52 protein-coding genes and 1 tRNA gene (1 of these 53 running past the window's edge) are annotated in these 57,671 nt (G+C 41.5%); 12 read left to right on the forward strand and 41 right to left on the reverse strand.

The window, feature by feature from the left end; translation table 11 throughout:
* Positions 1 to 422: 422 nt before the first annotated feature.
* From POV26_RS08130 to rlmB, 5 genes are all read left to right on the forward strand, one after another.
* Positions 423 to 2,120: a POTRA domain-containing protein gene (locus tag POV26_RS08130; protein WP_272855979.1), complete on the forward strand. Its 1,698-nt coding sequence runs from the start codon at positions 423 to 425 to the stop codon at positions 2,118 to 2,120.
* Between the two features lie 120 nt (positions 2,121 to 2,240).
* Positions 2,241 to 5,306, forward strand: coding sequence for a SusC/RagA family TonB-linked outer membrane protein (locus POV26_RS08135; protein WP_272855980.1), 3,066 nt, complete (start codon positions 2,241 to 2,243; stop codon positions 5,304 to 5,306).
* Between the two features lie 20 nt (positions 5,307 to 5,326).
* Positions 5,327 to 6,754: a RagB/SusD family nutrient uptake outer membrane protein gene (locus POV26_RS08140; protein ID WP_272855981.1), complete on the forward strand. Its 1,428-nt coding sequence runs from the start codon at positions 5,327 to 5,329 to the stop codon at positions 6,752 to 6,754.
* Between the two features lie 20 nt (positions 6,755 to 6,774).
* A complete protein-coding gene (locus tag POV26_RS08145; protein WP_272855982.1) occupies positions 6,775 to 7,227 on the forward strand; it encodes a hypothetical protein in 453 nt (150 codons plus the stop codon).
* A gap of 124 nt (positions 7,228 to 7,351) precedes the next feature.
* A complete protein-coding gene (gene rlmB / locus POV26_RS08150; protein WP_272855983.1) occupies positions 7,352 to 8,089 on the forward strand; it encodes a 23S rRNA (guanosine(2251)-2'-O)-methyltransferase RlmB in 738 nt (245 codons plus the stop codon).
* 3 nt (positions 8,090 to 8,092) lie between these two features.
* Here the strand turns inward: rlmB and POV26_RS08155 are convergent, their stop codons facing one another.
* On the reverse strand, positions 8,093 to 8,863 hold the full coding sequence (locus tag POV26_RS08155) for a rhomboid family intramembrane serine protease (protein ID WP_272855984.1): 771 nt from the start codon (positions 8,861 to 8,863) through the stop codon (positions 8,093 to 8,095).
* A gap of 90 nt (positions 8,864 to 8,953) precedes the next feature.
* Between POV26_RS08155 and POV26_RS08160 the strand changes: the two genes are divergently transcribed.
* A complete protein-coding gene (locus POV26_RS08160) occupies positions 8,954 to 10,231 on the forward strand; it encodes a replication-associated recombination protein A (RefSeq protein WP_272855985.1) in 1,278 nt (425 codons plus the stop codon).
* Here the strand turns inward: POV26_RS08160 and POV26_RS08165 are convergent.
* From POV26_RS08165 to radC, 6 genes are read right to left on the reverse strand one after another with little or no spacing between them, the layout of a single operon-like run.
* Positions 10,228 to 11,022 carry a hypothetical protein gene (locus tag POV26_RS08165; RefSeq protein ID WP_272855986.1) on the reverse strand — a complete coding sequence of 265 codons (795 nt, stop codon included), beginning with the start codon at positions 11,020 to 11,022 and terminating at the stop codon, positions 10,228 to 10,230. The two genes, POV26_RS08160 and POV26_RS08165, sit on opposite strands and share 4 nt — an antisense overlap.
* Positions 11,019 to 12,434, reverse strand: a complete 1,416-nt coding sequence (locus POV26_RS08170) for a DUF5723 family protein (RefSeq protein WP_272855987.1) — start codon at positions 12,432 to 12,434, stop codon at positions 11,019 to 11,021. Before POV26_RS08170 ends, POV26_RS08165 begins: the two co-directional genes overlap by 4 nt.
* A 4-nt stretch (positions 12,435 to 12,438) precedes the next feature.
* Positions 12,439 to 12,984, reverse strand: coding sequence for a hypothetical protein (locus tag POV26_RS08175; RefSeq protein WP_272855988.1), 546 nt, complete (start codon positions 12,982 to 12,984; stop codon positions 12,439 to 12,441).
* Positions 12,985 to 13,033: 49 nt separating this feature from the next.
* Entirely contained in the window at positions 13,034 to 13,723 is a 690-nt protein-coding gene (locus POV26_RS08180; protein WP_272855989.1) for a YjjG family noncanonical pyrimidine nucleotidase, read from the reverse strand.
* Positions 13,713 to 15,008 carry a DUF7033 domain-containing protein gene (locus POV26_RS08185; RefSeq protein ID WP_272855990.1) on the reverse strand — a complete coding sequence of 432 codons (1,296 nt, stop codon included), beginning with the start codon at positions 15,006 to 15,008 and terminating at the stop codon, positions 13,713 to 13,715. Before POV26_RS08185 ends, POV26_RS08180 begins: the two co-directional genes overlap by 11 nt.
* Positions 15,009 to 15,014: 6 nt before the next feature.
* Positions 15,015 to 15,710, reverse strand: coding sequence for a RadC family protein (radC, locus tag POV26_RS08190; protein WP_272855991.1), 696 nt, complete (start codon positions 15,708 to 15,710; stop codon positions 15,015 to 15,017).
* A gap of 132 nt (positions 15,711 to 15,842) precedes the next feature.
* Here radC and POV26_RS08195 point away from each other — a divergent pair, with 132 nt between their 5' ends.
* Positions 15,843 to 16,286: a DUF1569 domain-containing protein gene (locus POV26_RS08195; protein WP_272855992.1), complete on the forward strand. Its 444-nt coding sequence runs from the start codon at positions 15,843 to 15,845 to the stop codon at positions 16,284 to 16,286.
* Between the two features lie 23 nt (positions 16,287 to 16,309).
* Here the strand turns inward: POV26_RS08195 and POV26_RS08200 are convergent, their stop codons facing one another.
* The 16 genes from POV26_RS08200 to mraZ form a co-directional block, all read right to left on the reverse strand.
* Complete coding sequence (locus POV26_RS08200; RefSeq protein WP_272855993.1) at positions 16,310 to 16,675, reverse strand: SpoIIAA family protein; 366 nt, start codon at positions 16,673 to 16,675, stop codon at positions 16,310 to 16,312.
* Between the two features lie 312 nt (positions 16,676 to 16,987).
* Positions 16,988 to 17,061 (reverse strand) — tRNA-Arg (locus POV26_RS08205).
* A 121-nt stretch (positions 17,062 to 17,182) separates the two neighbouring features.
* On the reverse strand, positions 17,183 to 17,632 hold the full coding sequence (locus POV26_RS08210) for a GatB/YqeY domain-containing protein (protein WP_272855994.1): 450 nt from the start codon (positions 17,630 to 17,632) through the stop codon (positions 17,183 to 17,185).
* 150 nt (positions 17,633 to 17,782) lie between these two features.
* Positions 17,783 to 19,759, reverse strand: coding sequence for a cell division protein FtsZ (gene ftsZ, locus POV26_RS08215; RefSeq protein ID WP_272855995.1), 1,977 nt, complete (start codon positions 19,757 to 19,759; stop codon positions 17,783 to 17,785).
* 60 nt (positions 19,760 to 19,819) lie between these two features.
* Entirely contained in the window at positions 19,820 to 21,178 is a 1,359-nt protein-coding gene (gene ftsA, locus POV26_RS08220; RefSeq protein WP_272855996.1) for a cell division protein FtsA, read from the reverse strand.
* Between the two features lie 4 nt (positions 21,179 to 21,182).
* Positions 21,183 to 21,899 (reverse strand): cell division protein FtsQ/DivIB, encoded by a 717-nt coding sequence (locus POV26_RS08225; RefSeq protein WP_272855997.1) that lies wholly within the window; start codon positions 21,897 to 21,899, stop codon positions 21,183 to 21,185.
* Positions 21,889 to 23,244, reverse strand: coding sequence for a UDP-N-acetylmuramate--L-alanine ligase (gene murC, locus POV26_RS08230; RefSeq protein WP_272855998.1), 1,356 nt, complete (start codon positions 23,242 to 23,244; stop codon positions 21,889 to 21,891). The genes POV26_RS08225 and murC overlap by 11 nt, the downstream gene beginning before the upstream one ends.
* A 108-nt stretch (positions 23,245 to 23,352) precedes the next feature.
* Positions 23,353 to 24,453 carry an undecaprenyldiphospho-muramoylpentapeptide beta-N-acetylglucosaminyltransferase gene (murG, locus tag POV26_RS08235; protein ID WP_272855999.1) on the reverse strand — a complete coding sequence of 367 codons (1,101 nt, stop codon included), beginning with the start codon at positions 24,451 to 24,453 and terminating at the stop codon, positions 23,353 to 23,355.
* Between the two features lie 97 nt (positions 24,454 to 24,550).
* The gene (locus POV26_RS08240) at positions 24,551 to 25,741 is read right to left on the reverse strand and encodes an FtsW/RodA/SpoVE family cell cycle protein (RefSeq protein ID WP_272856000.1); all 1,191 of its coding nucleotides are present in this window, start codon (positions 25,739 to 25,741) and stop codon (positions 24,551 to 24,553) included.
* A 96-nt stretch (positions 25,742 to 25,837) separates the two neighbouring features.
* A complete protein-coding gene (gene murD, locus POV26_RS08245) occupies positions 25,838 to 27,175 on the reverse strand; it encodes a UDP-N-acetylmuramoyl-L-alanine--D-glutamate ligase (RefSeq protein WP_272856001.1) in 1,338 nt (445 codons plus the stop codon).
* A gap of 1 nt (position 27,176) precedes the next feature.
* A complete protein-coding gene (mraY, locus tag POV26_RS08250; protein ID WP_272856002.1) occupies positions 27,177 to 28,418 on the reverse strand; it encodes a phospho-N-acetylmuramoyl-pentapeptide-transferase in 1,242 nt (413 codons plus the stop codon).
* A 3-nt stretch (positions 28,419 to 28,421) separates the two neighbouring features.
* Positions 28,422 to 29,885 carry a UDP-N-acetylmuramoyl-L-alanyl-D-glutamate--2,6-diaminopimelate ligase gene (locus tag POV26_RS08255; RefSeq protein WP_272856003.1) on the reverse strand — a complete coding sequence of 488 codons (1,464 nt, stop codon included), beginning with the start codon at positions 29,883 to 29,885 and terminating at the stop codon, positions 28,422 to 28,424.
* On the reverse strand, positions 29,882 to 31,882 hold the full coding sequence (locus tag POV26_RS08260; protein ID WP_045079211.1) for a penicillin-binding protein: 2,001 nt from the start codon (positions 31,880 to 31,882) through the stop codon (positions 29,882 to 29,884). The genes POV26_RS08255 and POV26_RS08260 overlap by 4 nt, the downstream gene beginning before the upstream one ends.
* 131 nt (positions 31,883 to 32,013) lie before the next feature.
* Complete coding sequence (locus POV26_RS08265) at positions 32,014 to 32,340, reverse strand: FtsL-like putative cell division protein (protein WP_272856004.1); 327 nt, start codon at positions 32,338 to 32,340, stop codon at positions 32,014 to 32,016.
* Between the two features lie 70 nt (positions 32,341 to 32,410).
* A complete protein-coding gene (gene rsmH / locus POV26_RS08270) occupies positions 32,411 to 33,307 on the reverse strand; it encodes a 16S rRNA (cytosine(1402)-N(4))-methyltransferase RsmH (protein ID WP_272856185.1) in 897 nt (298 codons plus the stop codon).
* Positions 33,294 to 33,767 (reverse strand): division/cell wall cluster transcriptional repressor MraZ, encoded by a 474-nt coding sequence (gene mraZ / locus POV26_RS08275; RefSeq protein ID WP_272856005.1) that lies wholly within the window; start codon positions 33,765 to 33,767, stop codon positions 33,294 to 33,296. Before mraZ ends, rsmH begins: the two co-directional genes overlap by 14 nt.
* Before the next feature lie 204 nt (positions 33,768 to 33,971).
* Between mraZ and POV26_RS08280 the strand changes: the two genes are divergently transcribed.
* Entirely contained in the window at positions 33,972 to 34,736 is a 765-nt protein-coding gene (locus POV26_RS08280; RefSeq protein WP_272856006.1) for an alpha/beta fold hydrolase, read from the forward strand.
* A gap of 133 nt (positions 34,737 to 34,869) precedes the next feature.
* Entirely contained in the window at positions 34,870 to 35,481 is a 612-nt protein-coding gene (gene yihA / locus POV26_RS08285; protein WP_272856007.1) for a ribosome biogenesis GTP-binding protein YihA/YsxC, read from the forward strand.
* 1 nt (position 35,482) lies between these two features.
* Here yihA and gldC read toward each other — a convergent pair whose 3' ends face one another.
* Entirely contained in the window at positions 35,483 to 35,821 is a 339-nt protein-coding gene (gene gldC / locus POV26_RS08290; RefSeq protein ID WP_062622506.1) for a gliding motility protein GldC, read from the reverse strand.
* A complete protein-coding gene (gldB, locus tag POV26_RS08295; RefSeq protein ID WP_272856008.1) occupies positions 35,821 to 36,780 on the reverse strand; it encodes a gliding motility lipoprotein GldB in 960 nt (319 codons plus the stop codon). Before gldB ends, gldC begins: the two co-directional genes overlap by 1 nt.
* 219 nt (positions 36,781 to 36,999) lie before the next feature.
* Here gldB and nadE point away from each other — a divergent pair, with 219 nt between their 5' ends.
* Both nadE and POV26_RS08305 read left to right on the forward strand, forming a co-directional pair.
* Positions 37,000 to 37,788: an NAD(+) synthase gene (gene nadE, locus POV26_RS08300; protein WP_272856186.1), complete on the forward strand. Its 789-nt coding sequence runs from the start codon at positions 37,000 to 37,002 to the stop codon at positions 37,786 to 37,788.
* Between the two features lie 155 nt (positions 37,789 to 37,943).
* On the forward strand, positions 37,944 to 38,576 hold the full coding sequence (locus tag POV26_RS08305) for a response regulator (RefSeq protein WP_272856009.1): 633 nt from the start codon (positions 37,944 to 37,946) through the stop codon (positions 38,574 to 38,576).
* 1 nt (position 38,577) lies between these two features.
* Here the strand turns inward: POV26_RS08305 and dnaG are convergent, their stop codons facing one another.
* The 16 genes from dnaG to POV26_RS08385 form a co-directional block, all read right to left on the reverse strand.
* On the reverse strand, positions 38,578 to 40,536 hold the full coding sequence (gene dnaG, locus POV26_RS08310) for a DNA primase (protein ID WP_272856010.1): 1,959 nt from the start codon (positions 40,534 to 40,536) through the stop codon (positions 38,578 to 38,580).
* 174 nt (positions 40,537 to 40,710) lie between these two features.
* Positions 40,711 to 41,781 carry a porin family protein gene (locus POV26_RS08315; RefSeq protein WP_272856011.1) on the reverse strand — a complete coding sequence of 357 codons (1,071 nt, stop codon included), beginning with the start codon at positions 41,779 to 41,781 and terminating at the stop codon, positions 40,711 to 40,713.
* Between the two features lie 86 nt (positions 41,782 to 41,867).
* Positions 41,868 to 42,662, reverse strand: coding sequence for a hypothetical protein (locus tag POV26_RS08320; RefSeq protein WP_272856012.1), 795 nt, complete (start codon positions 42,660 to 42,662; stop codon positions 41,868 to 41,870).
* A complete protein-coding gene (locus tag POV26_RS08325) occupies positions 42,649 to 43,215 on the reverse strand; it encodes an RNA polymerase sigma factor (RefSeq protein ID WP_272856013.1) in 567 nt (188 codons plus the stop codon). The genes POV26_RS08320 and POV26_RS08325 overlap by 14 nt, the downstream gene beginning before the upstream one ends.
* A gap of 202 nt (positions 43,216 to 43,417) precedes the next feature.
* A complete protein-coding gene (locus POV26_RS08330; RefSeq protein WP_272856014.1) occupies positions 43,418 to 44,395 on the reverse strand; it encodes a polyprenyl synthetase family protein in 978 nt (325 codons plus the stop codon).
* Positions 44,396 to 44,559: 164 nt separating this feature from the next.
* The gene (gene rlmN / locus POV26_RS08335) at positions 44,560 to 45,600 is read right to left on the reverse strand and encodes a dual-specificity RNA methyltransferase RlmN (protein ID WP_272856015.1); all 1,041 of its coding nucleotides are present in this window, start codon (positions 45,598 to 45,600) and stop codon (positions 44,560 to 44,562) included.
* An 81-nt stretch (positions 45,601 to 45,681) separates the two neighbouring features.
* Complete coding sequence (locus POV26_RS08340; RefSeq protein ID WP_272856016.1) at positions 45,682 to 47,340, reverse strand: T9SS type A sorting domain-containing protein; 1,659 nt, start codon at positions 47,338 to 47,340, stop codon at positions 45,682 to 45,684.
* A 277-nt stretch (positions 47,341 to 47,617) separates the two neighbouring features.
* Positions 47,618 to 48,667: a tRNA preQ1(34) S-adenosylmethionine ribosyltransferase-isomerase QueA gene (queA, locus tag POV26_RS08345; RefSeq protein ID WP_272856017.1), complete on the reverse strand. Its 1,050-nt coding sequence runs from the start codon at positions 48,665 to 48,667 to the stop codon at positions 47,618 to 47,620.
* 342 nt (positions 48,668 to 49,009) lie between these two features.
* A complete protein-coding gene (locus POV26_RS08350; protein WP_272856018.1) occupies positions 49,010 to 50,248 on the reverse strand; it encodes a 3-phosphoshikimate 1-carboxyvinyltransferase in 1,239 nt (412 codons plus the stop codon).
* Positions 50,245 to 50,487: a hypothetical protein gene (locus POV26_RS08355; protein WP_272856019.1), complete on the reverse strand. Its 243-nt coding sequence runs from the start codon at positions 50,485 to 50,487 to the stop codon at positions 50,245 to 50,247. The genes POV26_RS08350 and POV26_RS08355 overlap by 4 nt, the downstream gene beginning before the upstream one ends.
* On the reverse strand, positions 50,488 to 50,814 hold the full coding sequence (locus POV26_RS08360) for a nucleotide pyrophosphohydrolase (protein WP_272856020.1): 327 nt from the start codon (positions 50,812 to 50,814) through the stop codon (positions 50,488 to 50,490). It abuts the gene before it with no gap.
* A gap of 40 nt (positions 50,815 to 50,854) precedes the next feature.
* The gene (locus tag POV26_RS08365; RefSeq protein ID WP_272856021.1) at positions 50,855 to 52,756 is read right to left on the reverse strand and encodes a DUF3857 domain-containing protein; all 1,902 of its coding nucleotides are present in this window, start codon (positions 52,754 to 52,756) and stop codon (positions 50,855 to 50,857) included.
* A 63-nt stretch (positions 52,757 to 52,819) separates the two neighbouring features.
* Positions 52,820 to 53,272 carry a D-aminoacyl-tRNA deacylase gene (gene dtd / locus POV26_RS08370; RefSeq protein ID WP_272856022.1) on the reverse strand — a complete coding sequence of 151 codons (453 nt, stop codon included), beginning with the start codon at positions 53,270 to 53,272 and terminating at the stop codon, positions 52,820 to 52,822.
* 79 nt (positions 53,273 to 53,351) lie between these two features.
* Positions 53,352 to 54,341, reverse strand: a complete 990-nt coding sequence (rsgA, locus tag POV26_RS08375; protein WP_272856023.1) for a ribosome small subunit-dependent GTPase A — start codon at positions 54,339 to 54,341, stop codon at positions 53,352 to 53,354.
* Positions 54,342 to 54,426: 85 nt separating this feature from the next.
* Positions 54,427 to 55,509 carry a bifunctional 3-deoxy-7-phosphoheptulonate synthase/chorismate mutase type II gene (locus POV26_RS08380; RefSeq protein ID WP_272856024.1) on the reverse strand — a complete coding sequence of 361 codons (1,083 nt, stop codon included), beginning with the start codon at positions 55,507 to 55,509 and terminating at the stop codon, positions 54,427 to 54,429.
* Positions 55,499 to 56,371, reverse strand: a complete 873-nt coding sequence (locus POV26_RS08385; RefSeq protein WP_272856025.1) for a prephenate dehydratase — start codon at positions 56,369 to 56,371, stop codon at positions 55,499 to 55,501. The genes POV26_RS08380 and POV26_RS08385 overlap by 11 nt, the downstream gene beginning before the upstream one ends.
* 472 nt (positions 56,372 to 56,843) lie before the next feature.
* Between POV26_RS08385 and gldA the strand changes: the two genes are divergently transcribed.
* A protein-coding gene (gldA, locus tag POV26_RS08390) for a gliding motility-associated ABC transporter ATP-binding subunit GldA (RefSeq protein WP_272856026.1) crosses the window boundary here: on the forward strand, positions 56,844 to 57,671 show its 5' portion. 72 nt of this gene lie beyond the right edge of the window; 828 of the gene's 900 nt are visible here — the first part of the coding sequence; the start codon lies at positions 56,844 to 56,846; its stop codon lies off the right edge, out of view.

The raw sequence follows: 57,671 nt of genomic DNA on the forward strand, positions 1-57,671 counted from the left end.
GCAATAATGAATGCCCAGACCAGATGGAATGGACAAATTTTTCATTGGTCAGCTATACAAAATGATTTGAATGCTTATTTTAGTGATAGAATAAAATAGGATGACACAGTTAATTGAACACTCCCGATGGGCACCATGAGTCCTTATTGCGAATTCCAACTGGCTATTGCAACTACCAACTGAACTCTTAACTCTTAACTCTTAACTCTTAACTCTTAACCCTTAACTCTTAACCCTTAACTCTTAACCCTTAACTCTTAACCCTTAACTCTTAACCCTTAACTCTTAACCCTTAACTCTTAACTCTTAACCCTTAACTCTTAACCCTTAACTCTTAACCCTTAACTCTTAACCCTTAACTCTTAACCCTTAACTCTTAACTCTTATCTCTTAACTCTTAACTTTTAACCCTTAACTATAATTTGAAATACACCCTGTACATCTTCTTATACCTTAATATATATACCTGTTTTTTCTTCGGAACACATGCACAGGAGCTAACACTTTCAATAAAGGCCGAAAAACCGATTCCGCAAGGCATAAAAGATTCGCTGCAGATGCAAACAACTTTTAAGGATTTTGCCGCGCTTAAAAAAGAGACCGACACCGTTTATTTAAAATTGCAGCGGATGGGCTATATTGAAAGCGAACTCCTTCAGCTTCAAAAAGAGAGCGACAGCAGCTATGTCGCAGATTTTTTCCTCGGAACAAAATACAGCGAACTGAAAGTTTACTATTCCAAAGAAGATTTCAGCAAAAAGGAGCTGCAACGCGTTGCTTCCGAAATTACCGACAGGTATTTTATGCTGCCTTTTGAAATAATTCCAAATTCATTGCGGAAACTTACGGCACTTCGGAACCAAAAGGGAAATGCCTTTGCGCGATTGCGATTGACCGAATTTGAAAAAGAGGGTACTGACAAATTATCCGCCACTTTATTGGTGGACGATGGAACCACTCGGTCTGTGGATTCCATCGCCATAAAAGGCTATGAGAAATTTCCCCGTTCTTTTCTGAAATATTATGCAGGGGTAAAAAAAGGGCAACTATTCAACCAAAATAAACTGGTGGAACAAAGTGAAAACCTGAACAGCTTGGGTTTTGTTTCCGCCATTAAGCCGCCGGAAGCGCTTTTCAGAAAAGATTCAACAACGGTTTATTTTTATCTCGAAAAACAAAACAACAACCTATTCGATGGAATACTCGGTTTTGCAACGGACGAAGAAACACAGAAACTCACCTTTAACGGCTATTTGAACCTCGAACTAAATAACAACCTGAATTACGGCGAGCAACTATTGCTGAACTATAAAGCAGACGGGAATGAACAGGTAAATTTTAGGGTGAAAGCTACGCTGCCCTATTTGCTGAAAACTCCTTTTGGTTTAAGCGGGGAGCTTAAAATTTTTAAACGCGACAGTACTTTTATAACTACAGAACAGCAATTGCGGGCAACGTATCAAATAAACCCAAAATCCACCACGTACATTGGTTATAAAGGATACGACTCAAGCAATCTTCTGGACATTGCGATAGCGGGCACGCCCGTTGAAGATTTTAAGTCAAAGTTTTTTATAGCCGGGGCAACATACGTTAAGCCCCAAAACAAAAAGCTCTTTCCCATAAAAACCGCTATTAGTTTGGATGGAGGCATTGGAGCCCGCGATAAAGAAGGGAACAGCGATGACCAAGTACGCATTGAAACCTTGCTCAATAATATTTTCAACCTGAATTATAAAAACTCCATTTTTGTGCAGAATATAACGAGCGTACTTTTCAGCGACAGTTATTTGGTTAATGAATTGTTTCGCTTCGGCGGCATTAACAGCATTCGAGGTTTTAATGAAAACAGTATCGACGCATCGCTTTATTCAGTAATAAACACGGAATACCGATACCAGTTTAATGAAGGGGTGTTCGTCCATAGCATAATAGATGTTGGGTATTTCGAAAATGAGACCCTTTCCCTTAAACAAAATCTCTACAGCTTTGGGTTTGGACTTGGACTCAATACCAAGGCAGGACTATTTAAGTTCAATGTTGCCAATGGGAACACGGAAAACCAAGACTTCAGTTTTTCGAATACCAAAATACACATCAGTGTTTCTTCAAAATTTTAGCATATTCTATTCACAGCTACCGTCGTTCCCAAAGAAAACTTAAAAATTGGGAGCAAATACTTGTGTAATTAACTTTTTATTATGATTTTTGCCGTTGGCTAATTCAAATAATTTATAAAAATGAGAACAAAGTTTAGTGGAATTTTAACGCTTATACTAGCGTTAGTTGTGCAGCTTACCTTCGCACAGCAAAAAACTATTACAGGTACAGTGACGGACGATACAGGTCTGCCATTGCCTGGTGCAAACGTTATTGTTAAAGGCACAAGTTCTGGAACACAGTCGGATTTTGATGGTAATTATACCATTTCTGCCAATGTGGGACAGACACTTGTCTTTAGTTATGTAGGTTTTGTCGCCAAGGAAATAAAAGTAGGAGCCCAAAATAACATAGATGTTACTTTACAACCAGATGCCGCGGCTCTGGAAGAAGTAGTTGTTACTGGGTATTCTACACGAAACCAAACCGTACAGACGTCGGCCGTTGTATCGATTTCCGCTTCGGAATTATCGCAAATGGCACCGACCACCAGTATAGACAATATGCTGCAGGGTAAGGCGGCTGGTGTGCAGGTAACTGCTGCCAACGGTAAACCTGGGCAGGGAGCTTTCGTTCGTATTCGTGGAACAGGGTCTTTAACTGCCGGCGGTTCATCACCTCTATATATTGTGGATGGCGCGCCAATTCGCGAAGTGGACTTGGCAACCATTCCTAATGAAGACATCGAAAACATTTCTATTTTAAAAGATGCCGCTACAACTGCACAGTATGGTTCTCGTGGATCTAACGGTGTTGTTATCATTACAACAAAGAGTGGTGTTAGAAATAAAGATGCCAGCATTCGCTATAGCTCACGTTATGGGGTAACTTCGCAAGTACATAGGAATTATCAACTGATGGATGCGGAACAAAAAATGCAATTTGAGGCAGAAATGTATGCCTTAGGAGTATCTACTGCGGCAACACTTCCGGGTGTAACTACTCTGCCTGGATCTCCCGAAAGGCAATTTTTATTAGATCACCAAACAGATTGGGAAAAGCTAATTTTAAAAGAGGGAATCCTTCAGAATAATAGTGTTTCATTTTCTGGGGGTGCTGAAAAAATTGATTATTACTTTTCCGTATCAAACGACCGTAACACAGGTATTATTGATAAAATTGACGGTTTTGAGCGATTAGGTTCTAGATTAAATCTTAATCTTGACGCAAAAAAATGGTTAAAGCTTGGTGTTAACGTTGGTTATTCCAGATCAACTAGTGACGAACCTAGAGATAGATTTAACGATCAAAACCCGTTTTTTGCTGCCCTTTCCGCTGCTCCATACGATACAGAATTTGTTCTTGACGAATTCGGAAATCCAGTTTTAGACGAGAACGGCGATCCTATTTACGATACTTCAGGAGCCTCAGACTATCCAATTCGAGAAGCACTTGACGATGAACCTCAATTAAATATTTATAATACTACATTAGCTAGTATCAATACTCAAGTTCTGTTAAATAAGAATTGGACTTATGAATTCCAAACAGCTGTAAACTGGCTTGCACGTCGTACAGAATATTACGTAAAACCAGGATCTTATCTTGCTGGAGTTGCTGCTGGTATTGAAGGTGGTTTGAAAAGGGATTTTCAAGATCACCGCTTAGATCTTACAATAAGTAATCGATTAAACTACAACTTATCTTCTGGCGACCACAATTTAAATGTTTTAGGACTTTATGAATACAACATGAATGAGTTTAACCGTATATTGGCGGAATCAACTCAATTCCCATCGCCATTATTGAGTACGCAAACAAATGGAGCGTTAAAACGAGAAGCTAGAAGTAATAGAAGTCGTTTAACTTTAGTTTCTTATGGCCTATTTGCTGACTACAACTTTAAAGAGCGCTATTACGTATCTGGTTCTGTCCGTCGTGATGGTTCCTCAAGCTTTGGTGCTGATGTACAATGGGGTAATTTCTATAGTGGTAGTGTAGCTTGGAATGTCGCTAACGAACCTTTCTTTGATGTTGATTTTATAAACGACTTAAAATTTAGAGGATCCTATGGATCTGTAGGTAACCGTTCAGGTCTTCGCAACTATGAAGCACAAGGAACCGTAACTTTTGACTCTTATCCTGGTGGTTCCAGTACCATTCCAGATCAAATAGCTAATCCAGATTTGAGTTGGGAAACTACAACAACTACTAATATTGGTGTCGAATTTAATGCGTTTAACAAAAGATTACGCCTTGTAAGTGATTATTTCATTAGAAAAACTACTGATTTACTATTTCCAGTGCGAACAGCCTATGAGACAGGTGCTGGAACAATAACAAAAAACATTGGTGATATAGAAAATAAAGGTTTAGAGGTATCCTTGCAGGGAGAGGTTATTAGAACATCAGATTTTAGCTGGACTCTTGGGGGAAATGTTCTTTTCCTAGACCATAAGATTGTTAGTTTACCTGAGGGGAAACCTATTGATGTTGACAATACAAGTATTCGTTGGGAAGAAGGCCGAAAAATCAATGAACATTTCCTTATTCGGTACGCTGGTGTAGATCCAGAAACTGGAAGAGGCCAATTTTATGGTGGAGATGGCAATATATATTTTGCGGATGAACTTCCTCAAGATCAGGAAAATAGAGTGTTCCAAGGAAAATCTACTATTGCAGATCTTGAAGGTGGATTCTTTTCTAACATAACTTATAAAGGTTTTGGTCTTCGTACTGATTTTGTTTTCAAAACTGGAAACTGGATCAATAATATAGTAAGAGCACGCTCTAACTTTGATGGATCTGATATAGGCTTTAATCAAACCGTTGACGCTTATAATTATTGGCAACAACCTGGTGATACAGATGTAGCACCTAGTCCAAAATATGCTGTTCAAGACAGGGACTTTTACTACAGTTCTGACAGATGGTTAGAAAAAGGAGATTATATAAGGTTAAGAAATGTTACTTTGTCTTATACTTTTCCAAAGAAATATTTAGAAAAAACTCCTCTCACATCACTTAGAATTTATGCACAGGGACAAAACGTGTTGACCTTTACAAAATTTTGGGGTGATCCTGAAGTTGGTATTTCATCAGGCGAATCAATATCTTTCGCAGAAACTGTGGCACCTGGAGAAACTACTTTGTATAGTTATCCTAACACACAGTCTTACCAAATGGGTATTGATGTAAGTTTTTAATTGAATAAAAAAGATAAAAAATGAAAAAAATAATTTTAAAAATAACAGTACTAGCATTAATTCTACTAGGAGTTACTGCTTGTGATTCCAAGCTAGACCAAATACCGTTTGATCAGTTTGGTAATGAAAATGCATATGTATCTGCTGCAGATTTTGAAAATGCGGTTAGAGGAGCCTATGCTGGGTTCACATCTGGATCTATGTATGGAGGAAGTGATCAAGGTGGTATGATTGACGCTGGAGATGTTTTGGCAGATAACGTAACTATCGCACAAGATGGACGTGGCACACGTTCCACTTTACACAACTGGCGCTATGTTGCGGCGGATGGTCCTCTCTCCAATACATATCAACGAACATATATAATAGCTAATCGTGCTAACCTTATATTAGAGAATATTGTTTCTTTTGAGGGAGATAACAAAGAAAACATAATTGCAGAAGCAAAAGCAATAAGAGCATTAGCTCATTTGAATTCCGCAATTTTCTTTGCGAAAATTCCTACTCAGTCAGGAGATGCCAATGGTAGTTTAGGAATTGCCTATGTAACAGAAGCAGATGCTAACGCGCTTCCCGCAAGAGAAACTGTTGGAGTAGTCTATGACAAAATAGTGGCTGATCTAACAGATGCGCTAGCTGGTATTAATGAAACCAACCCTCCCGGTCGTCTAAACAAGCAAGGAGTTGCAACGCTGCTTTCAAGAGTTTACCTATATATGGGTAAATATGACCTTGCTGTTAATGCAGCAAACATGGTAACCACTAAACCAGCTGCAAGAAATAATGTAGTGGGTGTATGGAAGGATGCAAATCAAGACGGATTGTTATTTTACATACCTAACGAAGTAGGTACCTTAGGAATAGGGGTTGGTGTTGCTTACAGCCAAGGATCTCTTAACAACTTAACTCCGGAATATGTTGTTGATTATGACTTTTACACTAAGTTTTCTGATGAAGACATCAGAAAAGAAGCTTATACCGCTCCTGGACAAAAAGGAAGCAATAAATATAATGCGATTGTAAAATGGTTCGGTAGAGACAGCTCTTTTGATGGCTTGGTTGATCTTAAAGTTCTACGTGCTGCAGAAGCATATCTGAACAAAGCTGAAGCATATTACCGTTTAGGAAATGAAACAGCCGCAAGAAATGCCTTAGATGAGGTAAGAAGCAGAAGATACACTACTTTCGCAGGAGGTGAAACTGGACAAGCCCTGTTAGATGCAATTATGTTAGAAAGACGTTTGGAATTTGCTTTTGAAGGACACAGATTTATAGATCTTAAACGTTGGGGTTTGGGAGTACAACGTGATGGATTTGGAGACTTAAGAGATGGAACAGGCGTACCATCTGATGTACAATCACTATCTGTCGGAAATAAACTCCAATTGCCAATAGATCAAACTATCATAGACGTTAATCCTAATATTCAGCAAAATCCAGGATATTAATAATCTTAAAAATAATAGTGATGAAAAAAATCAATATAATAATTACAATCGTTGCTTTAGCCCTCTTGGTAGGTTCTTGTGAAACCTATGATGACTATAATACAGATCGTAAAACGGTAGTTGGATTTCCAGAAGGCTCAAGAAACATAAATGGTGTTCCAACTGGAAGTGAAAAAAGCATAGATGTAACAGTATTTGCGAGCGACGTTGCCGCTACTGACAGACAGTTTAATATTATTGCTGTTCCAACAATTCTAGATAATTCTACTGTCCCACCTGAAGTAGAGACTAATCCAGATAACTATAGGTTTGACCCAACTGTAACTATTCCTGCAAATTCAAGGGAGGGTATGCTAACTGTTTATGGCACAAATGCCTCTATGGTTCAAGAAAAAGAGTTTTTCTCTCTGGCAATTGAAGGATCAGCTACCGTGGTTTCTGGAGCTGTTTTAAAAATAAGGTTAAGACAATAATTTTTGTTGTACCTAAATAATTTACCCAAAAGCATCCCTTAAATTTAGGGATGCTTTTTTTATTAGATCAGTTATATTCTGCCTATTTTTAAACATAAGTAAATCCACTATTTTTTAAAAACCCATGACCGACAAAACAAACACCATTTTCGGAATATATCCAGTCAAGGAAGCTCTGGCTTCACAAGTTGTTTTTGACAAAGTTTTTGTCCAGAAAGGAATAGATAGCGATAAGATTGAAAGTCTTGTCAAAGATCTTGAAAAAGCAAACGTTCCTGTAAACATAGTCCCTTTCGAAAAACTCAATAGGCTTACAAGAGGAAACCACCAAGGCGTCGTGGCAGTAACCTCTCCGGTGTCGTTCCATAGTTTGGAAGCTGTTGTGGAAAAAGCACTTAAAAGCGATAAAGCCCCATTATTCCTTATTCTGGACCAAATTACTGATGTCCGAAATTTCGGCGCCATTCTTCGCACGGCCGAGTGTACGGGTGTTAATGCAGTGATAATTCAAAAAAGTGGCGGCGCTCCCGTTTCCGGTGATACCGTAAAAACTTCGGCTGGAGCCATTTTCAAAATTCCTATCTGTAAAGTGGAACATATCAAAGATGCGATCTTCTATTTGCAAGGTTCGGGAATTACAACAGTTGCCGCAACGGAAAAAACAAATTCCGAAATTTATTCGCTCGATTTAAAAACACCGCTGGCCATTATTATGGGCTCGGAAGGCAAAGGCGTTTCAAAGTCGGTTTTAAGTTTAGTAGATCAACGCGCTTCCCTGCCCCTGCTAGGCGAAATAAATTCATTGAACGTTTCTGTGGCATGTGGCGCTTTTCTTTATGAAGTAGTGCGCCAACGCAGATAAGGGTTATTCGGAAGTATCTTCTGAATTTTTCTTGTAACTGTATATTATTTTTATACGTCGGGGCTTTTTTGCTTCGATTTCTTCCATAGGAGGATCCTTTGGCAACTCCTTGGGCAACTCTATGAAATTTCCATTTTCATCAAATTGTTTTAGAAAAGGATCATTGTCAGGATTATAATCGTCCCGCTCCCATTCATATTTCTTGTTCTGGACTGGATTACCCTTAAAAAAGAAAGCAAATAGCAGCCCCACAATAAAACCGGAAAGATGTCCTTCCCAAGAAATTTCAGGGTTAACGGGGAAGACATACCAAAGCATTCCCCCATAAAGAAACACTACCGCCAAAGCCAATGCGGTAAGCTGATATTGTTTTGAAAAAATACCCTTAAAAAACAAAAATGCCGCAAGCATATACACTACACCGCTTGCTCCTATGTGCAGCGAAGATCTGCCAATGAACCACGTTGCAATGCCCGTCAACAAAAGTCCGAATAGCAGCACCTTCCAGCGAATATTTCGGTAGAAATAAAACAAGGCTGAGGACAGGACAAACAAGGGGATCGAATTGTTGAAAAGATGTTTCAAGCTCCCGTGAATGAAGGGACTAAAAAGAATGCCACGCAAACCTTTCAACTCTCTTGGATAAACTCCATAAGCATTGAAATTCAACCCAAACCGCGATTCAATCCAAAACACAATCCAAAGCACCATCACGAACAGCAATGGATATCCAAACACTTCGGGAGTAAATTTTAATTGGTTTGATTCAGACATAGATTATAAATTACAAAAAGCAATCCCCAAATCAAATTTATGATAAATTGTCAGTGAAACCGATTTATTAAAATTGTAATTTTGAAAACTATGAACGCACCTCTCGCCGAAAGGATTCGCCCAACTACTTTAGAAGGTTATTTAAGCCAGCAGCACTTGGTTGGCGCCAAAGGGTCGCTTACTTCACAATTAAGTACCGGAATGATTCCTTCCATGATTTTTTGGGGACCACCGGGAACGGGGAAAACCACTCTGGCAAATATTATTGCGAATGAAAGCGGTAGGCCATTCTATACGTTAAGCGCAGTGGATAGTGGTGTTGCCGCCGTTCGGGAGGTAATAGAGAAAGCAAAGAAAAGCGACACCCTATTTTCAACCAAAAACCCAATTCTGTTTATTGATGAAATCCATCGTTTCAGCAAATCGCAGCAGGATTCGCTTTTGGGCGCGGTGGAAAAAGGTTGGATCACCCTAATTGGTGCCACAACCGAAAATCCAAGTTTTGAGGTAATACCCGCTTTGTTGTCCCGCTGCCAGGTATATGTTTTGGAACCCTTCAGCCGTGAAGACATGGAAGCATTGCTGAAGCGGGCTTTAAAGGAGGACCAAATTTTATCAAAAAAAAAGGTAAACTTAAAAGAAACCGAAGCCATAATAAGGCTTTCCGGCGGAGATGCACGCAAACTACTGAATATTTTGGAGTTGGTGGTGCTTTCTGAGGAAAGTGAAAAAATTACGATTACCAATGAACTGGTAATGCAAAAAGCGCAAAAAAACACAGTGCTTTATGACAAAACGGGCGAGCAACATTACGATATCATTTCAGCATTCATAAAATCCATGCGCGGAAGCGACCCAAACGCTGCCGTATATTGGTTGGCCAGAATGATAGAAGGCGGCGAGGACATTAAGTTCATTGCGCGAAGAATGGTCATTCTCGCTTCCGAAGATATCGGCAATGCAAACCCAAATGCACTTTTACTTGCCAATAGTACTTTTCAGTCCGTAAATACAATTGGTTATCCAGAAGCGCGCATCATTTTAAGCCAATGCGCCATTTATTTGGCAACTTCCCCGAAAAGCAATGCTTCATACAAAGCCATTAGCGAAGCGCAACAGCTTGTTCGGCAAACGGGCAACCTGTCCGTGCCGTTATCTATCAGAAATGCCCCAACAAAGCTTATGAAGCAATTGGGGTACGGAAAGGAATATGAATATGCCCACAATTACGAAGGAAACTTTGTACCGCATGAATTTTTGCCCGAAGAGATAAAAGGAACCACTTTTTACAGACCCGGAAACAACCCAAAAGAAAATGCGCTGAAAAACTACTTAAGACAGCTTTGGAAAGATAAATACGATTTTTAGTCTTCAGATTTGTAAACGGTTGAAACACCATTTTCCTTAATGATAAGATTACCTGAAGGATCAAAAGCAGCATCGGCAACGTTTCCGAAGGTGTCCATATATTTAACCACATTATTCATTACGATAATTTTCCCCTTTAAGAGAAGTCCGTCAGCCGCACTGGCAGATTCTTCATATAAGGAATACCCCTCCGCTGTTTTTCGCAGCAGATACGTTTTCCCGGAATTTGAATAGTTTGAAAATTTGGCATCCGGAAGCAAATTTCCCGAACCATTTGACATTCTTGGTGTTGTGGGTTCAACCCCCTCTTTTGGATTTTTATTTGTTTGATTGGATGTAATTGTATTATTATCTTTCAAAAGCACCACATCCTTTTGTTTTACGTGCAAAACCTGCATACCGTTGAACGCCTTCCGAAGCGCATCCTGATAGGATTTGTCATATTCCTTATACTTGCTTTTGCCTTCTTGGCCCCTATACACCTCATTATCGTTACAGTCTTTCAAAACTAACTGAAGCTTGGTCCCAAGAATGGTACTCAATTTTTCCACATTGGCGAAAAGACCATCACAACGGTTGGCATTGGGTGCGGAGTCTGCCATATAAGCATTGAAACCATTTTTTTCAAGATAGAACTTGGTCATGCTGTTAAGCTGATATTGGTCCCGACCATTTAAAAAATCAAACTGTTCTGGCACAACTACATAACTGTAATCGCTCAAGTTTGTATTCTGTGAAATTGCATTGGTGGCCAGCAATAAAGCAATGGCAAGAAGTAAATAACGTGTCATTCTTCGTCAATTATAATGTTAAAACCTAACTGTAAAGATACACTTTTTGCCTTTGCCAAATTGCCATAGTTTATGAGGTTGTCCGTAACGATATAAAAATTTATTTTGCCCATATCCACTGAAGCGCCCAGCCCAATATTTGAAAAAGAATACGAATCAACCGTGTAGGTTGCTTTCGCTGAAAGATATTCCGTAAGTCTTCTATGGTAAAAAAAGGTTCCTGCCATTTGGGGCCTTTTCGGTCTGAAAATGGAATAGAACTGAAACCCAATACTTTGCTTGTGAAGATTTTCTCCGCCTGTGTTCAAGCAATCACACGCCCCAGTGGCATTAAACCTGCCAAAACCATAACTCAGGCCCGCATTTAATTTTACCGGACGAAACTGGGTATAGCTGTTATGGAGGGTGTCTATCGGTATTTCCCGCTTCACTTCATCCTCCAGATCGCTATAGTACGGAAAGGTTGATTCCCCTTCATTCAATGGCGGAAAAATCAGGTTTATACCATCCAACGTGTAGGTTCCGTGGGCGCGGTAATTTTCGACATCCTTTGAATGAAATATGGCGCCAACATCCTGCGCACTTGCCGATAGGCTCCAGGCCTCATTAAAATCATACGTAAAACCCAAGTCCACCCCCACACCAAAATTGCCCCCGAAAAAAGCACGTCCCAAAATTTCACTGGTCACCTGCCCTGCCCCATCCAGTTCCCGCAAAGAAGCATAGCCGGAAGTTTCCACGGAAACATCGGCATTTTGGACGGTGTGCTCATATATGTTCTCAGAACTTTCATTGCCCAAGCGGGTTACGAAGGTTCCTGAATTGTTCACACTCCGGTAACTGAACATACTTGAATACAATTTCAACCGTGCGCCCACCGTCAGTTTTTTACTGATTTGTTTGTTCAGCCCAAAATGATAGACGGTCATAAAATCACCTGTGGTGCTTATTTCACCCAAATCGAATTGATAATTCAAATAGTCGCGATTGCCTTCCCAAGCCAAAATGGCCAGATCTCTCGGGAAGTATGCTATAAAATCAAACTCTTGATAGATACCGCCGGAAAAATAGATTTCATTCCTTGCGCGCCATCCAAAGTTAATGAGCTCCAATTGTTGCGTAGCCGTAAAGAAATCGGTATTCTTCATTTCAAAAATCTTTTGGGTAATGCGATCGTTTATGTTATCATTCCCGTTCTTAAAAACATCGTAAGCCGAAACTCCCGAAGAACCTCCATTGAAGTGTAGCTGCGACAAAAAAGGAATTCCGTAATGCTTTTTTTGAAGCACTTTGCTACCGGGATTCAACATCAAGGATTGGGGAATATCGTCGAAACCATAGAGTATTTGCTTATTTTGGGAAATGGCAAATACTCCCACAAGGGACAATATGACAGTTAAAATATCTCGCATTGTATTAGTATTCCAAAAAGTAGGTGGTTTTGGATTTAAGATTTAATGTGCCCTCCAGGTTTTCGTTGGAAGAAGGAATGGTTACCGAAACCACAACCTTATGCGCTTGTGTTAGGCGTACAATATCTTCCCCCTCAACATTCTCTACAAACTCAGTAATCACAGGAGCTGTAAGTGTTCCTTGAGCCACAGGGGTTCCAGACACATAGGTTGTGTCGTTCATTTCACTTAAAAATTGAAAATCCACTTGAAAATCCCGAGGAATACTGTTGGTAAACTTAAAATAGAACTCGGCTCGCCTCAGGCTTTCCTGTAACGTGCTGTCATCCAAAAATCTAATTTCGGTAGTATCGCGAACAGTAAGGATTTGGGTGGAATTTATGGTGTCAAAAAAACGATCTGCCGGCAGATTGAAGTATATCAAATTTAGTTCAAAGATTGGGGTAAGGGCAATATCCTCGGCTTGGTCAAAATCGGTATTCTTTATGCAGGCCGTCAAAAAAAGGCAAACACAGGCCGCAAAAATGGGCAACGTGAAAGTTTTATTCATCAGTGGGGATAGTTTACCTGTAGTTAACGCCGTTTATTTTAGATTATTACTACAGGTAATTTTTAATCTCCAAAAGTTCACGTATGGCAAAATAGGGAGCTGCCACGTTTTCATTTCTGTAATTAAAGAACAAAGTGTGCATTCCAGCATTTTCTGCCCCAATGATATCCGCCTCAAAACTGTCGCCAATCATTATGCTCCTATGGGGCACTGCCGAAGCTTTTGACAAAGCCGTTTGGAAAACGGCCGGGTGGGGCTTCTTTAACCCTACTTCCTCTGAAGTGGTTATTGTGCTGAAATATTTTTTGATACCGCTGTTGTTTAATTTTAAATACTGTACTTCCTCAAAACCATTTGTTATTATGTGCAGCTTGTATTTTGCCGAAAGGTATTCCAGGATTTCAAAAGAGTTCTCAAAAAGATGATTGTCAACCGGCAGTTCGTCAATATAACAAACTGCAAGGGCGTCAATGGTTTCCATGGGAAATTTCAGTTTGAAAATATCAAAAGTCTCGGTCAATCTGCCTCTGCGGAGCTCTTCCTTTGAAACGCGTTCTTCACGGTATTTCTTCCAATAAATCAAATTGATGGGTTCGTATTCCCTCAAAAAGTCGGGAAGTGGCAGTGCTATTTTATGTTTTCGGAATACCCTTTCAAAAGCCAATCCTGAATTTCGGTCAAAATCCCAAAGGGTGTGGTCCAAATCAAAAAAAACGTCCGTTATTTCGCTATTGTGCATATTCCTGTAGTTTTTCTGAAAAAATACTTCGCCATACCTTGTTGCTTTCCGCAGCAGAAAAATCCTTGTTGGAAAAAATCATTGTAAACGTTCCGTTTACTTTTTCCACGGCCTTAATGGTATTGTTGACGGTTTTTTCAATATCTGAAGCGTATTTTTTTTGAAATGCCAAAGTGGTCATCGCCGAAGGATGGATAATCAAAGGGGTTTTTATCTCATAATCCAAATCATAAAAAAGAAAGGGCGTGCAGGTGCCAGCGCGGAAGCCAACGGTATCGCGAAATACCATTGTAAAATCGCGCTTCACTTCCAGTTCTACCAAATGGCGGTAAATGTCGGGAAGGTTTACCAAAAACTCGGAATTCATCGAGTAGTCCAGGGAACGGTTGGTTATTTCCTGCATCCGGCGTTTTTCCATTTTCAGCATTTCATAATCGCTCAATGCATTGAATGAAAAAATGAGCCCCACATCTTTGTAGTCCGAAACATATTTTATCAACATCTTGAACTTCTGCCGATGGGTGTTCATACTCTCGTTAAATGACAGCGCATTTCCCAAAAGAAAGAAAACCGTAAGGTTAAAATCACTCCTCGTGGCTTTGTTCACGATCCATTTGAATGTATCCAGCGGATCGCGCTTAATGCCCAAAACCACTTGGGTACGCTCGATCATATTTCTGAATTTGCCATGAAAAAACCCATTTACATAACCCACAACAGTTCTAAAGAATCCCTTCTGCTTATAGGCATACGGCTGAGCCGCTTCAATTACTGGGTGGACAATAAGTTTTTTCTGGGGAAAAATCAATTCGGGGAAAGCCCCCATAAGTTTATCCTTGAACAGATACGCCCAAATATCCACAATAGGCTGATGGAGAAACCCTTCTTTGAACGCCAAACTTTCCGAAGCCATAAAGCGCCCCACTCCATCCTTCACGTGTGGAAGATATTCTTCGTAGCGTGTAACCATATAAAAGCTGGCCGAAAAAATATCAAAGGGCAGGCCGCTACTATTTGACACCGAAAAGAAGCCAAAGGTGTCCCCCCATTTTTTTACGGTAAAGTCTATGGATTCCAGGCCCTGTTGCTCCAAAAGCCCATAACTTTGGAAGAAAAGTTCGTTGCCCAAGGGTTTTTTTCCATAGGAAATCTTGGGGCCAAGATGGGCTATAAATTCTTCAATTACCGAAGTAAACGCAACTTCAATCCCCAAAATTCGCAGACAAATATGCTTAAAAATATAGGAAATACGGGGGGTGAGTTTTTGGGTGTAAATTAACAGCATAGTGGGTTACAGCATATTTTCATCGGCAAAGCTAAAGTACGCTTTTTCGGTAATTATAAGATGGTCCAGCACTTTTATGTCCAGGCTTTCGCCTGCGGTTCTCAGTTTTTTGGTAAGCTGGATATCTGCTTGGCTGGGCTTCAAGGTGCCCGAGGGATGGTTGTGCGCCAAAATAATGCCCACTGCCCCAAGTTGCAAAGCTTCCTTAAACGCCAACCGAACATCAACCACCGTTCCGGTGATTCCTCCTTTGCTGAGCTGTGCACTTTTAATAATTTTGTTTGAATTGTTTAGATAAAGTATCCAAAACTCCTCGTGCGGAAGTTCGCCAATTATAGGCTGCACATATTCAAAAACGGAATTGCTGGACGTAATTTTTTTTCGCTCCAAGGCCTCTCCCGTTCTTCTTCTTCGGCCCAATTCCATTGCGGCGGCTATGCTTATTGCTTTGGCCTCGCCTATGCCCTTAAACTCCATCAATTCAGATATGGAGCGCCTTCCCAGTTCACTCAGATTGTTATCTGCCGAAGCCAGGATACGTTGGCTCAAGGAAACGGCACTTTCGTTGCGGCTCCCGGAACCTATCAAAATGGCAATTAGTTCTGCGTCGCTCAGCGCAGTTTTGCCTTTCAGCAATAATTTTTCGCGCGGACGGTCGTCTTCGTTCCAGTTTTTTATGGAAAAGGAGTTGCTTTCTTCCAAGGCTATTTGCGTTTCCTTAAAGATAATAATGAAATATTTAAATTACATAATTTTAGAAAACAATCTTCTGGCAAGGATGCTGTTTCAAATTTTAATGGATAGCTTTATCTCTTCAATTAAAATTCTTTGGTTATGAAATCACTTTTTGACGCTGACACTTTATCTGAAACTCGAAATAGATTGGACAGTCTCTCTGAAAATTCTGGGAAACAATGGGGCAAGATGACCGTGGGACAAATGTTGCACCATTGCCAGGGCCCTTTCAATATTATGCTTGAAAAGGATGATTACGGTATGAAACCTAATTTTCTGGCCAAGCTATTTTTCAAAAGAATGCTTTATAACGATTCCCCTTTTCGAAAAAATCTGCCGACTGCTAAATTTTTAAAAGAATCTGAAGCCCGAGATTTTAATGTTGAAAAGAAAAAACTTACTGCTTTATTGGATGAATTTGAAGCTCAAAGAGATCGTGAGGAATGGAGCCCCCATCCCGGATTCGGATATTTCACAAAACAACAATGGGGACAAATGCAGTATAAACATCTGGACCATCATTTGAAGCAGTTCGGGGTTTAAAAAACGTTATCAATTAAAGAATTTTATCCGTCCTGCTTCTTCAGCCACTCCAAGGCTTTTTGGCGCTCGTCCAGTTCAAAACCTTTCGTTTTCATCCCCGGAATGATTGATCCGAAGGCCTCAATGGATTTTTCCAGCCATTCTTTGTTGGTAACGATGGCAACGGTTTTTATGTCGTGCCAATAATGCAGCCCTACCTTTAAGTCCTCCCACATTGCTTTTGCGGTATAGTTCAACTCGTCTATTTCCACAAAAAGCTTAATGGTGCCGTGCATCGTTTTATGCTTTTCCAATAGCGGATTAAGCAGGTCGTAATCCTTTTCTGTGGTTTTTCCGGAAATCACTATTCCCAAAATATCCTCGGGCAGTCCGTTGATAATAGTGAACATAATATTTCTTTTTAGTTTAACTTTTTTGAAGATTAAAGTTAAAAATTGTTGTAGGCTATTGTTATTAAAGATGTATTAATTAACACATTTTTAATGTGGGGAAATTTGCTGGAGATTCTTCGTAAATGGTATATGAAGAGGGAGAAAAAGTTTTTTTGGACGAGCTTAGAAATTAACCACGAATTGACGAATGGGATTCGCTGTGCGCATCCCCCAAAGCTCCTCCCGATAACTATCGGGATTGAAAATGGAAAGGAAGAAAAAAGTTTTGAGCTTGCTCAAGAAACTTTTTTCTTCCTTTCCATTCATTCGTGACCGCGGAGGGATTCAAACCCCCAACCCTCAGAGCCGAAATCTGATGCGCTATTCAGTTGCGCCACGCGGCCGTGCTCAATGTTCAATGTTCAATGTTCAATGTTCAATGTTCAATGTTCAATGTTCAAAAATATTTAGTTTCGAATCATATTAACCTAATAACCCAATAACTTATTAACCAATAACTATAAATTAGGAAAGCCTCGCCTTCACTACGGTCGAAATGGTTTTGCCATCCGCTTTTCCAGCAAGTTTTGCACTAGCCAATCCCATTACCTTTCCCATATCTGCCATTGAGGACGCTTTAGTTTCAGCAATAATTTCATCTACAATCTTGCTCACTTCCTCTTCACTTAATTGTTTTGGCAAAAACTGCTCAATAACCTTTGCTTGAAGCAGTTCCGGTTCTGCAAGATCTGCACGGTTTTGCGCTGTGTAAATGGCCGCACTGTCCTTTCGTTGTTTTACCTGCTTTTGCAGCAATTTTATTTCTTCTTCTTCGCTCAAATCTGCCTTTGAACCCGTTTCGGTCTGCGCCAAAAGCAAAGCGGATTTCACGGAACGCAATGCCTCCAAAGACTGGGTGTCCTTAGCTTTCATCGCAATTTTCATCGCCTCCATTACCTTATCCTGTAAGCTCATTATGTAATTTTTTATAGATTGCGAAGATACTCAATAAACCGGAAACTGGAAACAGTAAAATTTAGATTTATCCCATTGGGGATATCGAGGCAAAAAAAGCCCGAACTCATTCCTGAAATCCGGGCTCCTGCTTTAAGTGAAAAAATTCACTTAGTCCACATTATCGTGCAAAAAGGAATTGTTTTTCCGCAATTCAATTTCGTCGTCTTCCGTATTTACAGAGGTTCTTGAAATGTTTGGTTCGTTTTTGGTTTCGTTCAGATCGATGCCCATACGTTTGTACGCGGGTTGTTTTTCAATCTCATCGATGCGCGAAGGGCTGTTTTTGAACTTATAGTTGAATTCCTTCATCTTTCTTTTGCGCTCTTCGGTACGGTCCTTCAATATTTTTGAGATTGGCGAATTGAGCGGATCTTCATCTTCTTGGGTATCCTTTTCCTCTGTTTTGGGCGCTGAAACCGTTCTTTTTTCAAAAACAATCTCCTCATCTTCGTCCTCTTCCGTAGCAACCTCCTTTGAAGGTTTGGCATTGGTCAACTGGTTTTCAATTTCCTGATAATCATCTAAGCTATACCGCTTTATTCCTTCACCCGAAACTTCTGTAACGGGAATTATTTCAATAGGGTCCTGAACCTCTATTTCGTCCAGATCAAAGAAAACCGTTTCTTCTTTCTGTTCCTTTTCGGGCTTTTTGGAAGCTGAATTGATAGGGAGATCAAACATCAATATTTGGTCATCGCTCTCTTCGGGAGTTGGCGCAACCTTATTCGAATCTTTTTCGGCTTCCTTTTTCGGCGTCTCAAGAATCACAAAATCGTTTACGTTTATTTTATTGATTTCCAATTGATTGAATTCCGCTATGTCTTCAACCGCAACTTCTTCATAAGAAACTTTAAGATTTCTCAACAATTCCGAAGTTTTGATATAACCATCAAATGGTAGTCTTTCTTCAATTTCAGCATCGTCAAAAAGGGTATGCTTTACTACGGAAGTTTCAGCTTTTGGCTGGGTGGATACGGGCTTCTCAGGAAGTCGTACGGGCGTAGCGGTTGGTTTGGGGCTAAGATCGTGCTCCGCTTTTTGCTCGTCTTCCAAGGTGTGGATTATCTTTTTTGTTTCAGTATTTACTATTTCGTTCTGTTGCTCAACGTTGAAACCCGTTGCAATTACGGTAATTGAAATGGAACTTTCCAGACTTTCCTCTTCGCCAACACCCATAATAATGTTTGCGCTGTGGCCGGCCTCATCTTGAATGTGGTCGCTGATTTCGCCAATTTCATCAATGGTAATTTCGTCTGAACCGGAAACGATGAGCAGCAATACGTTTTTGGCACCCTTAATTTTGTTGTCGTTAAGTAAGGGGGAATCCAAGGCTCTTCCTATTGCTTCCTTCGCCCTATTGGCACCAGAGGCAGTAGCGCTTCCCATGATGGCGGTTCCACTATTAGCAAGCACAGTTTTGGCGTCGCGAAGGTCAATGTTTTGGGTGTAGTGGTGGGTAATTACCTCGGCAATACCACGAGCAGCGGTGGCCAAAACCTCATCGGCTTTTGAGAAACCCGCCTTAAAACCAAGATTTCCGTAAACTTCGCGTAATTTATTGTTGTTGATAACCACCAACGAATCCACATTTTGGCGCAGTTTTTCGACCCCAATATGGGCTTGGTCGTTTCTGGTTTTTCCTTCAAATTGGAATGGAATGGTTACGATGCCAACTGTTAAAATGTCCATATCCTTGGCCATTTTTGCAATAATGGGCGCCGCACCGGTTCCGGTACCGCCGCCCATTCCGGCCGTGATGAAGATCATTTTGGTATTGGTGGTGAGCATGCTGCGGATTTCTTCCATGCTTTCCACAGCAGATTGTTCCCCAACTTTAGGATTTGCCCCGGCTCCCAAACCTTCGGTAAGGGAAACGCCCAATTGGATTTTGATTGGCACCGGGCTGTTTTCCAATGCTTGTGAATCTGTATTGCAAATTACAAAGTCAACTCCCTTTATGCCCTGGCTGAACATATGGTTAATGGCGTTACTTCCGCCGCCGCCTACGCCAATCACCTTAATTACGTTGGATTGGTTCTTCGGCAGATCGAAGGAAATGTTGTCAAATTCTGTTTTGCTGCTCATAGTTTTATTTTTTTGCAATTTTTTATTTTCTATTTTCACTGTTTACCGCTACTGAACACTTTATTCAGCGTTGTCAAGGAATTCCTTGAACTTCTCGGCCCATTTATCAAAAAACCGCTTGGAACTTTTTGATTCCTTTTCTTTGCTTTTTTTGTCTTTTTTTCCTGTTTCCGTTTCGGTCTCGGTTGTACTTGATTTTACATCTTCCTCAATAGCGGATTCCTGATGCGGAAAACGCTTCATCAATGAAGATTTTTCTTTGCTTTCCAAACTGTTCAGTACCAAACCGACTGCGGTCGCGTACATTGGGCTTGTGGTTTCGGCATCGCTGTCGCCTGCCAAATGCTCGTTTGGGTACCCGATGCGGGTGTCCATTCCGGTAATGTATTCAACAAGCTGTTTTATATGTTGAAGCTGCGCTCCGCCTCCAGTAAGTACAATTCCTGCAATAAGTTTCTTTTTTGAGTCTTCGTGTCCGTAATTTTTTATTTCCATATACGCCTGCTCGATGATTTCGATAACACGGGCATGGATTATTTTTGAAAGGTTTTTTAAGCTGATTTCCTTTGGCTCTCGGCCACGAAGCCCAGGAATGGAAACTATTTCGTTGTCTTTGTTTTCCCCTGGCCAAGCTGAGCCAAATTTTATTTTCAGAAGTTCCGCTTGCTTTTCAATGATGGAACAGCCTTCCTTTATGTCTTCGGTAATCACATTTCCGCCGAAAGGAATTACAGCGGTATGGCGAATGATGCCATCCTTAAAAATCGCCAAATCGGTTGTACCGCCTCCAATGTCAATCAGCGCTACTCCCGCTTCCTTTTCCTCTTGGCTCAAAACCGCTTTTGCGGAAGCCAAAGGCTCCAACGTAATTGCCGAAAGCTCCAGTCCGGCACTTTTTATACATCTGCCCACATTCCGGATGGAGGAAACCTGCCCTACCACCACGTGAAAGTTGGCTTCCAAACGTGCGCCGTACATGCCGATGGGCTCTTTTATTTCGGCCTGCCCGTCAACCTTAAAATCCTGTGGCAGTACGTGCAAAATCTCTTCGCCGGGAAGCATTACCAATTTGTGGACTTGGTTGCAAAGACGATCAATGTCTTCTTCCCTAATAACATCTTCCCCATTGGGGCGGGTAATGTAATCGCTGTGCTGAAGGCTCCGGATGTGCTGGCCGGCAATGCCCACGACCACTTCTTTTATCTTCATTCCCGAAGAAGTCTCGGCATCCTGTACCGCTTGCTGAATCGACTGAATGGTTTGGGTAATGTTGTTTACCACGCCACGGTGCACGCCAAGGCTTTTGGCTTTGCCAATTCCCAATACCTCCATTTTGCCATAATCGTTCTTTCTACCAATCATAGCTACTATTTTGGTAGTTCCAATATCCAATCCTACAGCAATATTATCGTTTTCCATGGTCTTACTTTTTTGTGGCAATTACCTGATCGTCAAATTTCAGATTTACCCTATTGTACCCATACAGTGTACTGTCCTGTTTTGTCTTTTTGTAAAAAGCCTTAAAGTTTTGAAACTTTTTTTCAATGTGTTCCGGCTTTCCAAAAAGCACTTTAAAATCCATTTTCCGGAGTTCCAATTCTATTTCGCCATCCGCTTTTCTGTTTAAACCTACCACGTATTTTTTCATAAATTCATCACGCTCAATTTTAAGCAACAGCGGGGTAAGTTCGTTGAAATTATTCTTTGAAGTTCCCGTAATTATGGGTACTCTCGCAGAGTAAACATCAGACAGCGGCATCTTTTTTCCGTCTGCGTCCAAGTAATAATCCGGCGAAGCAGATACCCTGCCTATAGGTTTGCGCTGTTCTATTTTTGCCCCCAACGTACCGTCCACCGACAGATACACCTGAGCATCACGAATCATAGGGTTTTCCTGCAATCTTTGCTCCATCTTCTTCAAAACTAAAGTTTCTTTACCTATGCTCGTAACCTTGCCATGATTTTGTATCAACAATTTATTAACTGTATTGTAGGTGATAAAAGGGCTGTTTTCATCCACAAATTCTACGTCCACCTTCTTGATTTTTCGGGCGTCATTCCGCTTTTTTGTAAAGCTGAAAAGGAATGCCATCAATCCGAGCAGAAATATAAATTTTATGATTTCGAGACTACGTTTCATTTTTTAATTTTTGCGTTAACTTATTTACTTCGGCACCAATGTCACCGGCGCCTACGAGCAATTTTATTCTACATTTCGATTTCAATAAAACTTCGGGCAGAGCAGATTTGAAAACCACTCTTTTCTTTTCTGAAACAACCTGATTTAAAAGCCATTCCGATGTAATTCCCTCAATAGGTTCTTCCCGAGCGGGATAAATATCCAGCAGCACCACCTCGTCAAATTGTGAAAGACTTCTGGCAAAATCTTCAGCAAAATCGCGCGTTCTGCTGAAAAGATGCGGCTGAAAGACAATCTGTTTGTGATCGTTCGGATACATTTCGTCCACGGCCTGAAATAGCGCATCAATTTCCGTGGGATGATGGGCATAATCGTCTATCAAAACCAATTCATCGGTTTTTATTTTATAGGAAAAGCGGCGTTTCACCCCTTTAAAAGATGCCAATGCTTTGGGCAGGCAATCGGTTGGGGAGCCTGCTAAAATTGCCATGCCCAAAGCCATAACGGCATTTGTGAGATTATGACGGCCGGGAAGATTAAAAGTTAAATTCTCCAATATTCCGTTCGGGGTTTTTAGATCGAAAAGATAGGCGCCGTCCTTTATTTTTACATTTTGGGCCGAATAATCCGCGGTTTCCTCAACGGCAACGGTCACTCCATCCAAAGGAAGGTTCTTTTTTATGAAAATATTTTCCTCTTTTTCAACCAACCGCGAAAACGTTCTAAACGCATTCTCTATTTCCGAAGCATCGCCATAAATGTCCAAATGGTCCGCGTCCATTGAAGTTACACAGGCAATATCCGGGCGAAGCTGCAGGAAGGAACGGTCAAATTCGTCTGCCTCAACAACGGTTATTTCGTTGCCTTTATAAATAAAATTTGAATTGTAATTTTCAGCAATCCCGCCCAAAAACGCGGTTACCGGCATATCGCATTCCGCCAATAAATGCCCCAAAATGGCCGAAGTCGTAGTTTTTCCGTGCGTTCCGGCCACGGCCAGACACAGCGTATTTTTGGAAACCTCGCCCAAAAGCTGGGCACGTTTTACGATTTGAAAATCTTCTGAAAAGAAATAATTTAAAATCTTGTTGCCCTTTGGAATGGCGGGCGTGTAAACCACCAAAACATTCTCTTTTGAAAGAACTTCTTTTTGAATCTCGGAAATTTCATCAATAAAAGTAACCGGGATGCCTTCCGAAATCAATTCCGCAGTCAAATCTGTTGAAGTTCTGTCGTACCCAAAAACAGCCTTCCCCTGCATTTTGAAATAGCGTGCAAGCGCACTCATCCCAATGCCGCCGATGCCGACGAAGTAGAAAGTTTGTATGTTATTTAGGTTGTTCATTTTTAAGTTTAAATGTTTATGGGTTTATGGGTTTATGGGTTTAAATGTTTAAGTGTTTAAGTGTTTAAGTGTTTAAGCGTTTTACTAAACTTTTAAACTTTTAAACTTCTAAACTTTTAAACCCGTCTTTATCATTTTCTCAATCTCTTCAACTATATCTTTTGTGGCGTTTGGTTTTGCCAGTTTTTTTATGTTTTCAGAAAGTGTTTTCTGTTTTTCTTCGGATGCAAGCAATGCTGAAAATTCCCTTTCAAAATTTGAATCCAAATCGTTTTCTTTGATTAATAACGCGGCATTTTTTTCCGAAATTGCCAGTGCGTTTTTGGTTTGGTGGTCTTCGGCAACGTTTGGCGAGGGAATGAAAATCACGGGCTTGCCCACCAAACACAGTTCCGATACCGAGAGAGCACCCGCACGCGAAATGATGAAATCTGCCGCCGCGTATGCCAAATCCATTCGGTTTAAAAAGGGATGGATTTGGACCGTTTGGGAACCTCTGTTTTTATAGGTTCCTTCGTAAAATTTTCCGCATTGCCAAATAACCTGCAAATTGCTTTTTTCAAAAAACGGCAATGATTTTTCAATCAACTGGTTGATACGGCGTGCACCGAGACTTCCGCCCAAAACCAACAACGTTTTCTTTTCTTTTTTCAAGTTGAAGAAAGCTACCGCTTCTTCCCTTTTTAAAGAAATATCCAGCAAATCCTGCCGCACGGGATTGCCCGTTATTCTTACTTTTTCCGAAGGGAAGAATTTTCCCATTCCTTCATAAGCCACACAAATCTTCTGAACTTTACTGCTCAACCATTTGTTGGTTATTCCTGCGTGGCTATTCTGCTCTTGAATTAAGCAGGGAATCCCTTTTAAAGCGGCCATTCGCAACAAGGGAGCGCTGGCATAACCACCCGTACCGATTGCAACATCGGGTTTAAACTCTTTTAATATTTGCAAGGATTTTTGCAAACTGGATACAAGTTTCAACGGAAACGATAGGTTCTGAAGCGATAAACTCCGCTGCAATCCAGAAATCCAAAGTCCCTTTATTTTATAGCCTGCCTGTGGCACCTTTTCCATTTCCATTCTATCCTTTGCGCCAACGAACAAAAATTCAGCATCGGGAAAACGGGTTTTTAACTCGTTCGCAATGGCAACCGCCGGGTAAATATGACCTCCGGTGCCGCCGCCGCTTATGATGAATTTTGGTTTCACTGTTTCTTTTCTCTTTGTTCTTTGTTCTGGGGAGACGCACGGCCGTGCGTCTCTACGTTATATTATTTATTAGACGCACGGCCGTGCGTCTCTACTGTTATATCGTTTCGCTCAATATATCCAATGGATTTTCTTCTGTTTCTTCTTTGGCAACCACCTCCCGTTTTGCGCTCACGCTTAAAATCATTCCCAGTGCCAGACACGTCATCCAAATTGAGGTTCCGCCGCTACTTATCAATGGCAAATTTTGGCCCGTCACCGGAAATAATTCCACGGCCACCGCCATATTTATCATCGCCCTAAAAACAATGGGCAGGCCCACGCCTATGACCAACAACTTTCCAAAAACGGAGGTTGATTTATGCGCGACCACTACAATCCTAAAAAGCAGAAACAAATACAAAACCATCAAAAACATGCCGCCCAAAAGGCCAAATTCCTCAACAATTATTGCATAAATAAAATCGGAGGATGACTGTGGCAAAAAGTTCTTTTGAACACTTTTGCCCGGTCCCAGACCTGCCAAACCTCCTGATGCGATAGCTATTTTGGCGTGCTCAATTTGATAATCCGCTTCGGTGTCTTTACCATCGCCAAAATTTTCTATCCTGCTCATCCAGGTATCAACCCGATTTGGAAAAACACCAGGGAACGCCTTAGCGGACAGCACAAAAAGTGTGAGGAAAATCAATCCGGCACCAAGAATTATTCCTAAGTACTTCAACGGATAACCTCCTATAAAAACGAGCATTACAATCATTGAAAAAAAGATTGCGGTGGTGGAAAAGTTCGCGGGAAGAATCAATGCCAACACTATGAAAACTGGCACCCAAAGGGGTAAAATTGTTTCTTTGAAAGTAACGGTCTTGTCCTTTATTCGCGAAAGATAACGCGCCACATAGGTCATCATGACCACGCCTGCCAGGGTGGAGGTTTGAAAAGTTACTCCGACAAATGGAACACGAATCCAGCGACTGGCATTTGCGCCTTCAATAGTGGTTCCCTCGGCCATCGTTATAATCAAAAGAAGAATTACCACAGGAACAGCAATAATTGAAAGCCCCCGGAAATAATTGTACGGAATTTTATGCACGCCATACAAAATGGCAATGCCCAAAACCAAATGCGCAAAATGCCTCAACAAATACGGCAACGTACTTCCATCGCCATACAAATAAGCCAAATTACTGCTTGCACTGTAAACCGGCAAAAAGGAAAAGAGCGCCAAAAGACCTGCTATTCCCCATATTGCTCTATCGCCTTGTATGTATTGAAAAATGTTTTTCATTAATTTAAAGTTTCATTGAGTAAACATCCCCCTTGCTCCCTTTAAAGGAGGAATTTGGGTTACTTCTATTTTAAATGTTGACCTCAATTTCGTAATTTATAAATTTCTTACAGCGTCTTTAAATTGTCTGCCACGGTCTTCATAGTTTTCGAATAAATCAAAACTTGCGCAAGCTGGGGAAAGTAAAACGGTGTTATTCCTTTCAGCCAATTTGTAGGCAACCTGCACCGCCATCGCCATGGAATCGGTTTCAATTATTGTATCCACAACATTCCCGAAGGCATTGATTATTTTTTCGTTATCAACCCCCAAGCAGATAATCGCCTTTACCTTTTCGTTTACCAAAGGCAGCAATTCGCTGTAATCGTTGCCTTTGTCCACACCGCCCACAATCCACACGGTTGGGTTTTCCATACTATCCAGTGCAAAAAATGTTGCATTTACGTTGGTGGCTTTGGAATCGTTGATGTACATCACATTGTTGATTTTTAAAACCTTTTCCAACCTGTGCTCCACGCCCTGAAATCCTTCCAGACTTTCACGGATTGTCTGTTTTCTGATTCTCAATAATGTGGCTACCGTTGATGCGGCCATTGCGTTCTTTACATTGTGTTCCCCTTGTATTCCGATTGTTGCGATTGGCATAGTAAATTCTGTATTATTTATTTTTATTATTATTTCGTTGTTTCTTTTAAAAGCTCCCTGGTTCAGTTCCTTTTTTACCGAAAAAGGCAGCGGTTGTGATTTTATGGAATTTTGCGAAAGCCACTTTATTATTTCCACATCGTCTGCATCATAAATGAAGTAATCCTGCGAGGTTTGGTTCATCGTTATCCGAAATTTTGAAGCGATATAATTTTCATATTTATAATCATATCGGTCCAAATGGTCCGGACTCAGATTGGTCAAAACTGCGATGTGCGGCGCAAAGGTTTCAATGCCGTCAAGCTGAAAACTACTGAGTTCGAGCACGAAGTTTTCGTACTTCTCTTCGGAAACCTGCTCTGCGAAACTCTTCCCGATGTTTCCGCCCAAAGCCACATTAAGTCCGCCGTCTTTCAGCAATTTGTAAGTCAAACTTGCGGTGGTGGTTTTCCCGTTGCTTCCCGTAATTCCGACAATTGTTGCCTTTGTATATTTTGAAGCAAATTCAATTTCAGAAATAACCTTCACTCCCTTTTCGCGCAACTTTTTAACGATTGGCGCCTTATCGGGAATTCCCGGACTTTTCATCACTATGTCTGCCGACAGGATTTTGGCTTCGGAATGGCCTTCCTCTTCCCATTCAATTCCATTATTTATAAGAACTTGTCTGTACTTTTCCTTTATTTTTCCGAAGTCTGAAACAAATACTTCAAAATCTTTCTTTTTTGCTAAAATGGCTGTTCCTACTCCGCTTTCACCTCCTCCTAAAATCACCAACCGCTGTTTCACTTTATCTGATTTTTAAGGTGACGATTGTGATAATGGCCAAAAAAATTCCCACAATCCAAAACCGCGTAACAATTTTACTTTCGTGGAAACCCTTAATTTGATAGTGGTGATGCAATGGCGACATTCTGAAAATGCGCCTGCCTTCACCAAATTTCTTCTTTGTGTATTTAAACCAGCTTACCTGTAAAACCACCGAAAGATTTTCCATCAGAAATATTCCACAGAGAATGGGTATAAGCAGTTCTTTCCGAACTGCAATTGCTATTACTGCTATAATTCCGCCAATGGTCAAACTGCCCGTATCGCCCATAAACACTTGGGCGGGATAGGTGTTGTACCATAAAAACCCGATAAGGGCCCCTACGAATGCGGTGATGAAAATCGTCATCTCTCCGGTGTTTGGGATGTACATAATGTTGAGATAATCCGCAAAAATTACGTTGCCTGACACCCATGCAAAAAGCGCGAGCGTAAGCCCAATAATGGCCGAAGTACCCGCGGCGAGGCCGTCTATGCCATCGGTGAGATTGGCCCCGTTTGAAACCGCCGTGATTATAAAAATCACGATGGGAATGAAAATGAGCCAGACATAGCTCTTATAGTTTTCGCCCGCCCAGCTTATAAGTTCAGCGTAATTGAATTCGTTTTCCTTCACAAATGGAATGGTGGTGAGCATTGCCTTATCCTTCACGTAAAACGTATTGGTGGATTCCTTGGCAATGACTTCCGTTATTTGTGTTTCAGTTTCAGGGTTTTCAATGGTTCGCTGCACAATGATGTCTGGGTGCAAATACATAGTCGCACCAACGAAAAGGCCCAAACCTATTTGGCCAATAACCTTAAATTTTCCCGGCAATCCCTGCTTATCATTTTTGAATTTTTTAATGTAATCGTCAATAAAACCGATGGTCCCCATCCAAACGGTTGTAACAATCAAAAGGATTACGTAAATGTTTTCGAGTTTCGCAAAGAGTAAAACAGGAACCAATGTGGCGAGAATTATAATGATTCCGCCCATAGTCGGCGTTCCCGCTTTTTCGTTTTGACCTTCCAAACCTAAATCGCGGATAGATTCGCCTACTTGCTTTTTCTGCAGATAATTGATTATTTTTTTACCGTAAACCGTGGCGATAAACAACGAAAGGATAACCGCCAAAATCGCCCGGAACGTGATAAAATTGAACAGCCCCGTGCCCGGCAAGTCGTATGTTTTATCCAAATATTCAAAAAGATAGTAAAGCATTGGCTATTTGTTTAGGGCGGTTAAAAGTTGGTTTACTATTTTAAAATCATCAAAATCGAAGCGCTCTCCGTTTATTTCCTGATAGGTTTCGTGGCCTTTTCCGGCAATCAAAATGATATCGTTTTCCTGCGCCATTTGGCAAGCCGCTTTTATGGCTTCCTTTCTATTTGTTATTGAAATCGTCTTTTTATAATGCTCGGCAGGCACACCTTTTTCAATCTGTTCGATGATTTTTTCTGGGTTTTCAGTGCGCGGGTTATCACTTGTAAAAACAACTTTAGTACTTAGTGAAGCAGCAATATTTCCCATAACCGGGCGCTTCTGGGCATCGCGGTCTCCGCCGCAACCAACCACGGTTATAACTTCTTCGTTGCCCGTGCGGATTTCATTTATGGTTTCCAAGACATTTTTCAGGGCATCGGGCGTATGTGCATAATCCACAATAGCAGTGATTTTCTTTTCTGAAATTAAATATTGAAACCTGCCGCCCACACTGTCCAATGTGCTCATTATTTGAAGAATTTCAAGTTCCCTCAATCCCAAAAGTTGCGCAGTTCCAAAAATTGCAAGTAGATTATACGCGTTGAATCCCCCAATCAATTTCACCCACAATTCCTGATTGTTTATTTTCAGAAGTTGCCCTGTGAACTGGCTTTCCAAAATTTGGGCTTTATAGTCGGCGTAGGTTTTTAGGGCGTAGGTATATTTTCTCGCTTTCGTATTCTGAAGCATTACCAAGCCGTTTTTATCGTCCACATTTACCAGTGCGAAAGCAGTTTTTGGCAAAGCATCAAAAAAGGATTTTTTCACATCGCGGTATTCCGCAAAATCTTTGTGGTAATCCAAATGATCGTGCGAAAGATTGGTAAAAACGCCTCCTGTAAAATGAAGCACCTCGGTACGTTTTTGGTGAATTCCGTGCGAACTCACTTCCATAAAGCAATATTCCACGCCAACATCCACCATTTCGCGCAAATATTTGTTGATGGTCAACGAATCCGGCGTAGTGTGCGTGGCTTTAAATTCGGTATCGCCCACCATTATTTTTACCGTGGAAAGTAAGCCAGCTTCCAAGCCCGCTTTTTTGAAAAGTTGGTAAAGCAAGGAAGAAACCGTTGTTTTTCCATTGGTGCCAGTAATTCCAACTAGCTTCAATTCTTCCGAAGGGTTTCCGTAGTAATTGGCAGCCATTATCGCCAATGCCTTATGCGAATCCGCAACCTGCACATAGGTAATTCCGTTGATGATATTTTCCGGCAAGGTTTCGCAAATAATGGCCAAGGCACCTTGGTCGGCAGCTTTTTTAATGAATTGGTGCCCATCTGAAACCGTTCCTTTTATCGCAATAAAAACATCGTTTAAAGAAACATTTCGGGAATCAAACTCCAGATTGTTTATAGCCACGGAAGTACTGCCAACAACGCTTTCGATGGTAACTTTGTACAATATGTCCTTTAACAATATCACGATAAATTCAAGGTTATGGTTTGTCCCTTTTTTAAAGTTTCACCAGATTTTATGGACTGGCTGGCAACGGTGCCATTGCCCACAACTTGTACCCGCAGCCCAAGATTTTCCAGTAAGGAAACGGCGTCCATTCCTGCCATTCCGGTTACATTCGGAATTGTTTTGGCGGGTTGTTGCAACTTGGCATAATATCTTTCAAAATCCTTCTCAATGGTTGGGTCGGGCTGTTCTATGCCTTCAACCTTGTCGATATTTCGGGACTCGGTAAAAATTTTCTGGGCAATTCTTTTAAAAACAGGTCCGGAAACATCGGCGCCGTAAAACCCTTTTTTCGTACTCGGTTTGTGGATAATCACGATACAGGAATACTTTGGGTTTTCCGCAGGAAAAAAGCCTGCAAAAGAAGAAATGTAACGGCGGTTGCTTTTCCAGTCCGGCATCCAATATTCGGTTTGGGCAGTTCCCGTTTTTCCCGCCATTGAAAAGTCTGGGGAATAAAGCGATTTACCCGTACCACGTATTACGGTGTTCTTCATAATTTCCTTGATTTTCGCCAAGGTTTCATCAGAACAGATTTTAGGGTTTATAACTTTGGTATCGTAGGTCGTTACTTTTTCATTCCAAGCGCGGACTTCTTTTATAAAACGAGGTTTTACCATTACGCCGTTATTGGCAATGGCATTGTAAAAATTTAAAGTTTGAAGTGGAGTGAGACGTAGGTTATACCCATAGGCCATAGAAGGAAGTGCATTCTTGCTCCACTTTTTATCGCCAGGCTGTGGAATCATTGGTACGCCTTCACCCTTAATGGCAACGCCTGTTTTTTCGGTTAGGTGCCAGCTTTTTAAACGATTGATGAATTTGTTGGGATTTTTGGAATAGTTATCATTTATAATAGTAGCCAAACCAATGTTTGAGGAAACTTCCAATGCTTTCGCCGCAGATATTTTTCCGTAGCCGCCGCGGTGCGAATCGTAAATTTTTCTTCCGTAGAAAACCTTTACGCCGTTGCCTGTATCAACCACGGTACTGGTGTCTATTACCTTATCTTCCAAAGCGGCCATCATTGCCATTACCTTAAAGGTAGAGCCCGGCTCGTGCGATTCGCCAATGGCGTAGTTCAATTTTTCATAGTACGTACCGTTGGAAGTGCGACCCAAATTTGAGACGGCTTTTATTTCGCCCGTTGCTACTTCCATCACAATTACGGTTCCGTGCTCGGCTTCGTAATATTCCAATTGTTTCAGCAAGGCGTGATGGGCAATGTCTTGAATATTTACGTTTATGGTTGAAACGATATCATAGCCATCCTGCGGTTCAATCTCATTGTCGTCGGAAATTGGCTTCCACTGGCCCTTGGCTATTTTTTGCTTTAGCCTATGGCCTTCCTTCCCCGTGAGCAAATCGTTGAATGCACCTTCCAAACCAACGGCGTAATATCCCGGACGGTCATAAGCCTCATCGCCCACGGTGCGTTGCGCTATCTTACCAATGGGATGCTCGCGGACGGTGCGCTGTTCCACAATAATTCCACCCTTGTAGGGACCTTTGCGGAAAAGCGGCAGGTTTTTCACCTTTATATAATCTGAATAGCCCAGATTTTTTACGATAAGCAAATACCTGTTTTTATCGGCTCGCGCTTTTCTGAACATATTTTGATAATGCGAAACGGGCTTGCCAAACATTTTGCTCAACCCCTCTGAAAGTGGCTTTAAATTTTCCTTGAAATCTTCCGAAGAAACCGTCACGGCGTCAAAGCGGATGTCATATTTTGGGACTGAAGTAGCTAAAAGACTGCCATCATCGGCGTAAACATTTCCGCGGTTTGCAGGAATCACGAAGTTTTTGGTAGTGTTTTCCTTTGCCAATTCGCGATATTTTTCACCATCCACAAACTGAATGTTCATCAACTTCACACTAATGGCAAGCGCAAAAAGAAACATGCATCCGGCAACGACGTATAGACGGTTTAATATGTTTTTTTCTTCAAAAGCCATTTTTTCAGTATTCAGTGGTCAGTGTTCGGTACGCAGCAATCTGTGCTCAGTTTTTGGTTTTACTCCCGATGCCTATATGGAAGGATGACGGCTTCCCTTAGGGACGGGGTATTGTTCCTTTTCTTTATTCTTTAATCTTTTTTCTCCTCCTTTATAATCCTAATTCTCTTCGGAGGCGTTGTGGATGGTTGCAATCCACGACTTTCCATCGCGGCAATAATTTTGCTCTCCATCCGGGCCTGCATCAACAACATTCGCACGTCAACATATTCGCTTTTCAGTTCTTTCACCTGTGCGTTCAATTTTGAAATTTTATGTACTTTTTTGTCCGCGCTGTGCGAACTACCAATCATAATCAAAGCCAATACGGAGAGGAAAATGATAAAGCGCCAGTTTTTCAGCGCGTCGTCGCTCACCAAAAATTTTCCTTTTATTATGTTGTAAAAACCTTCTTTCAAAATTTGTTAATTCGTTAATTCGGGATTCGTTGATTCGTTAATTTGGCGCGCTATGAATCGCGCGCCTACGTTATATTTTTTCCGCTATGCGAAGCTTGGCGCTTCGGGCACGGTTGTTTTGCTTAATTTCTTCTTCGGAAGGAATTATAAATTTTCCCACCGCCTTGAATGGAACTTCAAAACGCCCAAAAGCATCCTTCTCCGGTTCCCCTTCAAACAATCCGTTGCGGATATATCTTTTCACCAACCTATCTTCCAAAGAGTGATAGCTTATTAAACTCAGGCGCCCACCCGGTTTTAAAACTTCGTTCGTTTGAAGCAAAAACTCTTTCAACGCCTCCAGTTCCTGATTCACCTCGATGCGAATGGCCTGATATATCTGGGCCAAAATCTTGTTTTCTTTATGGGCCGGCAGAAACCTGCTGAGCACTTTTTTTAGCTGTTCGCTGGTTTTTATTTTTTCGATCTGGCGCGCTTCCACAATTACGCGGGCCATTCCTGCGGCGCTTCGCAATTCACCATAATTTGAAAGCACATTTCGCAATTGGGCCTCTTCATATTTGTTGACCACCGTATATGCCGAAAAATTTGCATCGCGATTCATACGCATATCCAAATCGGCTTCAAAACGTGTTGAGAAACCTCTTTCAGCTACATCAAATTGATGCGATGAAACCCCGAAATCGCCCAAAATTCCGTCCACAGTCCTAAAACCGTGGAATCTTAAAAATTGCTTCAGAAACCGAAAATTTTGGTTTATAAGCAAAAAACGCGTATCGTCGATAGCGTTTTGCAAAGCGTCCTTGTCCTGGTCGAAAGCGATGAGTTTTCCAGCGGAGCCCAACCGCTTCAGGATTTCGCGGGAGTGGCCGCCACCGCCGAAAGTGACATCAACATAAACCCCATCTGGCTTTATGTTAAGCCCATCAACAGTTTCTTTCAGCAAAACCGGATTATGATATTCCATCACCATCATTGCTTTTGTTTCCCATTACTTCTTCGGCCAAATCGGCAAAATCGCTTGCGGCATCGTCAATGGCCTGTTCGTATTTGTCCTTATCCCAAACCTCCACAATGTTTATCGAGGAAGAGAACACAATTTCCTTGTTGATGCCGGCAAAAGAGAGCAAGTCCTTTGGAATGAGCAATCGGCCCGTAGCATCAAGCTCTACAGTCTTTACGCCAGCCGTAAACCTTCTTATGAAATCGTTGTTTTTTCTGTTGAATCGGTTCAGCTCGCCCATTTTCAGCATGAGGGCGTCCCATTCCTTCATCGGGTAAATTTCCAGGCAGGGCTGGAAGACGGCCCGCTTGATGACGAAGCCCTCGGGAGCCACGGTCGCCAATTGCTTTTTCAGCGGCGCAGGTACCATGACCCGTCCCTTTACGTCTGCTTTACATTCGTATGTGCCTATTAGATTGAGCATTGTGGAAATTCCCGATTTGTAATTTATAGTTTCAAATATATATAACTTTTCCCACTTTTTACCACATTCTACCACTTTGTTGATAAGTTTTACCACATTGTAGATAACCTAAAATGGAACTGGCAATGAACAAAGCCTAACATTAAATAGACCGTATGAAATATTTTTGTTTACTTTTGTCTTTCTAAATTGCACCAATCAAGTATGTCCGAAAACTTAAAGAAAGAAGGGAAATTTTCATATTTAGAAATAGGTGAAGGCACTCCAATAATCATCCTTCACGGACTTATGGGCGGGTTGAGCAATTTTGATGGCGTTGCAGATTTCTTTCCGCCAAAGGGATATAAAATCCTAATTCCCGAATTGCCCATTTACAAAATGACCCTCTTGCGTACCAACGTGAAAAATTTCGCAAAGTACGTGGGGCAGTTTATAGACCATTTGGGTTATGAGGAAGTGATTCTTTTGGGAAATTCGCTGGGTGGGCACATTGGCCTACTCTGCACAAAAATGTATCCCGAAAAAGTAAAAGCCTTGGTAATCACCGGAAGTTCTGGTCTTTACGAGAGCGCCATGGGCGAAAGCTACCCAAAACGCGGCGATTACGATTACATAAAGAAAAAAGCCGAAAACGTTTTTTACGACCCTGCTGTGGCTACCAAAGAAATTGTGGACGACGTTTATGAAACCGTAAACGACCGAAACAAATTAATACGGACACTGGCCATTGCAAAAAGTGCCATCAGGCACAATATGGCAAAGGATTTGCCAAAAATGTACACCCCAACCTGTATTATCTGGGGCAAAAATGACAACGTAACCCCTCCGGAAGTAGCCATTGAGTTTGATGAACTACTACCCGATTCTGAATTATTCTGGATTGATAAATGTGGCCACGCCGCAATGATGGAGCATCCCGATGAGTTTAATGAACTTCTTTACGCTTGGTTACAGAAACGAGGGTTTTAGTAGTTTCAGGTTTCAGGTTTCAAGTTTCAAGTTTCTAAAAAAACGTATTCTGCCGCATAATCCTTAACTCCTAACCCTTAACTCCTAACTCTTAACTCCTAACTCCTAACTCCTAACTCCTAACCCTAAAGCAATGCACATAAAATCGGCAGAATTTGTAATGAGCAACAGCGATGTTGCCAAATGCCCAAAGGACCGTTTGCCGGAATACGCTTTTATTGGGCGCAGTAACGTTGGGAAATCTTCGCTTATCAATATGTTGATGCAGCGCAAGAGTTTGGCAAAAACTTCGGGAAGACCTGGAAAAACACAACTGATTAACCACTTTCTCGTAAATAAGAATTGGTATTTGGTAGATTTACCGGGCTATGGGTATGCACGTGTTTCAAAAAGCAGTAAAAAGACTTTTCAGAAATTCATCACCAATTATTTTGAAAAGCGGGAGCAAATGGTACTCGCCTTTGTATTGGTAGATTGCCGCCACGAACCGCAACCCATCGATTTGGAATTTATGCAATGGATGGGCGAAAGTGGAATCCCCTTCAACATCATTTTTACAAAAGCAGATAAGCTGAAGCCAAAAGCCTTGGAAAGAAATATTGCTGCTTACACCGAAAAAATGCTCGAAACCTGGGAAGAAATGCCGCCGTATTTTGTTACCTCAGCCAGTGATTCCACGGGAAGGGATGAAGTGTTGAATTATATTGATGAACTCAACTCCTCAATCCAGAATTCTGAATTCTGAATTATCCCCGCTTCAACTCCAATTTTTCAGCAAAATAATCACAAAAATCGCGCATCGTGGCGCTCATCTTTTCGTCATTGGTGGCACGCTGAAACGTATCGGCCATCGCACTTAAGGTTTGGTGAAAGAAAATTTTCATCTCGTCCACGGGCATTTCCTTTGTCCAAAGGTCTATCCGGAGCGACTCCTGGCTTTTGCTGTCCCAAACCGATAGCATCACCGCTTTGGTTTCCTCGTTTGACACGCCGCCGTCCTCGGCTGTCCAATGGATATTTTCAGGTATTTTATTTTCGTCAAGACCCACTTTTAGCCTTATTTCTGAAGTGTGTTTAATTGCCATTATTTCTTTGGTTTGTATTTTGAATTCGTAAATATTTCGTCTGCGTCGGTTATCATGAGCCGCTGCACATCTGTATCATTTTTTTCCATATAGGCACGGACAATTTTCCAGCCCAAATAGCGCCCTAACATTCCGGGAGATTCATTGTCTATTTCCAAGTAAAATTTTGAAAAAGGCGCGGGATTTATAAACCGTGCGCCCAGTTTCGGGTCGGTGCTGTAGAGCAATTCCTTCTCAATAAAATAGCGCCACATATATTCCTCATTCTCCTCTGCCCATTGATATTCCGCTTCGGTATAGCCTATTTTTTCGGCATCTGAAGCATTCGGAAGCCATAAATCCTTTAAATAAAGCTCTTTTCCGAAGTAAATAATCTGCCCCAAAAAGGTAGTTTTACCGGGCGGTTTTATATACTGCCGGGCATAAGCTTCGGCAATGTCCGGGCCTATTTGCGAGGGTTTCATTTCTTTGGAAATATACTTGTCAATTCCCTCATAAAAACGATGGTCCGCACCCAAATAATTGTCCAGGCCAATCACCAGCATACTGTCCGCAAGGATTACCTTGTTGCGATAATCCACGTCTGAAGTTGTGGTAACCACCACCGGCGTGGTAAATTTCGGGAAGTAATATTTTATATGTTGAAATAACGGCACGAGAACTTCCTCCAAAGCTTCATCATTCGGAAATGCTTTCAACACTTCACTTTCAAGTTGCTTTTGAAGTGTATCGGTCAGTTTTTCAACCCAAATACTGTCGCTGTATTGTTCCGGGAAAAAGGCCGGAAATTCAGCCTTTAACTTCGGCAGGGTTTCGGGAGTAGCTTCAGCAAATTCCTTGTCGAAACGGATGATTTCAACATTTATAGGAATTTTTTCAATCTCCTTCTCAACCTTGCTTTCGTCATTGCACGAAAAAAGGAAAACGCCTAAAAGAGCAAGTGCGAAATATTTCACCATAGAAAAATTGTTATTGTTGGTTAACGCCATTCCCTATTATTAATTTTATCTTTAACCACTTTTGCGGTGCAAAGGTACTTTATTGTTGAAAGAGTTTAACAGTTTAAGGGTTTAAAAGTTTAGAAGTTTTCGCCTTCAACCTTTATAAAGGAGAGAACAAAATGCACCCTTTAGGGCCGGGGTTTTATAGAATAGGTAATAAAATAAATAATGAAAAATATGCATACCGAAAAAGTTATAGATTATATTGTGGATTGGCTGAAAAGGTACGCCACAAACGCAAAAATGGACGGATTTGTGATAGGCATAAGCGGCGGCATTGATTCTGCCATAACCTCGGCGCTCTGTGCAAAAACAGGATTGCGCACACTTTGCGTGGAGATGCCCATACACCAAGCGCCAAGCCAAGTGGACCGCGGCCGGGAGCACATTCAGTTTTTGAAGGAAAATTTTGCGAATGTGAGCAACACAGAGGTAAACCTAACTTCGGTTTTTGAAGAATTTAAAACGGCCATTCCCCAAACCAAGCGAGACAGTTTCCTAGACCTGTCGCTCGCAAACACGCGCGCACGGTTGCGGATGACTACCCTTTATTATTTTGCGGGCCTGCACCGTTATTTGGTTGCGGGCACCGGCAATAAGGTGGAAGATTTCGGCGTGGGTTTTTATACAAAATACGGCGATGGCGGCGTAGATTTGAGTCCCATTGCAGATTTGATGAAAAGCGAAGTCTATAAACTGGGAGAGGCGTTAAATATTCCCGATTCCATTATGAAAGCTGCGCCTACCGATGGATTGTTCGGCGACAGTCGCTCAGACGAAGACCAGCTTGGCGCAAGCTACGACGAACTGGAATGGGCGATGAAAATGGCCGAAAACGGCAAGAACAGCTCCGACTTTTCCGGGAGGCAACAAGTGGTTTTTAATATTTACAACTCCCTCAATAGGGCCAACCAACACAAAATGTTGCCAATTCCTATCTGTAAAATCCCTGCTGAACTGAAATAAACTTGTTTTTTACCGAATAATTTAACCATTAAACGAAAGGTTTATTATTCTTAGGCTTAAGATTTTATATATTCAAAATGTAGTATTAATATTACGGCAATAAAACAGAGTTCTCCCCAGATCTGAAGTTTTTATAAATCTATAAATTCAATAAGATGAAAAAAGTTGTAATTGCAGACCATCACCCCATAACGAGAAAAGGTACAGAAGTGTTACTGGATAGCACAAATGAATATTCAATAGTCGGAAAGGTTTCGCGCGGGTCCGAATTGCTGAAATGTTTGGAAAAAGAGCGCCCCGATATTTTGATATTGGAGCTGAACATACCGGAAATCAATGGTTTTCATGCACTTCGGAGTATCCGGGAGGAATTTCCCAGAACGCGAATTGCTATTTTTTCATCACATCCCGAAGAAATTTACGCATTGCGCTCCATAAAATCGGGGGCTGCCGGATATATTCCAAAAACATCTTCAGAAGTAGTTTTTCTTCAAGCCATAAAGCGGATTGCAACCGGCGGCGTGTTTTTGAACGAAGAGCTTACGGCTGCCTTCAACAACAAGTCTGTTAACGACAACACCATTATGGGACGCTATAAAAAACTTTCTGCAAGGGAGATCGAGGTCCTGAACTTACTTTCCAACGGAAAACGCAACAAAGACATCGCTACGCTTTTGGAAATAAACGAAAAAACCGTGAGCACCTATAAAACACGTTTGCTGAAAAAATTGAAAGTTACAAGCCTGGCCGAATTGATAAACCAAGCCCGAATGTTCCAATTCAATTGAGCTAAAGTACTCTGTTTAATTTATTGGAAAGCACTTTTTTGAGGCTTATATAATCTACAATTTCCTGTAAGCCAGACTCCTTTTCCGGATTGTCCTCCTGCTTCATCGCCTCAGAAAGTTCATTTATTTTCTGCGAAACCAAATGCCGGCGCAGATTGAGAATGGTCTCGCTCACCATTTGGGCAATGGTCTGCTCCTTTACCTTCACATATATTTCCTTTCGCTCCCAGTTGCTGAGCGAATACCTTTCCTCTTCCATCAAAATGTGGGAGACCGAAGATGCCATTTCGGGTTCCAATTCGTTTATAAAAGTTTCGGCTTTGGCTTCGGGGTTTTGATTGTATCGGTTAACTACTTCAAAGTAAAGCTCTTTGAAATTTGGATCCATAAACTCAATTTCATCTTCCTGCAGATCGAGGTATATTTTTTCAAAAACACGCGACTTGTGGATTTCCGGCTTTAAGGTAATCTCTCCTTTTTCGTCAGCTTCCAAAATCAATTCCTCAAAATCCTCTTCCACGTTGCCATAAAGAAGCAATAACTCAATTAATTTTTTCTCCAGCTGAAACTGTACATTTACCTTTTCAATCTTATTCTCCGTAGAAATTACTTCAAAAGCTTCCTGCGGAACGATCGCTTTTTTAGATGCATCTTTTTTTTCCTTCTGAAATATCTGCGCCAGGGTATTGAAAAGTACTTGTTCCGAAATATCCATAATCCGCGAACATTCCTTTATATACACTTCGCGCTTTATCACATCGGGGATTTTGGCGATGCTGTTTACCATATCGTGGATGGTCTCGCTCCTTTTTATAGGATCGTTCTTTGCTTCATTTGCAAGCAAAGAAGCTTTAAAAGTGATGAAATCCTTGGCGTTTTCTTCAAGATAAAGCGTGAGCTCTTCCAATGAATTTTTTCGCGAAAAACTATCGGGATCCTCGCCTTCGGGAAAGGTGCAGATTTTCACGTTCATGCCCTGCTCCAAAATCAAGTCGATACCGCGTAACGAAGCACGAAGGCCTGCTGCATCGCCATCGAACAACACGGTTATGTTTTTGGTAAGCCTATTGATTAACCGGATTTGCTCGGGCGTCAAGGCTGTTCCCGAAGAGGAAACCACGTTGTGGATGCCCGTTTGGTAAAATTGGATAACATCGGTATAGCCTTCAACCAAATAGCAATTGTCCTCTTTGGCAATGCTTTGCTTGGCGTGAAAAATTCCGTAAAGCACCTTGCTCTTATGGTAAATGTCGCTTTCGGGAGAGTTTAAATACTTTGCCGCTTTTTTATCCGAAGTTAAAATCCGCCCTCCAAATCCGAGAGTGCGGCCGCTCATACTTAAGATGGGGAACATGACCCTACCCTTAAAGCGGTCGAATTGTTTTTCTTCCTTTACAATGGAAAGCCCTGTTTTTTCGAGGAATTCAAGTTTATACCCTTTTTTGATGGCGTGACTGGTAAAGGCATCCCAAGAATCCGGCGAATAACCAAGTTCAAATTTTTTGATGGTTTCATCGGTAAAACCTCTTTCCTTAAAATAGGAAAGGCCGATTGCTTTGCCCTCTTCGGTTTTGAGCAAGGTGTTGTGAAAATAGTCCTTTGCAAATTCGCTTACCAAATAAAGACTTTCACGCTCGTTGGCCTGCTCCTTTTCTTCGCTGGTCTGCTCCGTTTCCTCTATCTCGATTCCGTATTTTTTTGCCAAAAATTTGATGGCCTCGGGATAGGTGAAATGTTCGTGCTCCATTAAAAACGAAACCACATTCCCCCCTTTTCCGCTACTGAAATCCTTCCAAATTTGCTTAACGGGACTTACCATAAAACTCGGCGAGCGCTCATCGGTAAAGGGACTGAGCCCTTTATAGTTGCTGCCGGATTTCTTCAACTGCACAAAATCGCCGATTACCTCCTCTACGCGGGCGGTTTCAAAAACATTGTCTATGGTAGTTCGGCTTATCAAGTTTATTGGCGTTGAGTGTTAAGGGTTAAGGGTTAAGGGTTAAGGGTTAAGGGTTAGGCGTTAACCGTTATTAGTTTTCAATTTGTAAAAATAGGAATATTAAGAATGAAAAACCCACAAGGTTTTGGAAACCTTGCAGGTTAATTAACAAACGAATAATGAAACGATACTTGGCTAATCCATATCAAAACGCAGCCCGAGGGAAACGTTGCGTTGTTCCATTGGATTGTTTTTGAAAATGGTATTGAGGTCGTACTTGGCATACAGCGCTACGCCTTGCCACCCTATGTAGCCGCTCAGGCCGTAAATGAACTGATTTGTGTTGTAATTTCCCTTTAATTTTAGTTTTCGGTCCTCGCCATCCTCTTCAAACTTTAGTTTTTGGCGGGCGCCGAGGTTGATTCCCGCATAGCCCCCGAGACCTACTTTTATTTGATTGTCGGTGGAATAGCGAAAATAATTATCGTGTTCTAACTTTTTTGAGGGGCCAAATTCAAAGTGGATTGGCACCACCAGATTGTCCATTCTAAATTTGGATTTATCCAGCTTTAAAGGATAGTTTTGAAGCTCGGTCCGTTCGCCCGTATCTACATAATAGCGGTTATCGGTAGGCTTTAAACCATTAAATTGAAACGACAGTCCATATTTAATACGAAGCCAATTGGTACTTTTGAATACACGGGTCTTCCACGCCCAACCGAGCTCCGCAAAACGGCTGCCGGCCACTTTAAAGTCTGAATCCTGCAAGGACTCGCCTTCGGTAATTGCGTTGTTGAGTCCAAAAGCGAAAACAATATCTGAAGTGGTACGCCTGTCGTATTTGCGTTTTTTGTTTTTCGGGCCAATATAGAGCACGTTGTCGTTTTCATTGTTTTTCCCCGAAGAACCTATTCGAATGATCAAGCCACTATCTTCATCATCTTCCATATTTCCGTTTCGTTTTAGCAGTGCAACTTTATTATCAATAATTGCCAAGCGGTTTTCAATGTTCAGCGCACGTTTTTCAGCTGCCTCTTGTTTTAAGGTTTCGGCTTCGGCTTCGGAAATAGCCTCACTTTGCAAACGGGCGTTTATGTTTTCAACATCGGCTTTTAAGGCATCTTTTTCTTCTTGGATTATTTTTTCCTTTAGGTCGGTAAGTTGCTCAATGGCTGTCTGTGTGTCGTGATCCGTTTCCTGCGCTTGGGCATAAATCCCCGCAAGTAACCAGAGGGCGAGCGCGGTGGTAAATGTAATTAGTTTCATAAGTGTTCGATTTTTTGATTAATGATGATGATGAATGTTTATTGTTTATTGTTTATTGTTTATTGTTTATTGTTTATTGAAAATTGCTAATCGTTTCTTTCTGAAACAGCTGTCCGCACTTTTTGAAAACCTTCGCCCAGGGCGTCAAAAACCTTGTCGCGGAAACTTTTTTCCAGCTCCCATTCCACATCCTGCAAAAGTGCGGTGGCATCCACTTTTTCACTGTTAAGGATACGCTGTGTTTGTATCTCGCGGCGGGCATTGGCAAGTAGTGCTTCCACTTCGGTGGCGGTAACTTCGGCGTTGTCCTGCTGAAGTTTTTTTACGGATGCAACAACCTCATCTACTTTCGTATTAAAAATTTGGTCTTCTTTGGAAAGCACAGTTTTTTCGGTATTTACGGTTTGTTCTAATTCCGTATTGGTTTGTACGGCAATAGCATCGCGCTTTTCAATCCTTTTATCGATTGCGGATTTCTTTTGCTGAAATGGTTTCGGCTCAATATTTGGTTTCTGCGTTTCCGAGGCTTTCTTTTTTGAAGCTTTGCTTTCCGTTTTTTCAGAACTATTTTCTTCCGAAGCAATTGTTTCACTGTTGGAATTATTCGGAATAATTTCCAACTCCGTTTCCGTCGCGGGTGTTTCAAAGTTTTCATTCACCACTTGGTTTTTCACTTCCGAAGTATTTCGGTTGAATAAAACAGAGGCCAAAATCAAGAGACCCACAAAACTTGCGGCAACATAATACCACAGCAGGGTTTTCTTTTTAGGCTGCTCCGCATCCAGTTTTGCCTCCAATTTTTTCCAGGCATTGGCGGAAGGTTTCATTTCCCTCGCCTCCAGTTTTTCGCGAATATTGTCTTCCAGTTTATAGGGTGCCATAGCTTAGATTATTTTGTTGTTTAACCATATTTTGAAGCATTTTGCGGGCCTTGAACAGTTGTGTTTTTGAAGTGTTTTCACTTATCTGCAACAGTTCGGCAATTTCGCCGTGCTTATAGCCTTCCACCGCGTAGAGTACAAAAACCGTTTTGTAGCCGTCGGGCAGGCTGTCTATCATTTTTTGGATTTCATTCGCTTCCAGTTCGGTTTCAATAAAGGTGGCGTGCTCACTGGTGTTTTCTATTTCCTTTTCCGAAATGAAATGCAACTTTTTGTCTTTCCGAAGTTGGGAGATACTTTCGTTCACCATAATTCTTCGTATCCAACCTTCAAAACTGCCCTCGTTTTTAAAATCGTTTAAATGCGTGAACATTTTGAAAAAGCCCGAAAGCATAACTTCCTCCGCCAAATCGTTATCTTTCAAATATTGCCTGCACACGCCCAGCATTTTAGGCGAAAACATTTCAAACAATTGATGCTGCGCGCGACGATCGCCTTTGGACGCTTTCGCTATCAACTGTGAATAGTTTTTATGTAAGGGTATAATTTTCAAAATACGCTTTGCTGTTAAAGGCTTCTATTTTAATAGACGCAGGTTTTTGAAAAATGGTTGTCTGATGGGGGGAAAAGTTTCAAGTTTCAAGTTTCAAGTTTCAGGTTTCAAGTTTGAGCATGCCTGAATAGCATTGACTTTTTCAGCAATCAAAATTTTATTGCGTACTGAATACTGAATATTGAACACTGACCACTGAACACTATTTTTTCCGGTCAATAACGTAATTCACCATCAATTCCAATGATTCTTTATAGGGCGAAGCGGGATAAGATTCAAGGATTTGCAGGGCTTGTTGTTGGTACTCCTTCATTTTTATGACGGCATAGTCAAGCCCGCCGTTGTCTTTCACAAAAGTGATGACTTCTTTCACGCGCTGCTTGTCCTTATTGTGATTTTTCACCGAATTGATGAGCCACTTTTTTTCTTGGGAAGAAGAATGGTTTAGAGCATATATTAAAGGTAGCGTCATTTTTTGCTCCTTAATATCAATGCCCGTGGGTTTGCCGATATGTTCAGTCCCGTAATCGAAAAGGTCGTCTTTTATCTGAAAGGCGGTGCCAATGAGCTCGCCAAATTTGCGCATTTTTTCCACCTCCTCGTCGGGCGCCATTACGGACCGGGCACCCATGGAACAACAAGCGGCAATTAAGGTGGCGGTTTTTTGGCGGATGATTTCAAAATAGATTTCCTCGGTAATGTCGAGCCTTCGGGCTTTTTCTATTTGTAGCAGTTCACCCTCGCTCATTTCGCGCACGGCTACGGAAATTATTTTTAATAAATCGAAATCGTCGTTGTCAATGGAAAGCAGCAAGCCTTTTGAAAGCAGATAATCACCTACGAGCACGGCAATCTTGTTTTTCCAAAGCGCATTTATGGAAAAGAAGCCACGCCTGCGGTTGCTATCGTCCACCACGTCATCGTGTACCAGCGTTGCGGTATGGATAAGCTCGATAACGGAAGCGCCGCGATAGGTGCGCTCGTTCACCTGCCCATTGCCCGTCATTTTCGCAATGAGGAAAACGAACATGGGGCGCATCTGTTTTCCCTTGCGGTTTACTACGTAGTGGGTAATTCTGTTGAGAAGGGAAACTTTGGAAGACATGGAGGCAGAGAACTTTTTTTCAAAAAGTTCCATCTCGGTTTCAATGGGAAGTTTGATGCGCGAAACTATCTTCATAAAGGCTCAAAGATAGTTAAAATGCTGAATGGATTTTATAATTGGTTGACGTAAGACGAAAAGACATAGGACGTAGGACTCGTTCTGGGAGAAAATTATTCCTTTAACGTAAGCTGAACTTGTTTTTGTCCTACGTCCTATATCTTACCGTCCTATGTCCTTTTTCACTGCTTGTTCGCCAACTGCCCGCAGGCGGCATCGATGTCTTTCCCTCTGCTTCGGCGGACGGTTACGGGAATTCTGTCGTGTTCCAAGGCTTGTATATAATCATCGATCACCGTAGAAGAAGCCTGCTGAAAATGGCCATCGTCAATGGGGTTATATTCAATAATGTTTACCTTGCACGGCACGTATTTGCAGAACGTAACGAGCGCCTCAATATCTTCCCACGTATCGTTTATATCCTTCCAGACAATGTATTCATACGTAATCTTACGTTTGGTTTTGCTGTACCAATACTCCAAGGATTCACGCAGATCTTCCAACGTAAAGTTTTTGGCAAAAGGCATAATCTGTTCCCGCGTTTCTTGAATGGCAGAATGAAGTGAAACCGCAAGATTGAATTTTACTTCGTCATCGGCCAATTTCTTTATCATTTTCGGCACGCCGGAAGTGGAAACCACAATGCGTTTTGGCGACATTCCCAAACCTTCATCACTGGTTATTTTCTCAATGGATTCCAGTACGTTCTTGTAGTTCATCAGCGGTTCGCCCATTCCCATAAAAACAATGTTGGAAAGGGGTTTGTTGTGATATAGACGGCTTTCTTTATCGATGGCCACTACTTGATCGTAGATTTCGTCTGGGTTTAGATTGCGCATTCGTTTCAGCCTTGCCGTAGCGCAGAAGGTACAATCCAAACTGCAGCCCACCTGACTGGAAACACAGGCAGTGGTCCTCTTTTTTGTGGGAATCAAAACCGATTCCACCACCAAGCCATCGTGCAGTTTTACGGCGTTTTTGATGGTGCCATCATTGCTCTTCTGAAAATGGTCAACTTCTATATGATTTATTACAAAATTATCCTTTAGATGTGCCCGGGTTTCCTTGGAAAGATTGGTCATATCGTCAAAACTATGGCTGGCTTTGCTCCACAACCATTCGTAAACCTGCGTTCCCCGAAAGGCTTTATCACCTATGCTGACAAAAAAGTTTCTAAGTTCTTCTTTTGAAAGTGCCCGTATGTCCTTTTTTTCTGAAACCATCGTGCAAAATTAGGGTATTTAAAGTAAATAAGCCCCTTTCCGTTTCAGAATAGAGGCTTAACTCATAAATAGAATTATGGTTTATTTTTTTATGATAATCTTTTTAGTGATGGAATCCTTGCTGTCTTCATCCTTCAAATAAAGAAAATAGACCCCTTCCGAAAGCTTGTCAACGGCAATGGTATTCATGGTATTTGACAAGGAACCGGAATGGATGCGTTGCCCCATTACGTTACTAAATACATACGATAAATGCGGATACCGATTGTTCATTACTGTAATGGTTGTACTTGCAGGGTTTGGATAAATCTTAAGGTCGCCAATTAATTCAAAATCTGGCGTGTTCAATAAATTTTGAAGCGTTTCCACAGTGGTATGTCCCATATTGGTTGGGTCGAGCCAATCCTTCAAACGTGTTTCGGGAGAATTTCCATTATTCCAAGAAACGCCGAATCTGCCGTAAATGTCATAATCGCCATTGTTTTCCAAACCGGTACAGGCAGATTGTCCGGCATATAATTGACCGATAAGTCTTCCGTTTTGGTCAAAGAGCGGCGAGCCGGATGAACCGCTTTCGGTTGTCCCTATTTCCCAACCGTTTCCAGAGCCGTGGGTGCCGCCACCTATCAACCATACTTGAGTGCCATTGGCGTCAACTTTCTGCGCCCCGGAATCATCACGGCATATTTTCATAATATCACCGTTTGGATGATGTATTCCCACTTCAAACAGCGGATTGGCATCAGAATTATCCCAGCCTGCAAACGCAACGTCCCATGATCCTGGAATGGGGTTAGAAAGTTCAACCAATGCAAAATCGCTAGCACTGTTTTTGGCCCTTAATTCGGCACCACTTACTGTAAAATTCGTCTGTAAATTGCCACTATCTTCGCCCGTTGCGCATACTGGCGTTGGACTTACCCAATTAAAGCGCACAGACCAAAGTGCCGGATTACTATTCTCCAAACAATGGTTTGCTGTCAGCAAATAAGGGGTTTTGTCGTTTAAGGCATTGTTGATAAGGGAGGCAGAACACAAATGGCCATTGCCCAAATTGAGCAGCGCGACCGCTTTCTTTACCAAGTCTTTCTTTTGGTCAAAATCATTTCCGATGGGGCAATTAACGTCATAATTACATGCTCCCGAATCATTCAATCCGCGATTACTATCCATAAGCATATTTACCCTTCCCATTCTGTAACCGTGAATAACGCTTTCAATATTAAGTCGCGGCGAACCTTGGATTCTTGGGGGTTGATAGTATTCTATCCAAATAATATCGCCCTCTACGAACCAAGTACCCAGCTGACCTTCGCTTGAGTTTTGGTCGTTTGTAAAAGTCGAGATAATATCGGTATGATCGTCGTTATAAAGTTGGAGCCGAGAACCCCTTGGCAAATAGAAATCGTCAAAATTTACACTTAAGTTTAGTGCCCCAGCTGATTTTATAGTGGCTTGCCAAATTTTCCCCCCATCGGGCAAAACAGTCCAAAGGCCACCGTGTTGCATATTTAGGCTTAAAGGAATTTCAATACCATAACGCCAAGGAAGGGTTTTATCCAAATCATTGATGCTGTCTTGTTGAACTATATTTTCAAAGTCTAAAGCTGGAAGCCCAATAATATTGGGCACCACCTCTAAATTCAAATTCCAACTTTCGGGAAGGTTGTTTCCTCCCCCTTGTGGAAAGGCGGTAAAAATGGCGAATAGTAAAATGAAGAAAAGCGTAGTTTTTTTCATTCCAGTTGATAGTTATCCATAAATAAGGATGACTAAGGTAAATTTTTATTTTGACATTTGGAAACCAAACGCTTATAAAAAAATTTGACCTAAGACAAAAGGACCTGCCTGTCGTGCCATGGCAGGCAGGCGTAAGACGTAGGATTAAAACAATTTTTATTTTGCTTTTAACCAAAGCTATATCTTGTCTTACACCCTATGTCTATTATAAACGATTTGGATAAAATAAAAAAATCCCGATTTTCATCGGGATTCATTAGCGTATATCTGAAGCTTATTAGATAATCAACATGGCATCGCCATAGGTGTAAAACCTGTATTTTTCCTTAATGGCTTCGGCGTATGCTTCCTTTATAAAGTCGTGGCCCGCAAAGGCGGAAACCATCATCAACAAAGTGGATTTTGGCGTGTGGAAGTTAGTTACCATCGCATTCGCAATACTGAAATCATACGGAGGAAAAATGAATTTATTGGTCCATCCGGTATAAGCATTTAACGTATGGTTCGAAGAAACCGAGCTTTCCAAAGCGCGCATGGCGGTTGTACCCACTGCACAAACGCGTTTTTTCTTTTTAATACCCGTGTTTATAATATCTACCGCGTCTTGGAGAATGCTCATTTCCTCCGAGTCCATTTTGTGCTTTGAAAGATCTTCAACCTCAACAGAACTGAAGGTGCCCAAACCAACGTGAAGCGTAACTTCGGCTATGTTTACGCCTTTGATTTCAAGACGCTTCAAAAGGTGTTTTGAAAAGTGCAGCCCAGCAGTTGGCGCGGCAACAGCGCCTTCGTTTTTTGCGAAAATGGTCTGGTAGCGTTCTGCATCTTCTGGCTCCACTTCTCTTTTTATGTATTTTGGAAGTGGGGTTTCTCCCAATTCGGTCAATTTATTTCTGAATTCTTCATAAGAACCGTCAAAAAGAAAACGGAGCGTTCTTCCACGGGAGGTTGTGTTGTCAATAACTTCGGCCACGAGGGTTTCATCCTCTCCAAAATACAATTTGTTGCCAATCCTTATTTTTCGAGCTGGATCAACCAAAACGTCCCAAAGACGTGTTTCTGGATTTAATTCCCTCAAAAGGAAAACTTCAATACGCGCTCCTGTTTTTTCTTTGTTACCGTAAAGACGAGCGGGAAAAACCTTGGTATTATTGGTTATCAGCACATCATCCTCTTCAAAATAATCAATAAGATCCTTGAACATTTTGTGCTCAATGGTCCTATCTTTTCGGTTTAGCACCATCAAACGCGATTCATCGCGGTTTGGAGCTGGATATTCGGCCAATAATTCCTCTGGAAGGTTAAAGTTGAAGTTTGAAAGTTTCATTCCCATAATTCGTTGTGTCTATTTTATGATTGTTCGTATAGTTTGCAGTCGGTTTAACGTATGACCAATGGACATAAGACATATGACTAAAACCTTGTAATAAACTTTTGTCCTACGTCTTAAGCCATAAAGTCTTAAGTCGTTTCAAAAGGGTGCAAATATACGACCGTGAAACAGGCGATGTCAAGTAAATGAAGGTTTTATTTTGTTGTTTGTTGCTCGATGCTAAATGACGGGTGCTTGAAGTGCGCCAATTTTAGAAAAAACGAAGTTGAAAACTCTAAACTTTTAAACTCTTAAACTTATAAACTTATAAACTCATAAACTCATAAACTCATACACTCATCGACTAATCAACTCTAAACCAATTCCCATTTTCTGAATATCTTCCCAGAAATTGGGATATGATTTTGAAACCACTTCGGCGTTGTTGATGGTGAGTTCAGTTTTTAAGGCCAACGGCGCAAATGCCATCGCCATGCGGTGGTCTTGGTAGGTTTCAATGCTTGTGTTGCTATTTATTTTTGTAGCCTTTTCCAAACTTAGGGAATTGTCATCAACTTGAATGGTTGCGCCCAATTTTTCCAATTCGTTTTTTAATGCCAAAAGTCTATCGGTTTCCTTAATTTTTAAAGTGTGAAGCCCGCTGAGCTTGCAACTTATACCCAATCCAAAACACGTTACGGCAATGGTCTGTGCCAAATCTGGCGTGTTTGACAGGTCGAGAAGCAAAGAATCTGGCAGTTCCGTTTTCTTTTTTGAAAGTGAAATGGTGCCTTCGGAAGAATCAAAAATAGTCTGTACGCCCAAAGAATCGTATATCTGTACCAATGCGGAATCGCCCTGCAAACTTTCCGCAGAAAAGCTGCTGAGGGTAATCTGGAGATCGTCGGAAAGTGCCACCAAACTGTAAAAATAGGAAGCTGAGCTCCAATCAGATTCAACAATCATTAGTTTGTCATTGACGTTTTCCGCGGAAGAAATTGTAATTGAGCTTTTGCTGAAATTTCCTTTAATTCCTATATGCTTCAAAAGTGAAAGCGTCATTTCAATATACGGCACCGAAGTGGTTTTTCCTTCCAAGGAAATTTTTAGCCCGTTGGGAAGCATTGGCGCAATAAGCATTAGTGCAGAAATGTACTGACTGCTCACATCAGCTTTGATTTTTACCTCTTCTTTCTGAAGTTTTTTTCCTGTTATTTTTAAGGGCGGAAAACCTTCGTTTTTAAGATATTCAATATCGGCACCCAGACTTTTCAGCGCATTTACCAAAATACCAATGGGGCGTTCCTGCATGCGTTGGCTTCCCGTGAGGTTTATTTCGGCCCCTTCCTTTGCTGAAAAATAGGCCGTCAAAAACCGCATTGCCGTGCCCGCGTGATGGACGTCAACGGTTCCATTCGTAATTTGCAACCCTTTTTGAAGCACCACGGTGTCATCGCTCTCGGAAAGATTTTCTATGGAAATATTTGGGAATTGCGCCTGAAGGATCAACATCCGGTTCGATTCGCTTTTGGAACCGCTGATGTTGATTTTTACATTTTTGTTTAGAGAACTTCTGCGTTCAAGAATGGCTTTCATCGGCCGGACTCTTTTTCCTTTAGTTTCGCACGAAACTTTCCAAAGGTTACGAAAAAACCATATACAAAGCCTGCAAGCAGCAATGTGAGTATAAACATCAACGGGTTTCTTTCGGTGAAATAGGCCAATTCAAAACCCTCAATCGCCCATTTTATCAAAGCGAAAAGCACCGCAAAAGCCACTGCCAACGAGATTACAGATTTCCAAAAGCCTTTAGTATTTATTACCTTCTTGAACATTTATTTCAGTTTTTCATTGCCGTGGTGCCTGTCGTGGTCGCGTTTTGTTTTCAGCTCCAGTTTTTTGTCAAAAGCTTCCTGAAGGTCAACGCCCGTTTGGTTGGCCAGGCATAAAACCACGAACATTACATCGGCAAGTTCCTCGCCCAGGTCCTTGTTTCTGTCGCTTTCCTTTTCGCTCTGTTCGCCATAGCGACGGGCTATGATGCGCGCTACCTCGCCCACTTCCTCAGTGAGCTGAGCCATATTGGTAAGCTCGTTGAAATAACGAACCCCGTGCTCCTGTATCCAGGCATCAACTGCTTGTTGTGCGTTTTTGATATCCATCGTTGTAGCGTTAAAAGTAAAGATAAAATATAAACTTTTCCTATTGAAGGTTGTGTTTTAAAAGAATTTTAGTCTTGTCCAGTCTGGCAACGGAACGGAGAAAATCCCTGAAATTTTCGTATTCCGAAGGCGGATATTCCCCTTTGTTTATTGTTAACTTACGGGTATAGGTCAATTTGTTGTCTGATGATATATTAAAATCGATTTGATATTTTCCGAATTTGGTTTTTAGTACGGTTGCCTCTGGAAGACCCTCAATCGTGAAATTATCAGGGATTTCCACGGTTACCGTATCAACATCGATAGCGCCATTGGCTATATAAAGATTTTGTTTACGGCTTTCTATTCGCGGAGGAATGTATTGGTTTTGATTGAAAATATTGGCACAAAAAAGATAATCGCTTCCTACGGGATTTGCATAATTTGGGATATTGAGGGATAATTCTTCCGTAAATATCACTTCTTCCCTGTTATTGTTTAGGTTTATATCTGTAATTGAAAAGCCATTGATGTAATTCCACTTCTTTTTGTAATGCCCCTCCAGGTCTTCCTGTTTTTCTTTTGGAAGCAAGTAGTCATCGTCATATTGAAGCCCCTTGGACACACTTTTGAGCGTTGCGGTTACATTTCCATTGGCGTCCACACTAACGTTGGCGGTATTTTCCTGGGTGTTCTCTTCTGTCTCGTACATTTTGGTATGTGCAATTTTACCGCCTTCGGGGGTCATTATTATTACGTCCCGATCATCTGTAAAATCACCCATATAGCCATAAGGTTTATCCTGGCTGGTACACTCCAACCAAGTAATTTCATCGCCGTCCGGAATCCCGAGGATTGCGTGGTTAAACCATAGGAACGCAAAGTCCTCTTCAATAGGTATTTTATTGTTTCCGGCGTTGACCAACGTATAATAAGCAGGCACGTCCACGGCTTCCAACAGGGCCTTGGTATAATTGGTCAATGCCTTGCAATCGCCGTAGCTCAACTTATCCACCTCTGACGCCGGCATAGGTTTCCAGCCGCCAATCCCAATCTGTATGCTGATATAGCGCACTTTATCCTGGACAAATTGATAGATTTTTCGGGCCTTCCCTTCATTGGTAGTTTCATTGGCCACAAGGCTTTTTACGCGTGCCAAAGTTCCTTCGGGCAAATCGCCCACGTCAGAAAGCAAGCTCTTGTTTACCCAGTTTCCAAATTGTTGCCAATCGGCACTGGAGCCAGCGGAGCCTTCCAACATAAAATTATTTAGGGCAAGGGTTACATTCGGCAAAATCCTATCGCGGGACGGACTGTGCTCCTCATACCTAATAGCCTGTAGATTGGAAGCCGAGAATAGCAACTCGTCAGGCCCTTCGCTAATGGAGATGTTGTATCCATCCAGATTATTGGGTTTGTATTTCGGTTTATTTAAAGGGTCGAATTTTATTTTCAAATTGTACTTCAGTGTGCTCTCGGCAAAGCCTTTTAAGGGATACCACGGTTTAAAAAAGGCCGTATTTCCGGTTTCGGTCTCACTCTCAAAAACTGCGATGTAGGGATAGGTGGTTGGCGTGTAGTTTATGCCCATCATCCGGTCATCGCTGTACATGCTAATGCCGGTGCGGCTTACATCCTTAAAATCCTTTTTTTTGAAATGTTCAATTTCCTTTCCAAGGGCGTTATAGATTTTAACCTCAATATTCTTGACGCGTGAATTTGAGTCGTAATATTCATAAAGCCGCGTATCGCCATCGCCAAGTTTGTTCAGTACGGCAATAACACGATGCGTTTTTTCCTTCATTTTCCCAACGTCGGTCACGTCAATTTCAACCAACTCATCAATCAATACACTGTTGGAGTATTCAGTCAGTTCTTTAGGGATAGCTGCTATGGAAAAATCCTTTTGGGAATAAATATGCGCCGTGCAAATAAGAAATGCAAAGCAAACAAGCTTTTTCATGAAACCAAATAATTGCTTGGCAATATATAAAATTTTTGAAAGGTTAAGAAAAAGTTAAAGAGATTATTCTCTTTTTTTTGAATCGATCCAGATCGTTACCGGCCCGTCATTGATTAGGGCGACATCCATCATAGCCCCGAAGCTTCCCGTTCGCACTTTTCTATTGGTTTCATTTTCAAGCTGAAGCACGAATTTTTCGTAGAGCGGGATGGCGGTTTCGGGCTTAGCGGCATTTATAAAGGAAGGGCGATTTCCTTTTTTGGTATTTGCGTGAAGTGTGAATTGGCTTACTACCAAACAATCGCCTTTAACATCTTGCACCGAAAGATTCATTGCACCATTTTCATCTGAAAAAATCCGCAAACGGGCAATTTTTCCCGCCAACCAGTCAATGTCCTCTTGGGTGTCCGCATCCTCGATTCCCAATAGAACAAGAAGTCCCTGATCTATTTCAGAAAAAATCTTTCCTTCAATAGTTACGGATGCTTTTTTTACTCTTTGTATCAGTGCGCGCATAAGCCCCCTCCGACTCCCCCAAAGGGGGAGAGTTGTTGCGTTATAATTGTTGAATTCTTGAAAACCATAAGATCCGCGTTTAAGTTCCCCCTTTGGGCCTGCCTGCCGGCGAGGCAGGGGTTAGGGGGCCGTAGATATCTTTTCGGAAATGATCCTCCTCGCCTTCCAAAATCTGTAAATAGCTTTTATAGCGCGACCACGCTATTTCCTCGTTTTCCAACGCTTTCTTTACCGCGCATTGGGGTTCTTCCAGATGGAGGCAGTTGTTGAATTTGCAATTTTCCTTAAGTTCAAAAAACTCCGGAAAATAATCGCCCAGTTCCTCCTTGTCCATTTCCACCACGCCAAAACCTTTGATTCCTGGCGTGTCTATTATCTGCCCACCAAAGGAAAGATCGAACATTTCGGCAAAAGTGGTTGTATGCTGGCCCTGCGAATGTTGTTCTGAAATTTCCGAAGTCTTTAAATCCAAGCCGGGCTCTATGGCGTTGATTAAAGTAGATTTTCCCACCCCGCTGTGGCCGGAAAACATCGTTACTTTATCTTTCATTATGGCTTTTACCTTATCAATATTCTTTCCGGTAATTGCCGAAATCCCGATACACTCGTACCCTATCTTTCGGTAAAGTGCGGCAAGGAATTTTATCTCTAATAATTCGTCTTCGCTATACGTATCAATTTTATTGAAAAGAAGTACTGCTTTAATGTGATAGGCTTCCGCAGTAACCAAGAACCGATCGATAAAAGTGGTAAAGGTTGGCGGGTTATTCAAGGTAATCAACAGAAAAGCGACATCAATATTCGCAGCGATGATGTGGGTTTGTTTGGAAAGGTTTACCGATTTGCGGATGATGTAGTTTTCGCGTTCGTCAATGTGTTTTATGACGCCGACAGTTTCGTCGCCCTTTTTTTCAATATCAAAATCTACGCGATCGCCCACTGCAACTGGATTGGTGCTTTTAATTCCTCCAATACGGAATTTGCCCTTTATACGGCAATCGTAAAATGTGCCATTTTCCGCTTTCACGGAATACCAACTGCCGGTAGATTTATAGACGAGGCCTTTCATTATAATTCAAGATTCAACATTCAAAATTCAAGATTCCACATTCCAAATTCACGATTTACGAAAATACTTAATATTATTTACGCACTTAATCATTAATAACCTTTTTCTGATGGTTGATGGACTCTTGGTGAATGGCTTTAAAAATCCGTAAGATAAATTCCTCGCTCAACTGGTTTTCCTCGCCCTCCAAAATCATTTTTCCCAAAATCTCGTTCCACCTTTTTGTCTGAAGGATTGCAACGTTGTTTTTCTTTTTCAACCTTCCGATATCATCGGCAATTTTCATCCGTTTTCCCAAAGATTCTATAAGCTGGTGGTCCAGCACATCAATCTTGGTTCGCAAGGTGTTCAATTTGTTTTTGAATTCCACGGCATCGCCTTCCTGTTTTCTGATTTTTAAATCGATGGTCATTTGGTCCAACGTAGCTGGCGTAATTTGCTGTGCGGCATCGCTCCAGGCATTGTCCGGGTCAAAGTGCGTTTCCACCATTAACCCGTCAAAATTAAGGTCGAGCGCGGTTTGGCAAAGGTCAAAAATAATGTCCCTGCGCCCCGCAATGTGCGAAGGATCCAAAATAAGCGGCAGATCTGGAAATTTATTCTGAAGATCGATCGGGATTTGCCATTCGGGATTGTTGCGGTAGCGCGTTTTTTCATAGGTTGAAAAACCGCGGTGGATGACGCCCAAATTTTTCACATTAGAGGCATAGAAACGTTCCACGGCGCCAAGCCATAAGGCCAAATCTGGGTTTACCGGATTTTTTACCAAAACAATTTTGTCGGTTCCCTTCAAGGCATCGGCTATTTCCTGCACAATAAATGGCGAAACCGTAGTACGGGCGCCCACCCACAGGATATCCACGTCGTGTTTTAAAGCCAAATCTACGTGGTTGGCGTTTGCTACTTCGGTGGCAATCATCAATCCGGTTTCCTGTTTGGCCTTTTGCAGCCATTTCAGGCCCAAAGCCCCCACGCCTTCAAAATTACCCGGGCGGGTTCTCGGTTTCCAGATTCCGGCCCGCAAGACCGTGGCATCTGTTTCTTTTAACTGGTGCGCTATTTTTAAAACCTGCTCTTCCGTTTCGGCACTGCATGGGCCAGCAATTACCAATGGATGCGCCAAATTCATTGCGTTTAGCCAATTGCCAAGGGATTTATTATTCTCCATATACACTGTCTTTTATAAGGGTGCTTGGTGTGTTTTCCAGATTTTGTCTGTAAACGCCCAATATTTTAAGTTCCTTTACTGTTTTTCCCAGCAAGGTAATCACTTCTGAAAAAATTCCGTAATCCTCAAAAAGAACATCCACAAAAAAAGCGTATTGCCAAGGTTTTTCTGGAATGGGAAGCGATTGTATCTTGGTAAGGTTGATATTGAAAGTATTCAGCAATTGAAGCACGTTGGACAGGCTGCCTACTTGATGGTCCAACACAAATTTTAACGAGGCTTTATTGGCCTCAATTGGCGACACTTCGGTCTTCCGGCCCAAGACCACAAAACGGGTTTTGTCCTCTTTTAAACTCTGCACGTGGCTGTCCAGTATTTTAAGTCCATAGCGTTCCGCAACCTGTTTTCCGGCAATTGCGGCTACGCCCTTTAGGTTTCCTTCCTTGATTCTTTTCGCTTCTGAAGCGGTGTCCTTGCCCTCTACAATTTTGCAATGTGGCTGAACGCGCATCAAGTAATCCTTGCATTGCTGCAATGCCACGGGATGTGAATGTATCTCGTCTATGGTGTGTAGCGTCTCGCCTTCCAACGCCATTAAATACATATCTATGTTAAGATAAACCTCTTCCAAAATTTGAAGGTCTTCCCTGTCTATCAAATTGTAGTTTGGCAAAATGGATCCCGCAATGGAGTTTTCAATGGCAATGACCCCAAAATCGGCACTTAGGTTGGTGATTGTTTCCGTTACCCTATCAAAACTATCGCAGGGCATAAGGTTTACATTGGTGTTTGGAAAAAGTTTTTGGACGGCAAGGTGATGAAAAGAGCTTTCTATTCCTTGGATTGCGATTTTAATGCTCATAATGTTGATGGTTTTAGGTTAAAAAAAAGTCCCGGAAAAATTTTCCGGGACTTTAAATGTTTTATGGTTATAATAACTATACAACAATCCCGGTTCTATTCTTAAAATAGAAAAACCAAAAGTTGTTGAAAGTAAAAAGTGTGCTCATTGTGTTTTTAATAGATTGCTAATGTAGTTAATTCTTAAAAACGAAAAAGGTTTTTTTGGTTTTTTTTAAATCGTTTCGCTTTTTTAGCATTTTATATAACTTTTTAAAAGCACACTTAAATTTCTTGAAATAATGTAGGAAAAGTAATATTGCAATATTACTTTTTCTCTCCTATTACAAAAGGATTAGAACAATTAATACATGTAAGTATGCGTTATTTTCAATACATACGTTTTCAAAAAAAATATCGAATTTGGCCGTTTCAATTGGATCGTGTTCAAAATGCACAATAGTATTGCTTAACTTTGCCCAACTTAAAAAAGTATGTCGATACAAGTAGAAAATATTACCAAAACCTACGGCGAACAAAAAGCGCTGAACCAGGTTTCGTTTACCATTGAAAAAGGAGAAATCGTAGGTTTTTTGGGCCCGAACGGTGCCGGAAAATCCACAATGATGAAAATTTTGACCACCTTTCTTCCCGCTTCGGAAGGCGTGGCGATCGTGAATGGTTTTGAAGTAACGAAGGATGCTATTTCCGTAAAAAAAAGCGTTGGCTATCTGCCCGAACACAATCCGCTTTATTTGGATATGTACGTTCGCGAATACCTTCTTTTTAATGCCGGAATTTATAATATCCCCAAAACGGAAGTTGAAAGTGTTATTGAAAAAACCGGTTTAACGCCCGAAGCGAACAAAAAAATAGGCCAACTTTCAAAAGGGTATCGCCAACGAGTTGGGCTTGCAAATGCGCTGTTGCACGACCCCGAAGTTCTAATTCTCGATGAGCCCACAACAGGCTTGGATCCCAATCAATTGGTTGAAATCCGTCAGCTTATAAAAAACGTGGGCAAGGAAAAAACAGTTTTGCTTTCCACCCACATTATGCAGGAAGTGGAAGCCATTTGCGATCGCGTAATAATTATAAACAAAGGCGAAATAGTGCTCGACAAAAAGCTTTCAGATTTAAAAAACAATAAGCAACAGATTATTGAAGTAGAGTTTGACTATCGTGTGGAGGAAGTGGCGTTGCAACAACTTCCAAAAATTGAAAAGATTGAAAACCCCGCAGGTTTTGTTTACCATCTTTATTTTGCCACCGAGCAGGATATGCGTGGAAAGGTATTCGATTTTGCACACGATAATGGCTTG

Origin of the sequence: Aequorivita todarodis (genome assembly GCF_028561335.1) — a bacterium.
In the GTDB taxonomy this organism is placed as follows: domain Bacteria; phylum Bacteroidota; class Bacteroidia; order Flavobacteriales; family Flavobacteriaceae; genus Aequorivita; species Aequorivita todarodis.

Bases quoted from the DNA above. Each gene is read 5' to 3' on its own strand.
- POV26_RS08210 (WP_272855994.1), bottom strand. From the start codon at position 17,632: ATGAGCTTACAGGATAAGGTAATGGAGGCGATGAAAATTGCGATGAAA.
- POV26_RS08175 (WP_272855988.1), bottom strand. From the start codon at position 12,984: ATGAATAAAACTTTCACGTTGCCCATTTTTGCGGCCTGTGTTTGCCTT.
- queA (WP_272856017.1), bottom strand. From the start codon at position 48,667: ATGAAACTTTCAAACTTCAACTTTAACCTTCCAGAGGAATTATTGGCC.
- POV26_RS08145 (WP_272855982.1), top strand. From the start codon at position 6,775: ATGAAAAAAATCAATATAATAATTACAATCGTTGCTTTAGCCCTCTTG.
- gldC (WP_062622506.1), bottom strand. From the start codon at position 35,821: ATGGCAATTAAACACACTTCAGAAATAAGGCTAAAAGTGGGTCTTGAC.
- nadE (WP_272856186.1), top strand. From the start codon at position 37,000: ATGCATACCGAAAAAGTTATAGATTATATTGTGGATTGGCTGAAAAGG.
- rlmB (WP_272855983.1), top strand. From the start codon at position 7,352: ATGACCGACAAAACAAACACCATTTTCGGAATATATCCAGTCAAGGAA.
- POV26_RS08185 (WP_272855990.1), bottom strand. From the start codon at position 15,008: ATGCTGTTAATTTACACCCAAAAACTCACCCCCCGTATTTCCTATATT.
- POV26_RS08340 (WP_272856016.1), bottom strand. From the start codon at position 47,340: ATGAAAAAAACTACGCTTTTCTTCATTTTACTATTCGCCATTTTTACC.
- POV26_RS08320 (WP_272856012.1), bottom strand. From the start codon at position 42,662: ATGGCACCCTATAAACTGGAAGACAATATTCGCGAAAAACTGGAGGCG.
- POV26_RS08240 (WP_272856000.1), bottom strand. From the start codon at position 25,741: ATGAAAAACATTTTTCAATACATACAAGGCGATAGAGCAATATGGGGA.
- POV26_RS08165 (WP_272855986.1), bottom strand. From the start codon at position 11,022: ATGACACGTTATTTACTTCTTGCCATTGCTTTATTGCTGGCCACCAAT.
- POV26_RS08180 (WP_272855989.1), bottom strand. From the start codon at position 13,723: ATGCACAATAGCGAAATAACGGACGTTTTTTTTGATTTGGACCACACC.
- POV26_RS08200 (WP_272855993.1), bottom strand. From the start codon at position 16,675: ATGTTCACTATTATCAACGGACTGCCCGAGGATATTTTGGGAATAGTG.
- POV26_RS08260 (WP_045079211.1), bottom strand. From the start codon at position 31,882: ATGGCTTTTGAAGAAAAAAACATATTAAACCGTCTATACGTCGTTGCC.
- POV26_RS08315 (WP_272856011.1), bottom strand. From the start codon at position 41,781: ATGAAACTAATTACATTTACCACCGCGCTCGCCCTCTGGTTACTTGCG.
- POV26_RS08155 (WP_272855984.1), bottom strand. From the start codon at position 8,863: ATGTCTGAATCAAACCAATTAAAATTTACTCCCGAAGTGTTTGGATAT.
- POV26_RS08305 (WP_272856009.1), top strand. From the start codon at position 37,944: ATGAAAAAAGTTGTAATTGCAGACCATCACCCCATAACGAGAAAAGGT.
- rsmH (WP_272856185.1), bottom strand. From the start codon at position 33,307: ATGGAATATCATAATCCGGTTTTGCTGAAAGAAACTGTTGATGGGCTT.
- ftsZ (WP_272855995.1), bottom strand. From the start codon at position 19,759: ATGAGCAGCAAAACAGAATTTGACAACATTTCCTTCGATCTGCCGAAG.
- POV26_RS08280 (WP_272856006.1), top strand. From the start codon at position 33,972: ATGTCCGAAAACTTAAAGAAAGAAGGGAAATTTTCATATTTAGAAATA.
- mraY (WP_272856002.1), bottom strand. From the start codon at position 28,418: ATGCTTTACTATCTTTTTGAATATTTGGATAAAACATACGACTTGCCG.
- POV26_RS08355 (WP_272856019.1), bottom strand. From the start codon at position 50,487: ATGTTCAAGAAGGTAATAAATACTAAAGGCTTTTGGAAATCTGTAATC.
- POV26_RS08170 (WP_272855987.1), bottom strand. From the start codon at position 12,434: ATGCGAGATATTTTAACTGTCATATTGTCCCTTGTGGGAGTATTTGCC.
- POV26_RS08365 (WP_272856021.1), bottom strand. From the start codon at position 52,756: ATGAAAAAGCTTGTTTGCTTTGCATTTCTTATTTGCACGGCGCATATT.
- ftsA (WP_272855996.1), bottom strand. From the start codon at position 21,178: ATGGAAAACGATAATATTGCTGTAGGATTGGATATTGGAACTACCAAA.
- POV26_RS08350 (WP_272856018.1), bottom strand. From the start codon at position 50,248: ATGAAAGCCATTCTTGAACGCAGAAGTTCTCTAAACAAAAATGTAAAA.
- POV26_RS08135 (WP_272855980.1), top strand. From the start codon at position 2,241: ATGAGAACAAAGTTTAGTGGAATTTTAACGCTTATACTAGCGTTAGTT.
- rlmN (WP_272856015.1), bottom strand. From the start codon at position 45,600: ATGGTTTCAGAAAAAAAGGACATACGGGCACTTTCAAAAGAAGAACTT.
- rsgA (WP_272856023.1), bottom strand. From the start codon at position 54,341: ATGAAAGGCCTCGTCTATAAATCTACCGGCAGTTGGTATTCCGTGAAA.
- dtd (WP_272856022.1), bottom strand. From the start codon at position 53,272: ATGCGCGCACTGATACAAAGAGTAAAAAAAGCATCCGTAACTATTGAA.
- POV26_RS08195 (WP_272855992.1), top strand. From the start codon at position 15,843: ATGAAATCACTTTTTGACGCTGACACTTTATCTGAAACTCGAAATAGA.
- POV26_RS08330 (WP_272856014.1), bottom strand. From the start codon at position 44,395: ATGAAGATAGTTTCGCGCATCAAACTTCCCATTGAAACCGAGATGGAA.
- POV26_RS08380 (WP_272856024.1), bottom strand. From the start codon at position 55,509: ATGGAGAATAATAAATCCCTTGGCAATTGGCTAAACGCAATGAATTTG.
- POV26_RS08360 (WP_272856020.1), bottom strand. From the start codon at position 50,814: ATGGATATCAAAAACGCACAACAAGCAGTTGATGCCTGGATACAGGAG.
- murC (WP_272855998.1), bottom strand. From the start codon at position 23,244: ATGAACAACCTAAATAACATACAAACTTTCTACTTCGTCGGCATCGGC.
- gldB (WP_272856008.1), bottom strand. From the start codon at position 36,780: ATGGTGAAATATTTCGCACTTGCTCTTTTAGGCGTTTTCCTTTTTTCG.
- POV26_RS08140 (WP_272855981.1), top strand. From the start codon at position 5,327: ATGAAAAAAATAATTTTAAAAATAACAGTACTAGCATTAATTCTACTA.
- mraZ (WP_272856005.1), bottom strand. From the start codon at position 33,767: ATGCTCAATCTAATAGGCACATACGAATGTAAAGCAGACGTAAAGGGA.
- yihA (WP_272856007.1), top strand. From the start codon at position 34,870: ATGCACATAAAATCGGCAGAATTTGTAATGAGCAACAGCGATGTTGCC.
- POV26_RS08225 (WP_272855997.1), bottom strand. From the start codon at position 21,899: ATGAAACGTAGTCTCGAAATCATAAAATTTATATTTCTGCTCGGATTG.
- POV26_RS08160 (WP_272855985.1), top strand. From the start codon at position 8,954: ATGAACGCACCTCTCGCCGAAAGGATTCGCCCAACTACTTTAGAAGGT.
- POV26_RS08385 (WP_272856025.1), bottom strand. From the start codon at position 56,371: ATGAGCATTAAAATCGCAATCCAAGGAATAGAAAGCTCTTTTCATCAC.